Source organism: Enterobacter sp. MGH 16, from assembly GCF_000493175.1.
Lineage (GTDB): Bacteria > Pseudomonadota > Gammaproteobacteria > Enterobacterales > Enterobacteriaceae > Enterobacter > Enterobacter roggenkampii.
Genome location: NZ_KI535695.1, coordinates 804,057 through 860,502 on the forward strand (window position 1 = coordinate 804,057; position 56,446 = coordinate 860,502).

Consider the following 56,446-nt stretch of genomic DNA (forward strand, 5'->3'; position numbering starts at 1 on the left):
GGAATTCCCGCCGTTGTTGTTTTGTAGGCCGGGATCGCTGCGCGCCACCCGGCATTGCATCAGAGCACCAACCCCGCAAAGCTCGCCGACAGCAAACTCACCAGCGTCGCGCCGTACACCAGACGCAGCCCGAAACGCGATACCACGTTACCCTGCTGCTCGTTCAGGCCCTTAATCGCCCCGGCCACGATGCCGATGGAGGCAAAGTTCGCGAACGAGACGAGGAAGACGGATAAAATCCCCAGCCCGCGCGGGGACATCTGGTGCGCTATTTTCTGCAGCTCAATCATCGCCACAAATTCATTCGCCACCAGCTTGGTCGCCATAATGCTGCCCGCATTTAAGGCATCGCTTAGCGGAATCCCTACCAGCCACGCCAGGGGATAAAATACATAGCCCAGGATCTGCTGGAAGCTCATGCCAAATACGCTGGAGAAGAGGGCATTAACGGCGCTAATAAGCGCGATAAAGCCAATCAGCATCGCCAGAATAATCATCGCCACCTTAAAACCGGCCAGAATATACTCGCCGAGCATCTCGAAGAAGCTCTGGGATTCATGCAGTTTTTCGAGCTTAACATCCGGTTCCGCTTCCGGGCGCGCCGGGTTGATGACTGAGAGGATAATAAAGGTGCTGAACATGTTGAGAATCAGCGCCGCGACGACATATTTGGCGTCGAGCATGGTCATATACGCCCCGACAATCGACAGGGAGACCGTCGACATGGCCGTGGCCGCCATGGTGAACAGACGACGCGAGGAGAGATCGCCCAGCACGCCTTTGTAGGCAATGAAGTTTTCCGACTGGCCGAGGATCAGCGAGCTCACCGCGTTAAAGGATTCCAGCTTGCCCATACCGTTCAGTTTTGACAGCAGCGTACCGATTACCCGAATAAAAATTGGCAGGATCCGCCAGTGCTGAAGAATACCGATCAGCGCGGAAATAAAAATAATCGGACAAAGCACGCCGAGGAAAATGAACGCCAGCCCTTTTTCACCCATACCGCCAAAGACGAAATTGGTGCCTTCGCCAGCAAATTTGAGCAGTGACTCAAAAAATCCTGAGACGTATTTAATCAGGAATAACCCGCTTTCGGCGTGCAGGAAAAAGAACGCCAGCGCAATTTCAATAACAATCAGCTGTAAAACAAAACGAACCCGAATTTTCCGGCGGTCAAAACTCGTAAGCCAGGCGAGCGCAAGAATAATCACCAGCGCCAGCAGGAAATGGACAATTTTAAACATGGTTTATTTTCAGTTAGGTTGTGAGGCGGATATTTAGCCACAGCCCTGAATCAGCGTAAATGGGCATTTTCGTTATAACTTATAAACCTGAACGTTACGTACGTCACTATTATCAGGCTTTGCGTTTACAACTCGTCATCAAAACACCGCACATTTCGCTTGTTTTTCTTTCCGTCGTAATGATAATCACTATCACAAGAATTTACCTTTCTTTGCATCAGTTGACCGCGATAAACATTTAAGGTGTCGGCATGTTTGTTCCATTTCTCATTATGTTACGTGAAGGGCTCGAAGCCGCCCTTATCGTGAGCCTCATCGCCAGTTATCTGAAGCGAACCCAGCGCGGGCGCTGGATTGGCGTCATGTGGGTCGGCGTATTCCTTGCCGCGGCGCTCTGCCTGGGCCTGGGCATTCTCATTAACGAAACCACCGGCGAGTTCCCGCAGAAAGAGCAGGAGCTGTTTGAAGGTATCGTCGCCGTGATTGCGGTGGTGATCCTCACCTGGATGGTGTTCTGGATGCGTAAAGTCTCGCGTAACGTGAAGGTGCAGCTGGAGCAGGCGGTGGATAACGCGCTGCAGAAGGGGAACAACCACGGCTGGGCGCTCATTATGATGGTCTTTTTCGCCGTAGCGCGTGAAGGGCTGGAGTCTGTTTTCTTCCTGCTGGCGGCGTTTCAGCAGGATGTGGGGATCTGGCCGCCGCTGGGGGCCGTGCTGGGCCTCGCCACGGCCGTGGTGCTCGGCTTCCTGCTGTACTGGGGCGGTATCCGCCTGAACCTGGGCGCGTTCTTCAAGTGGACCAGCCTGTTTATTCTGCTGGTGGCGGCGGGTCTGGCGGCGGGGGCGATTCGCGCCTTCCATGAAGCGGGCCTGTGGAACCATTTCCAGGACGTGGCGTTTGACCTCAGCAACGTTCTCTCCTCGCACTCTCTGACCGGCACCCTGCTCGAAGGTATCTTCGGCTATCAGGAAACGCCGAGCGTCAGCGAGGTGGCGATGTACTTCATTTATCTGGTTCCGGCGCTGGTGCTGTTCGCCATGCCGCCGCGTACCGGCACGCAGGCGTCGCGCGTTGCGCCGTAATTTTTGATTTAGTGACAATATACTTTTAAAGGGAAGAGTCATGGCAATTCAGTTCCGTCGTAGTGCGTTATGCGCAGGCATTGCCGCGCTGTTCGCTTCTGCTTTCTCCGCCTGGGGCGCGGATGTTCCACAGGTTAAGGTCACCGTCAACGACAAGCAGTGTGAGCCGATGACCCTCACGGTGAACAGCGGTAAAACCCAGTTTATTATTCAGAACCACAGCCAGAAGGCGCTGGAGTGGGAGATCCTGAAAGGCGTTCTGGTGGTGGAAGAGCGTGAAAATATCGCCCCTGGCTTTAGCCAGAAGATGACCGCCAACCTGCAGCCGGGCGAGTATGAGATGACCTGCGGCCTGCTGACCAACCCGAAAGGGAAGCTCATCGTCAAAGGTGAAGCGACGGCCGATGCGGCGAAAGGCGCTGCGGTGCTGAGCCTGGGCGATGCAATTACCGCGTATAAGGCGTACGTCACGAAAGAGACGGCGGAGCTGGCGACGGCAACCAAAGCCTTTACCGATGCGGTGAAGGCCGGGGATATCGAAAAAGCGAAATCCCTCTATGCGCCAACCCGTCAGCACTACGAGCGCATCGAGCCGATCGCCGAGCTGTTCTCTGACCTTGATGGCAGCATCGATGCCCGTGAAGATGATTTCGAGCAGAAGGCCGCCGATCCGAAATTCACCGGTTTCCACCGTCTGGAGAAAGCCCTGTTTGGCGACAACACCACCAAAGGGATGGAGAAATACGCTGAGCAGCTGAACAGCGACGTGCTGGAGCTGCAAAAGCGCATCAGCGAGCTGGCCTTCCCGCCGTCTAAAGTGGTGGGCGGCGCGGCCGGTCTCATTGAAGAAGTGGCCGCGAGCAAAATCAGCGGCGAAGAAGATCGCTATAGCCATACCGACCTGTGGGACTTCCAGGCAAACGTCGACGGCGCGCAGAAAATTGTTAACCTGCTGCGTCCTCAGCTGCAGAAAGAGAACGGCGAGCTGCTGGCCAAGGTGGACGCCAACTTCAAAAAAGTCGACACCATCCTGGCGAAGTACCGCACCAAAGACGGGTTTGAGACCTACGATAAGCTGACCGATGCCGACCGTAACGCGCTGAAAGGCCCGATTACCGCCCTGGCGGAAGATCTCTCCCTGCTGCGTGGCGTACTGGGTCTGGACTAAGCACGATGAATAAGCATAACGAGAACGACGTGGCTGAGCCTTCCCGTCGTCGGTTGTTAAAAGGGGTAGGGGCGCTCGGGGGCGCGCTTGCTCTGGCTGGCGGGTGTCCGGTGGCGCACGCGGCGAAACCGCAAAGCGCGCCCGGCACGCTGTCACCCAACGCCCGCATGGAGACGCAGCCGTTTTATGGCGAGCATCAGGCGGGCATTCTGACGCCGCAGCAGGCGTCGATGATGCTGGTGGCCTTTGATTCGCTGGCCAGCGATAAAGCCGATCTGGAACGCCTGTTCCGCCTGCTGACGACGCGCATCGCGTTTCTGACCGCCGGTGGACCGGCGCCCGATACGCCGAACCCGCGTCTGCCGCCAATGGACTCCGGCATTCTGGGGCCTTTCATCGCCCCGGATAACCTGACCATTACCGTTTCGCTCGGCGAATCGCTGTTTGATGCGCGTTACGGGCTGGCAAAACAGAAGCCGAAGGCGCTGCAAAAAATGACGCGTTTCCCGAATGATTCCCTGGACGCCGCCCTCTGCCACGGCGATCTGCTTCTGCAGATTTGCGCCAATACGCAGGACACGGTAATCCACGCCCTGCGCGACATCATTAAGCACACGCCGGATCTGCTGAGCGTGCGCTGGAAGCGGGAAGGGTTTATCTCTGACCACGCCGCCCGCAGCAAAGGGAAAGAGACCCCGGTGAACCTGCTGGGCTTCAAGGACCGCACGGCCAACCCGGACAGCCATGATAGTGCGCTCATGAAGGAGGTGGTGTGGGTCACTGCCGATCAGGGCGAACCGGCATGGGCGGTCGGCGGTAGCTATCAGGCGGTGCGCATTATTCAGTTCCACGTGGAGTTCTGGGACCGCACGCCGCTCAAAGAGCAGCAGACGATCTTCGGTCGCGATAAGCAAAGCGGGGCGCCGCTCGGCATGAAGAACGAGCATGATGTGCCTGACTACGTCCGCGATCCGAATGGCGACGTGATTGCGCTGGACAGCCATATTCGTCTGGCCAATCCGCGTACCAAAGAGACGCAGTCCAGTCTGATGATGCGTCGGGGATACAGCTATTCGCTCGGCGTGACCAATTCCGGTCAGCTCGATATGGGGCTGCTGTTCGTCTGCTATCAGCACGATCTCGAGAAGGGGTTCCTGACGGTACAGAAGCGCTTAAACGGCGAAGCGCTGGAAGAGTACATTAAACCTATCGGCGGCGGCTATTTCTTTGCCCTGCCAGGCGTGCGCGACAGCAACGCGTATCTCGCGCAGGGTCTTATTGAAGCCTGATAATTGTCCCCGCAACCGTTCGCGGGGACATTATTTTTTCATATGACTATCCTGCTGTTATATTTCTGTAATATTTCTATATGAGACTGATTTCAACTGTAGGGACAGTCCTAAAAGTTGCATTCAGGTAAAATAAATGTTGCATTTATGATAACTCCTGATGTACTTAAGATAAGACAGCGGTAGTTCCCGGCAGTGATGCTGAATCACTATGGAGATCGCGAATGGTTGCGTCCTGTACTGGACAAGGTAAACATAACAACCGCAGCACCCGGCGCGGAGGCTCAGACTCCGGCAGCGATTTCCTCACCACTAAATTTTCCCCCCTCCCTCAAGAATCTGATTCGACCGACGTGCAGAACGGTGCGCGTAGCTGTTCCGTATCGTCATCCGATAGTGCAAGCAATGGCTTACAAGGAAGCCAACCCTCTGATGTTCGTGCGCATAATCGTGCCGACGCTGGCGCGTGTGATGAATACCAACAACTCAAGGTGCTATCCATGGGAAGACAAAAAGCAGTGATCAAAGCTCGTCGCGAAGCAAAACGTGTGCTGAGACGGGATTCACGTAGCCATAAACAGCGTGAAGAAGAATCGGTCACCTCGCTTGTGCAGATGAGTGGCGTAGAAGCAATTGGCATGGCCCGTGACAGCCGTGATAATTCTCCAATTGTGGCGCGCAATGAGGCTCAGGCGCACTACCTGAATGCTATCGAGAGTAAACAGCTCATCTTTGCAACCGGTGAAGCCGGATGCGGGAAAACCTGGATCAGTGCAGCCAAAGCGGCGGAAGCGCTGATCCATAAGGACGTGGAAAGAATCATTGTTACCCGTCCGGTACTGCAGGCTGATGAAGATCTCGGCTTCTTGCCCGGTGACATTTCGGAGAAGTTTGCCCCGTACTTCAGGCCCGTCTATGACGTGCTGGTGAAGCGGCTGGGTGCATCCTTCATGCAGTACTGCCTGCGGCCAGAGATTGGCAAGGTGGAAATCGCGCCGTTCGCCTATATGCGCGGACGTACATTTGAAAATGCGGTCGTCATTCTTGACGAGGCTCAGAACGTGACCGCTGCGCAAATGAAGATGTTTTTAACGCGCCTCGGGGAGAACGTGACGGTTATCGTTAACGGCGATATTACCCAGTGTGACCTGCCGTCCGGCGTGAAATCCGGACTGAGCGACGCGATGTCACGTTTTGAGGAAGATGAGATGATTGGGGTGGTACGCTTCACCAAAGATGACTGCGTGCGCTCGGCGCTCTGCCAGCGCACGCTACAAGCGTATTACTGAGTGTGCAGTTGCGTTCAAGGCCCGGGAAACCGGGCTTTGTTTTATGTGCAGGCATGTTGTCGGGTGGCGCTGCGCTTACCCGACCTACAATACCCGTAGGCCTGGTAAGCGCAGCGCCACCAGGCATAAAGAGCGCAGGGAGTTTCAAGGTTCGAATCCCCCCTTTCGGAGAATATAAAAGAAAAAAGCCCGTACTTTCGTACGAGCTCTCATCTTGAATATGGCGGTGAGGGGGGGATTCGAACCCCCGATACGTTGCCGTATACACACTTTCCAGGCGTGCTCCTTCAGCCACTCGGACACCTCACCATATTGTTTTGCTGCCTGACCGCGTGGGGGGCAACGGGGCGCTACTATAGGGAGTTGCGCTGACACGGTCAAGCAGATTTTCAGCTTTAGTGCCTGTTCGGTTAAGCAATAATCAGCTCCACGGTTTTTACGCCGCGGAGCAGGGGATTAACGCTGTGAATCGAGCACTTCGCTGTTTTTAACCACTTCCTGCGCTTTGCTGTAGCTTTCGATCAGCAGCTGATAAGCCGGGAAGATGTGGGTGTACACTTCCGCCCACTCCGCCGCATCTTCACGGTTCCAGGTACGCTGGATCTCAGAGGCCACCGCCGCCGTATCCATCGGGACCACACCGGCCTGTACAACGCGCGCCAGCGTGATCTCCTGCGCCATTTTGCTGTAGGTGCCGGAGGCATCAATCACCGCAAACACCTTATACCCGTCCGCAACCGCGCTGATCGACGGGAAGGCCATGCAGACGCTGGTAATGGTACCCGCAATGATCAACGTCTTACGTCCGGTGGCTTTTACCGCCGCCACGAATTCCGGGTTATCCCAGGCGTTGATCTCGCCTTTGCGGGCAACATATTGCGCATGCGGCGCGTTGGCGTGGATCTCCGGGATAAGCGGTCCGTTCGGCCCTTGCGGGACGGATGCGGTGGTGATCACCGGGATCTTCGCCAGGGTAGCGATTTTTGCCAGCGCTGCCGCACGGGCACGCAGTTCCGGCATTGGCATATCACCAACGGTCTGGAACAGACCGCTCTGGTGATCGATAAGGAGCATCACAGCATCGTTCACATCGATGACCGGACGGGTTCCATTAAAGTTCGCAGGTGTAGACATGTTCTTCTCCTTTATTACGTTCAGAGCTGGCCGAAGCGGCCGGAATTGAAATCACGAATGGCTTCGTTGATTTCGGCTTTACTGTTCATCACAAACGGGCCGTAGCCCACGATCGGTTCATTCAGCGGCTCGCCGGCCATCAGCAGCACTTTTGCATCGCTGTTCGCTTCCAGGTGCAGTTTGTCGCCTTCCTGACTTAACACGACCAGCTGGGCTTCACCCGCCTGAGCGGTACCGTTTACCGTGATGCTGCCTTCAAGCACGACCAGCGCCGTGCTCCAGCCTTCCGGCTGAGCGAGCGTCAGATGGCTTCCCTGGTTCAGCGCGAAGTCCCAGACGTTGAGCGGCGAGAAGGTGTGCGCCGGGCCGGTCACTGTGTCGTAGCGACCGGCAATAACCCGCAGCGTTCCACCGTTGTCAGGCAGCGTCACTACCGGGATGTCGGCTTTCGTAATGCTCTGGTAGCCCGGTGCGGCCATCTTGTCTTTCGCCGGCAGGTTGACCCAAAGCTGCATCATTTTGAGTTCTCCGCCTTTTTGCGAGAACGCGCTGGAGTGGAACTCCTCGTGCAAAATGCCTGCGCCGGCGGTCATCCACTGCACGTCCCCGGGGCCAATGACGCCGCCTTTCCCCGTGGAGTCGCGATGCTCCACTTCACCGGAATAGACGAGAGTGACCGTTTCAAAACCCCGGTGAGGGTGTTGGCCGACGCCGCGTTTCGCACCGTCTGCCGGAAAGGTGTATGGGCCCGCGTAGTCCAGCAGCAGGAACGGGCTGAGCGGCTCGCCGTGCGTCTGATAGGAGAACATTGAACGGACCGGGAAACCGTCGCCCACCCAGTGCTGACGTGGCGCGGTATAAACGCCAGTGATGTTTTTCATGATTAACTCCTGATGTTCTGTTGATGTAATTAGCTTATATTCAGGGTTAATATCCCGGTAGATAGTGAAAATGGCATTCACTGTTCTGAAAATAGAACGATGAGGATTTATGCAGGATCTCAATGACTTCGTCTGGTTTGTGAAGGTAGTGGAGTACGGGGGGTTTGCGGCGGCGGGAAGGGCGCTTGACCAACCCAAGTCCAAACTGAGCCGCAGGATCGCGCAGCTGGAGGAGCGGCTTGGCGTACGGTTGATACAGCGCACGACGCGGCAGTTTACGGTGACGGAAGTGGGGCACACTTTCTATCAGCACTGTAAGGCAATGCTGATAGAAGCAGAAGCGGCAGAGGAGGCCGTTGCTGCGCTGCAGGCTGAGCCGCGCGGCGTCGTCAGGATCACCTGTCCCGTCACGTTACTGCACGTCCACGTGGGACCGATGCTGGCGCGGTTTATGGCGCGCTACCCCGGGATTAATCTCCAGCTTGAGGCCACCAATCGTCGGGTCGATCTTGTTGGCGAAGGTATTGATGTGGCTATCCGCGTGCGTCCGCGTCCGTTTGATGACAGCGATCTGGTGTTAAGGGTGCTGGCTGACAGGGGGCATTGCCTGGTGGCAAGTCCGCAGTTGATTGAACGTATGGGTAAACCGCGAATGCCTTCCGAGCTCAGTGAATGGCCTGGATTAAGTATGGGGGCCGGTAAACAGGTGCATAAATGGGAGCTCAGTGGTCCAGAAGGGGCGAAAGCGGAGATCCACTACGCACCGCGCTTTATTACCACCGACATGCTGGCATTGCGGGAAGCAGCGATGGCGGGCGTGGGCGTTGTACAGTTGCCGATATTGATAGTGAAGGATCAGCTTGCGTCAGGGGAACTGGTACGGGTGCTGGACGCGTGGGAACCCCGACGGGAAGTGATTCACGCGGTTTATCCTTCGCGGCGCGGCATGCTGCCGTCGGTCAGGACGCTGGTGGATTTTCTGACTGAAGAGTATGCGAAGATGGTGGAGGAGTAGCTTTTTGTAGGTCGGGTAAGCGCAGCGCCACCCGACATAAAGAGCGCAGGGAGTTTCAAGGTTCGAATTCCCCCCTTTCGGAGAATATAAAAGAAAAAAGCCCGTACTTTCGTACGAGCTCTCATCTCAAATATGGCGGTGAGGGGGGGGATTGACTCGCTTCGCTCGCCCTGCGGGCAGCCTGTTCGCGACGCTCACAGTCTGTCCAACTGGCTGTCGCCAGTTGTCGAACCCCGGTCGGGGATTCTCATCCCCCCAGCATGCGTGCAATATGCGAAAAAAAAGCCCGCATTTTCATGCGAGCTCTTCTTTAAATATGGCGGTGAGGGGGGGATTCGAACCCCCGATACGTTGCCGTATACACACTTTCCAGGCGTGCTCCTTCAGCCACTCGGACACCTCACCATATTGTCATCCCGTTGTTGACGGGACGGGCGCTAATGTAAGGAAAAGCCGAACTGCCGTCAACTCACTTTTTCAGTAATTTAGCGCGTTTAGACAAACTTCAGGCAACATGATTCTTAATTGTGCTGAAAGCGTCTTTTTTATCAGCAACACAGCCGCGCAATAAATTTGTTATGCTGACAACCTCGTTAAAAAGCAAAATAAATCAGCGCAATAAAAGGCAGGAATGACTATGGATATACTTTTCTATCACCCCACGTTTGATACGGCCTACTGGATCGAGGCGCTCACGGCAGCTTTACCCGGCGCACGCGTTCGCGAGTGGAAGCGTGGAGATAACGAACATGCTGACTATGCGCTGGTCTGGCATCCGCCGGTAGAAATGCTCCAGGGCCGTAAGCTGAAGGCCGTTTTTGCCCTGGGGGCGGGCGTGGATTCCATTCTGAGCAAGCTGAAGGCGCACCCTGACATGCTGCCGGAAGCGATTCCCCTGTTCCGCCTGGAAGATACCGGCATGGGCCAGCAGATGCAGGAATATGCCGTCAGCCAGGTGCTGCACTGGTTCCGCCGTTTTGATGACTATCAGGCCTTTAAACAGCAGGCCCACTGGGAGCCGCTGCCGGATTACCGTCGCGAAGACTTTACCATCGGCATCCTCGGTGCGGGCGTGCTGGGCTCAAAAGTGGCTGAAGCTCTCGCTCCGTGGGGCTTCCCGCTGCGCTGCTGGAGCCGCAGCCGCAAGGATTATCCGGGCGTAGAGAGCTTTGCCGGAACGGATGAGCTTCCGGCCTTTCTGAACGGCACGCGCGTGCTGATCAACCTGCTGCCCAACACGGCGGAAACGGTAGGGATCATCAATGAAACCTTGCTCAACCAGTTAGCCGATCAGAGCTACCTGATGAACCTGGCGCGCGGGGTGCATCTGGTCGAGACCGATCTGCTGAAGGCGCTGGACAGCGGAAAGCTAAAAGGCGCCATGCTGGATGTCTACAGCCGTGAGCCGCTGCCGGTGGAAAGCCCGCTGTGGGCACATCCGCGCGTGGCGATGACCCCGCACGTGGCCGCCGTGACGCGTCCGGCAGAAGCGGTGGCGTACATATCCCATACCATCAGCGAAATGGAGAAGGGTAACGCGGTCACTGGCCAGGTTGACAGACAGCGCGGCTACTGAGAGAAACCCGGCGTTCGCCGGGTTTTTGCTAATATTCGCCGCTGATAACTGCTATCCTTTGGAAAAACCGCAGAGGAGAGAGAGATGTATCCCGTTGACCTGCATATGCACACCGTCGCCAGTACCCACGCGTATAGCAACCTCCATGATTATATCGCCCAGGCGAAGCTGAAAGGCATTAAGCTGTTCGCGATCACCGATCATGGTCCGGACATGGCGGATGCGCCGCACTACTGGCATTTTGTGAATATGCGGATCTGGCCACGTCTGGTGGACGGCATTGGGATACTGCGCGGCATCGAGGCGAATATCAAAAATACCGACGGTGAGATCGACTGCACCGGGCCGATGCTGACGTCTCTGGATCTTATCCTCGCCGGTTTCCACGAGCCGGTTTTTGCACCTCAGGATAAAGAGACCAACACCGCGGCGATGATTGCCACCATTGCCAGCGGCAATGTGCACATTATCAGCCACCCCGGCAACCCGAAGTACCCGATTGATATTCAGGCTGTCGCGCAGGCGGCAGCGAAGCACCGCGTGGCGCTGGAGATTAATAACTCCTCCTTTGTTCACTCGCGCAAGGGCAGTGAAGCCAACTGCCGCGAAGTGGCCGCCGCCGTACGCGATGCGGGCGGCATGGTGGCGTTGGGTTCGGATTCCCATACCGCCTTTACGCTGGGTGATTTCAGCGAGTGCCTGAAAGTGCTGAATGACGTTAACTTCCCGGAACCGCAAATCCTGAACGTGACTCCGCGCCGCATGCTCGATTTCCTCGAATCGCGCGGCATGGAGCCGATTGCCGAATTTGCCGATCTTTAATTGTGTAATGGAATAATAAAAATGAACGAGTTTTCCATCCTTTGCCGCGTGCTGGGTACGCTCTATTATCGCCAGCCGCAAGACCCGCTGTTGGTTCCGCTCTTTACGTTGATTCGTGAAGGTAAGCTGGCGGAGAACTGGCCGCTGGAACAGGATGATTTACTGGCGCGTCTGCAAAAAAGCTGCGACATGCAGCAGATTGCGACCGATTACAATGCGCTGTTCGTCGGCGATGAGTGCCGCGTTTCGCCATACCGTTCTGCCTGGCAGGAAGGGGCGACGGAAGCGGAAGTCCGTGCTTTCCTCTCCGCGCGCGGTATGCCGCTGAGCGATACGCCTGCGGATCATTTCGGTACGCTGCTGCTGGCCGCTTCCTGGATTGAAGATAACGCCGGGGATGATGAGAACGAAGCTATCGAAACGCTTTTCGAAACGTACCTGCTGCCGTGGGTCGGAACATTCCTTGGGAAAGTCGAAGCCCACGCCGCCTCGCCATTCTGGAGAACGCTGGCACCGCTGACCCGCGACGCAATTGCGGCGATGTGGGATGAGCTGGAAGAAGAGAATGAAGAGTGACTTAGATCACATAAATCCTGCAACGCCGCATTTCAATTTGCACATAATGTGCTTCTGATCGCATTTCTATGGTGCGCTTCTGCTAAGATGCGCGCCATGAACATATTACTTTGTATCGCAATAACAACGGGCATTCTCTCCGGGCTCTGGGGATGGGTGGCCGTGTCTCTCGGATTGCTCAGCTGGGCTGGATTCCTTGGCTGTACGGCCTATTTCGCCTGCCCGCAGGGGGGCGTCAAAGGGCTCTTTATCTCAGGCTGCACGCTGATGAGCGGGGTGATCTGGGCGCTGGTGATCATGAAAGGCAGCGCGCTGGCGCCGCATCTGGAGATGCTGGGGTACATCATGACGGGCGTTGTTGCCTTCCTGATGTGTATTCAGGCTAAGCATCTCCTGCTTTCGTTTGTGCCGGGCACCTTTATCGGGGCGTGCGCGACCTTTGCAGGGCAGGGTGACTGGAAGCTGGTCGTTCCTTCTCTGGCGCTGGGATTGCTGTTTGGCTATGCCATGAAAAACAGCGGTCTTTGGCTGGCGTCGCGGCGGGAAAAAGCGCAAGACATCACGGCGGTGAGCGAATAAAAAAAGGCGAGATAATCATCTCGCCTTTTTTATGCGCTTCCTGTCAGGATTCCGGAGGGACTGACATATCGCGGTATTTCACCAGTATCGGGTTCTGCACGTCTGCTTTGTTTTGCAGATCCCACAGCCCGCGGTCAATACCGTCGTTGATTAAGAAGATCACGCCGGTTTCAATGGCCGACATCAGACACATCATGACCGGCTCGTTAGAGGTGTAGCCAATTTCACCCTCCAGCAAACGCTGGTAATCGATGAAGCGGAATACCCCTGCCTGAACTTCATAAGACAGGATGGTTTTGCTGGTGTTCACCGAAGAGAGCACTTCGCCTGTACTGACGTTGACCACACGCAGGTTAACGGCGATTTGGTCGAGCTGGTACTGGGTATCCGCACCGATACCGAAGTACCGCGCGCCCGCCCCACCCGATTTAACGTTACTTTCGTAACCAATAATCGATCCTTCAATCATCACGTTCGCTGCCGCCAGAGATTCCAGAGGCGTGCGGTTATTGGCCGCGACGGTACCATTCTCCTGTGCGGCACGAATGATTTTCCGTTCATTCAACAGGTTCTGAAGACCCTGACGTTCCAGCGGAATAAACCAGTGCGAATCCTTGAGCGCGGTAACCAGCATCGCGGTGGCACTTTGCGGCACGGCCGTGGAGAAGTTACTTGCCGGGTAAGGTTTGAATTGCCCGGTTTCATCCTGAATGTTGTATACGGAGACAAATATTTTCCCCGTTGGAGCAGGTAAATGCGTTAAATCACGATAACTCTGGGCCCGAGGCATTAATGTTGGTTTTGCAGCTTCTTTAGGTGGAGCAGTTAAACAACCGCTCAATAAGCACACTGCAACAAATATCAGGAAGCGCTGCATGATCGTTGTCCTTATTTAGCTATTGTTTAAAAGTCAGTTGAATTACTTTGTAGACCGGAAACCTGAATAGTGGAGATCCTTCCGGTTTTACGATCGGTCACGTTCAGCTGAAGCTGTCCATCGGTGTTGGCGATATCAACGATAAAATCGTTGGTCACCATTCTGCCGGGTTTGCCGGTATTAATGTTGGTCAGTAACCCGCCTAAAATCTGCGACTGGATAGCCTGAGTGAAGTTGTCCAGTGCGGATGGAGTATCAACGCTAAAATCCTTTAAGCTTGGGTCCTTATAGGAGTTTTGCGCCTGCGCTTCATTCAGCAGAAAGGCGCCGTTGTTAGGGTTACCGCCAAAGTTAGGGTTACGGAACTGAAACGTCATATTTCCGGCCCAGCTTATAGGTGTTATTAGCATTATCGAAACAACTGCATATGCAATACGCATGACAGCCTCCGCATATCGGTTCGCTAGAACTCGTCTTTAGCTAAATCGCTGGTGCTTAATAGGGCTTTATCTATTTGCAGGCGATTAATAGCGTCTTCTGATTGGGCCAGTGCCAGGGCTACGTTTTTATCGAAGTCCATTTTAGTGGGGAATAAAAACGTTTGATAAATAACGTACTGATTGGTCGTTATTGTTATCCAACTTCCCCATCGTGCACTGGGCCGCTCGTTGATTGTTATATTTCCGGTATAAGTACTGTCCCATTTGTCACTGAAGGCTCGATAAAAACTGTGCCCGACCGATGAGACAGTGTGGTCTGTTAACAATCCGGGAACTTCGACCTCGACGGCCTTCAGATTCCCGGCAGCGAGCAGGAAACTCGCTGCGGCGATCCAACTCAACGTGCGCTTCATGTGATTAACGCCTGAGGTTATCGTTTGCCCACGAAACCGCCTGAGTTCGGTTTTTTACAGCTATCTTCTTGAAAAGATTATAAAGGTGCGTCTTTACCGTATTTTCGCTGATAAATAACGAACGGGCGATTTCAATATTTGAAGCACCAATGCGTAACTTATTCAGGATCTCTTTCTCACGGTGCGTGAGCAGTGCTGACTCTGAGCTGTTATAGCGATAATTTCCGGAGTGCGTGATGAGGTAGCTGGCCAGCTTTTGCGAAAAATAACACTCTCCGCGCAATATGCCTTGCAGACCCTCAACTACCCGGTCTTCTTCTTCCGTGACGTAGAACACGCCATTGATATGCGGCCAGCTTTCAATATCCCTGAAAGGATATTCATCAGGCGTATTCAATAATAGCACGCGGATATTATTGTTTTTCCTGCTTAAAATATCTTGCCAGTAATGGATGAGCTTTTTATCAGCTTCTATCATATCGAACAGAATGATGCTGCCAGGTGCAATATCATCAAAAGAACGTTGAATATTATGCAATTTCCCGTTCAGTGATAAAGATTGCTTTAAATGTTGTAATAACGCTGTCGCTTGCAAAGAAGGTTTTGTGATCAACAGTAATGTATGACCATGTAAACTATGGACTTCATTATACATGATGAAACCCCACTTTTTTTTGGCACCTGGCAGCTGTCCTCCTGTTTAATAGAGGACACCAGAAGTACTGACAGATGTTGCACTGCTGTGTGTAGAATCAGACCATAACCTCCACGGGGAGGTAAATATAAAACCAATTTCGTACATCTAATTTCAATCTAGCTTTTACGAAGTTTAAAGCAAGTGTTAAACATGTAACCGAATGTAAAAATCAATATTAATTTGTGAAAATCACTTGTGATGAATGGCGAGAAATGATGAGAAAGTTGTACACATAAATAGAGATGCACAGTTTTTAAAAATCATACAAATATTTATATCTCATTGATTATTAGATGTATTTATTATTTTATGCGAACGATAAAACAGTATGAGGTACAGATTATTTCTAAGCCCATAAATGCGCGGTTGTCTGGCTTAAGAAAACGGGCTTCGTGTCACGACTGTGAAAAAGTGTCCTTCTGCCGTTACGTTTAAACAACGCGAGAAGACGCGTGGACAGCCTTCGCCTCGTTGTACAACCTGATTGTTGGACAGGGGAAATAAAAAATATAAGCTGGCCTGAGTAAAGTGATTTTTGTCGTAAATTACGACTTTGTGGTGATCCGAAAAATAAAAATAAGCCGCGCGGGTGAGATATTTAAAATGTTTCAGCGGACATACTCTTCACCGTAACGACGCGTTAACACAATATGCATCGTTTTTACAAGTAACACGGTTATAGGTTATGGCGTGATTAAATAACCAGGTCCAGGGTGACAACATGAAATACACATCGTTATTTATGGTGTTTACATTACTGGGTGCGCCTGGATTTGTAACCGCAGCGAATTCAGATTTAGCCAATGCTGAATATAACTTTGCGGTTAACGAATTAAGTCTTTCATCACTCAATCAGGCAGCCATTATTGGTCAACAGGGTGTTTTTAATGACGCTCAGGTTCGCCAGGAAGGTTCAAAACTCTTGTCCATTGTTTCACAGGATGGGGCGGGCAACAGAGCAAGAGTTGATCAATCAGGGAGTTACAATATAGCCTGGATCGATCAGAGCGGTACCGCGAATGATGCAGGTATTACGCAAGAGGGATACGGTAATAGCGCGAAAATTATCCAGAAAGGGTCGGGTAATAGAGCAAATATTACGCAGTACGGTACGCAGAAAACCGCAGTTGTAGTGCAGAAACAGTCGCAAATGGCGATTAACGTTATTCAACATTAGCGCATTCGCGACGATTTTAATCAATCCGATGGGGGTTTACCATGAAATTTCTCAAAGTGGCAGCGCTTGCAGCAATCGTAGTTTCTGGTAGTGCTATGGCGGGTTCTATTAATCAGGGCGGCTGGGGCCATGGGCATGGTCATGGCGGATACAGTGGCCCAAATTCAACCCTGAATATTTATCAGGACGGTGGCGGTAACTCCGCGGTTGCTCTGCAGACAGACGCCAGAAATTCCGTGCTGAATATTACCCAGAAAGGTGGCGGTAACGGCGCTGACGTTGGTCAGGGTTCTGATGACAGTAAAATCAACCTGACCCAGAAAGGATTTGGCAACAGTGCAACACTGGATCAGTGGAACAGCAAAAAATCTGTTATGAACGTTAGCCAGTCCGGCGGCTTTAACGGCGCCCTCGTCGACCAGACTGCCTCTAACTCTACTGTCAACGTTACCCAGATTGGCTTTGGTAACCACGCGACAGCTCATCAGTACTGATACTGAAATCTGTGCTACAAAAAAACAGGGCTGATGCCCTGTTTTTTTTCGGGAGTTCATCATGAATACCTTAATTCTTCTTGCCGCGCTTTCCAGCCAGATAACTTTCAAAACGTCGCAGCAGGAAAATATGACCACCATTATTCCTCAGGTCACCCTGGCGCAGCCGTGTGATTGTCAGGTTCAGATTGTTTCCGTTCGGGAAGGGCAGGGGGGACAAAGTTCGTCCCGACAGCAAAATACCCTTTTTATACCCGCTAATCAGACGATTGATTTAATGCGCCTGAGTTTAAATATTAATGCGGGAGACACGGTAAAAATCGTTGTCACCGTTTCAGACGGTAAATCGCTTCATTTATCACAGCAGTGGTCGCCAGCGGAACGTTCGCTTTAATCATTCATGAAATCAATGTGTTGCGAATGTGGCGGGTCCGTGCCGTTGAGCTATGCTGATATCAGGGATCAGGTCATTATGTTCCTTAACGTGAGACTTCGTTTGTCATAATGAAGTGCGTTTACCCCTCAAGGACGATTTTCATTGAGGAGTACCGATAATGAACCACTCTTTCGCTCGACTCGTGACGGGTCTGGGCCTGATTGTTTCTGTTTTTAGCCTCCCGGTTTATTCGGCTACCATTGTGAACGGTGGCGTTATTCATTTTCGCGGTGCCATTGTTGCAGACCCCTGTGAAGTTACGCCGCAGCAAAGACAGTTTGCTATGTCCTGTCCGGATAATAATCGTATGCAAACGCGCATGGTCAGTTATGAAGAGGCGCTTAATGGCAAAGTGTCCGATTCAGATCTGGTGTCGCTCCGCATGAAATACCTTAACCCTGAAAAAACGCTCGCGGTTGTCGAAATCCAGTATCGATAGCGCTCTCTCTTCCGCTTTGTGCGGAAGAGGATTTTTTCTGATAGTTTTTTCTCCCGGGCAGCCCTGCGATACACTTAATAAAAAGGCGGGTTGCAGAGGGGCTTTATGAAACCGCAAATTGAAGTTATTCATGGTGATATTACGACCATGCACGTCGACGTCATCGTCAATGCGGCCAATCCCTCCCTGATGGGGGGAGGCGGTGTGGACGGGGCTATCCACCGGGCTGCAGGACCGCAGCTGCTGGAAGCCTGCAAAACCGTACGGCAACAGCAGGGCGAATGTCCTCCCGGCCATGCGGTCATTACGCTTGCGGGCGATCTGCCTGCCAAAGCGGTGATCCACGCCGTAGGGCCTGTCTGGCACGGTGGCGATCGGCACGAGGCGAGTATTCTGGAAGAGGCTTACCGAAACTGTCTGCGGCTGGCTGCCGACAACGGCTATAAAACAATGGCGTTCCCGGCCATCAGTACGGGGGTGTATGGCTATCCTAAGGCGGCTGCCGCTACGATCGCCGTCGACACCGTTTACCGCTATCTGTCGCTAAAACCGATGCCTGAGAAAGTAATCTTTGTCTGTTTCGATGAAGAAACCACCCACCTTTATCAACGGTTGCTGACCCAGCGCGGGCAGGAACTGGACACCTGAAGCAAACGCGGCGCACTGAGTGCGCCGCGGTTGTTTATGAGGCTTTTACCTGAGGTTTTCCTGAGAAGAGGAAACGCAGAAGCGGGATCCGCAGGTGGATTTCATAGAGCACGATCGCAATCCCCACGACAAACACCAGACCGGTAAAGAAGCCCAGCGTGTTAGAGGCGATATGCGGGGTGATGTAAGCCCCGAAGAAGAGCGTGAGCGGGTGATGCACCAGATAAATAAACAGCGACGCATTCACAAAGTAGGTCACGCGGCTGGACTTAAAGTTCAGCAGGCGGTGGCCGAGCGCGAATACTACGTTCACCATCCATAAACCCAGCAGCATGGTGATCACGCTTTCCGTTTCGTACATCCAGGCGTCACCGCTCCCGTAGCGCTGGTTCAGCAGATAGGCCGCGAACGCGATGGCCGCACCTACAGCACACCACGGTGACGGGGTAGTAAACAGCGCTTTCAGCTTCGGGTAAATAAACGCCAGCGCGCCGATTAAAAAGAACGGAATGTAGAAAAGGGACTGCATCACCACAAAATTAAACAGACCGTCGCTCAGTATCGGTGGATAGACGATAAACAGGATGCGTCTCACCGCGGCGTAAGCGATACCCAACAGCAAGAAGAGCACCGACAGTTTGCCCAGCGTAACGGTGGCGGAAAAGGCGTCAGCTCTCGAACTCAGGTGATGACGCAGGCGGCTGAAAATGAACAGGCTCACCGTGGTAAGCACCACCAGGACCAGCAGGAACCACAGGTGAGACACCAGCTCCCAGACCAGCGTGTTGTACTTTTCATACAGTGACAGATTCGGCCAGTTTTCCGCTTTGCCTTTGACGTACTGCAGCATAATGAACTGAGGCAGCGTCAGTAGCGGAATTGCGGTCAGCATGGGGATCCCCACGCGCTCGACGCGCACCTTCCACCAGCGTTTAAGCGGGTATCGCAGAAACAGCATGTAAGAGAAATAGCCGGAGATGACAAAAAACACCTGCATACGGAAGGCGTGAATAAAGTCATTAAACAGCGTCAGCCACCAGGAGGGCATCTGGCTATTCACATGCCAGGTGTGGCTGGAGTAAATCAGTGATATGTGAAAAGGGATCCCCAATAGCATCAGCCATGCCCGGATCGAGTCGAGGAAATATTCACGTTCTGTTGGTGTTGTGCTCATATAACGTTGTGCATTCTCAGACTTTTCGTCTTATCCCTAAGACTCATAATGGTTACATTCGAAAGCAACCCTACACCAAGACCGACACCCTGTCTCCAGGATAAGCACGCAAAGTGAATAATGGGTTCTTTCATTTGCTTAATCCATGAGCCAGCAGCTGAACAAAGCAGTGATAATGTTGTCGGATTGCCTGAGTTTCCATTAAAATGGATCGGATCGATATAAGCACACAAAGGGGGAAGTGCTTACTTATTATGAAACATAAACCACAGATGATGAAAATGCGTTGGTTAGGTGCTGCAGTGGTGTTATCACTGTATACCTCATCGGCACTGGCCTTTAACATCGACGATGTCGCAAAACAGGCAAAATCGATGGCTGGCAAGAGCTACGAAGCGCCGAAAAGTAACTTGCCCTCCGTTTTCCGCGATATGAAATATGCGGACTATCAGCAGATCCAGTTCAATCACGACAAAGCCTACTGGAGCAACATCAAGACCCCGTTCAAGCTTGAGTTTTATCATCAGGGTATGTATTTCGACACGCCTGTTGCCATCAACGAAGTGACGGCCACAGCGGTACGTAAGATCAAATACAGCCCGGATTACTTCAATTTTGGCAATGTGCAACACGATAAAGATACGGTGAAAGACCTGGGCTTCGCAGGCTTTAAGGTGCTTTACCCGATCAACAGCAAAGATAAAAACGACGAAATCGTCAGCATGCTTGGTGCCAGCTATTTCCGCGTGATTGGCGCGGGGCAGGTATACGGGCTTTCTGCGCGCGGACTGGCGATTGATACCGCGCTGCCATCAGGTGAAGAATTCCCACGTTTCCGTGAGTTCTGGATTGAACGTCCAAAACCAACGGATAAACGTCTGACCATTTACGCGCTGCTGGATTCACCGCGTGCGACCGGCGCCTATCGCTTTGTGATTATGCCGGGTCGTGACACCGTGGTTGACGTGCAGTCCAAGGTTTACCTGCGTGATAAAGTGGGCAAACTGGGCGTTGCACCACTGACCAGCATGTTCCTGTTTGGGCCGAACCAGCCGTCTCCGGCCACTAACTTCCGCCCGGAACTGCACGACTCCAACGGTCTGTCTATTCATGCCGGTAACGGAGAGTGGATCTGGCGTCCGCTTAACAACCCGAAACATCTGGCGGTGAGCAGCTTCGCGATGGAAAACCCGCAAGGTTTTGGCCTGCTGCAGCGTGGCCGTCAGTTCTCCCGCTTTGAAGATTTGGACGACCGCTATGACCAGCGTCCAAGCGCCTGGGTCACGCCAAACGGTGACTGGGGTAAAGGTAAGGTTGAGCTGGTTGAGATTCCAACCAACGACGAAACCAACGATAACATCGTGGCTTACTGGACGCCGGATCAGCTGCCGGAAGCCGGTAAAGAGATGAACTTCAAGTACACCATCACCTTCAGCCGCGACGAAGATAAGCTGCATGCGCCGGATAACGCGTATGTGATGCAGACTCGCCGTTCAACGGGTGATGTGAAGCAGTCTAATCTTATCCGTCAGCCTGACGGTACCGTGGCCTTTGTCGTGGACTTTACAGGCCAGGATATGAAGAAACTGTCACCGGACACCGCCGTTGCCGCTCAGGCCAGCATCGGTGATAACGGTGAAATCGTTGAGAATACCGTGCGTTACAACCCGGTAACCAAAGGCTGGCGTCTGACCCTGCGCGTGAAAGTGAAAGATCCGAAACAGACCACTGAAATGCGTGCTGCGCTGGTCAGTAACGATCAGCCGCTGAGTGAAACCTGGAGCTATCAGCTACCTGCCAATGAATAATACATCTGAATATATTGATGCCATGCCGCTGACGGATATCGAAAAAGCGGCACTGCCTAAGAGCGACATCCGCGCGGTTCACACCGCGCTGGATGGTGAACATCGTCAGTTTTCCCGTGATGATGATACGCCGCTGGGGTCAGTAAAGGCACGTCTGGAGCAGGCCTGGCCGGACTCGCTGGCAGAAGGGCAGTTGATTAAAGACGACGAAGGGCGCGATCAGCTTCAGGCGATGCCGAAGGCCACGCGTTCCTCAATGTTCCCCGATCCGTGGCGCACCAACCCGGTGGGCCGCTTCTGGGATCGCCTGCGCGGGCGTGATGTGACGCCGCGCTATCTGTCACGCCTGACGAAAGAAGAGCAGGCTTCCGAACAGAAATGGCGTACCGTGGGGACCATCCGTCGCTACATCCTGCTGCTGTTGACGCTGGCGCAGACGGTCGTCGCGACCTGGTATATGAAAACCATCCTGCCGTATCAGGGCTGGGCGTTCATCAACCCGATGGACATGATGGGCCAGGATCTCTGGGTCTCCTTCATGCAGCTGCTGCCGTATATCCTGCAGAGCGGCATCCTTCTGCTGTTCGCGGTTCTCTTCTGCTGGGTCTCGGCCGGTTTCTGGACCGCGCTGATGGGCTTCCTGCAGCTGCTGATGGGGCGTGACAAATACAGCATTTCGGCGTCAACGGTCGGGGATGAACCCCTCAATCCTGAGCACCGTACCGCGCTGATTATGCCTATCTGTAACGAAGACGTTGACCGCGTGTTTGCGGGCCTGCGTGCCACCTGGGAGTCCGTGAAGGCGACCGGCAACGCGGAGCATTTCGACGTTTACATCCTGAGCGACAGTTACAACCCGGATATCTGCGTGGCAGAACAAAAAGCGTGGATGGAGCTGATTGCAGAAGTGCAGGGCGAAGGGCAGATCTTCTACCGCCGCCGCCGCCGTCGTGTGAAGCGTAAAAGCGGTAACATCGATGACTTCTGCCGCCGCTGGGGTAACCAGTACAGCTACATGGTGGTGCTGGATGCTGACTCCGTCATGAGCGGTGACTGCCTGAGCGGTCTGGTGCGTCTGATGGAAGCCAACCCGAACGCGGGTATCATTCAGTCTTCGCCAAAAGCGTCCGGTATGGACACGCTCTATGCGCGCTGTCAGCAGTTCGCCACCCGTGTTTACGGGCCGCTGTTTACGGCGGGCCTGCACTTCTGGCAGCTGGGTGAATCCCACTACTGGGGTCACAACGCCATCATCCGCGTGAAGCCGTTTATTGAGCACTGTGCGCTGGCGCCGCTGCCGGGCGAGGGTTCGTTTGCTGGTTCTATTCTGTCACATGACTTCGTGGAAGCGGCGCTGATGCGTCGTGCTGGATGGGGCGTCTGGATTGCCTACGACCTGCCGGGATCGTACGAAGAGCTGCCGCCGAACCTGCTGGACGAGCTCAAGCGTGACCGCCGCTGGTGTCACGGTAACCTGATGAACTTCCGCCTGTTCCTGGTGAAAGGGATGCACCCGGTTCACCGCGCGGTGTTCCTGACGGGCGTGATGTCGTATCTCTCCGCACCGCTGTGGTTTATGTTCCTTGCGCTCTCCACAGCGCTGCAGGTCGTGCATGCCCTGACGGAACCGCAATACTTCCTGCAGCCGCGCCAGCTGTTCCCGGTGTGGCCGCAGTGGCGTCCGGAACTGGCGATTGCGCTGTTTGCCTCCACCATGGTGCTGCTGTTCCTGCCTAAGCTGCTCAGCATCATCCTGATCTGGTGCAAAGGCTCGAAAGAATACGGCGGTTTCTTCCGCGTGACCCTTTCACTGCTGCTGGAAGTGCTGTTCTCCGTGCTGCTGGCACCGGTGCGTATGCTGTTCCACACCGTGTTCGTGGTCAGTGCGTTCCTGGGCTGGGAAGTGGTCTGGAACTCACCGCAGCGTGATGACGACTCCACGCCGTGGAGCGAAGCCTTTATGCGCCATGGTTCTCAGCTGCTGCTGGGTCTGGTGTGGGCGGCCGGGATGGCGTGGCTGGATCTGCGCTTCCTGTTCTGGCTGGCGCCGATTGTCTTCTCGCTGATCCTGTCGCCGTTTGTCTCCGTGATCTCCAGCCGTTCGACGGTGGGGCTGCGGACCAAACGCTGGAAGCTGTTCCTGATCCCGGAAGAGTATTCCCCGCCGCAGGTGCTGGTAGACACCGATCGTTATCTCGAGCAGAACCGCAATCGCACGCTGGATGACGGCTTTATGCACGCCGTGTTTAACCCGTCATTCAACGCCCTGGCGACGGCAATGGCGACGGCGCGTCACCGCGCCAGCCAGGTGCTGGAGATTGCCCGCGATCGTCACGTTGAGCAGGCGCTGAACGAGACCCCGGAAAAACTCAACCGTGACCGTCGTCTGGTCCTGTTGAGCGACCCGGTTACGATGGCGCGTCTTCACTTCCGCGTATGGTCCGCTCCGGAGCGATACTCTTCGTGGGTAAACTACTATAAAGAACTGAAGCTGAACCCGCTGGCGTTGAAGGCGAAGTAAGTGGTTAAGTAGGGCAGGTAAGCGAAGCGCCTCCCGCCAACTAAAATACCGGCATAATCGCCGGTATTTTTTTAGAGGTTACTCATGAGAATCATCATCGTCGTTCTGATGGCATGCCTGCTCAGCGGCTGCGGCAGCATCATCAGCCGCACCATTCCAGGGCAGGGCCACGGGAATCAGTATTACCCGGGCGTGAAATGGGATCTCCGTGACTCCGCATGGCGCTACCTCACCGTGCTGGATCTGCCATTCTCGCTAATTTTCGACACGCTGCTGCTGCCGATCGATGCCAGCCACGGCCCTTACGAGTAGCGTAAATTAACGCTCGTCCCACTCATCGGCTGCGGTTTGACCTTCTTCCGTATCCAGCGGTGGCTCGAGCTGAAATTCGCCCTCATCCCACTCGTGCAATGTGTTCTCTTCCAGCCATTCCTGCCGCAGTTCGATTTCATCATAGTCGCCATCAAAGACGGCCTGCGCACCTTCACCGCTCAGGACCGGCAGGCATTCCCCTTCTTCACCTTCATCGGCAAAGAATTCGGCCTGCCACATAATATCCCCATCCTGCAGAACGTATTTCTGGATATTAAGTTGTTGCACGTCAGCATCTTCTTCTTCAACGCCAGGGTTGTCGGCGAGGAACTCTTCACGAGCGGCATCAATAGCTTCTTCCAGCGTGGCGTACATAGTCATTGGTGTCTCCCTGTTTTCCAGAAGGTTTCAGGGAAAGAATAGCTGAATATCTGATTCTGCAAGTATGAATGCGAAAATAAGCGTCAGGCGTTCGTCTTATTCCGCCACTGGCCGTAACGCGCGGGATAAACTGAACCACGAATAAATTGCATTAAACAGTACCACGCCCGCCGTCACGATAAAGACGGCGCGAAAACCGAAGCTGGCGGAGATGCTCGCCCCGAGAAGCGGTCCGGTGACGTTACCGATGTCGCGAAATGACTGGTTATAGCTGAAGATCCGCCCGGCAATCTGGTTCGTGGAGTTGTAAACCAGCAGGGTCTGTACGGCGGGCAGCAACGCCCCGTCGGCGGCACCAAGCAAAAAGCGAAGTAAGCCCAGCTGCCACGGAGAGTGCACCATCGACATGGGGATCAGCAGCAGGACGGAGATCACCAGCGCACAGATCAGAATTTTTTCCGGACCGACGCGGTCCCCCAGTTTCCCCAGCCTCGGCGCGCTAAGCAGCGCCGCCACCCCGGGCACGGACGCAATCAGCCCGCTGATAAACGCGATATTGCTGACGTTCCCCACCAGATCGCGAACGTACAGCGTGAGGATAGGGGCAATCGATCCGGTTGCGACCTGAATAATCAGGGTCGTCACGAACAGGCTCAGCACCAGTCTGGGATTTTTAAGCGAGGTCAGCACCTCCCTGGCGTGTAGCATCTCTTTCTTCGCAACGGGCGTGAAGTTTTCCCGAATACAGAGCAGGGTGACAACAAAGCACAGGAACAGCACGCAGGCGGTGATAAAGAACACCGGACGCAGGCCATAGCTATCGGCCATGAGTCCGCCGGCCAGTGGCCCCAGCAGGGCACCGCTTACGCCGCCGGTTGAGAGCGTGCCCAGCGCCCAGCCGCTCTTATGGCGAGGAATTTGCGTGGCAATCAGGGCATTGGCATTGGGAATAAATCCTCCCAGCAAACCCAGCAACGCGCGCAAAATCAGGAACTGCCAGACGTTCTGCGCCACGCCCATCAGCGCCATGATAATGGCCATCCCCAGCGCCGAGCGCAGCAGCATGATTTTACGCCCCTTGCGGTCGGCAAGGCCGCCCCAGAAGGGCGAGGCTATCGCGGAGAACAGGAACGTGATGCTGAATACCAGGCCGGACCACATATTGAGCGCGCTATGGCCCGTCACGCCCAGCTGTTCAACATAGAGCGGCAGAAAAGGCATGACCAGGCTAAACGCCGCGCCGGTGAGAAAACAGCCAAGCCACGCAACCGTGAGGTTACGCTTCCAGTTTATGGGGGCATCTGAAGGTGACATAACAATCCGCATAATGAGGTGCTGAGCACCTGAAGCAAGAAGTAATAAGCCTGCTAATTATGCGCCTGGGTTATGATTGCCGCAATGAGGGGGAGCTTTTAAAGCTAAAACAGGATGCGACCCTGAGGATCGCATCCTGAAAATCAATAGCGGGACGGCGTGCCTTTTGGCCGCGTTTTAAAGCGGCGGTGCAACCACATGTACTGCTCGGGTGCGAGCATGATGCATTTCTCTACGATACCGTTCATCCAGCGCGCGGTGGTTTCTGCATCGTCAAGCGGCGGCGCGAGTTCCGGTTCCAGCATCATCAACTCGTAGCCCGAACCGTCAGGCTTGCGGCGGGGAACAAAGGGTACGATGGCGGCTTTGGACATCCGCGCCAGCATCCAGGTGCCGGTGGTTGTGGCGGCCTCTTCAACGGCGAAGAAGGGGACAAAAACGCTGGCCTGTGGGCCATAGTCGTGGTCGGGGGCATACCAGACCACTTCGCCGGATTTCAGCGCACGGATCATTCCCTTCAGATCTTTACGGTCGATCATGCTTTTGTTGGAGCGCATGCGGCCGTTGGTCTGGATTAAATCGATGACCGGGTTATCGTTAGGGCGATAAACGCCAATGCCGGGCGCCTGCATGCCGAACATACGCGCCCCGATTTCGAGCGTCAGAAAATGGACGCCGATCAGCAGAACGCCCGTCTGGTTGGCCTGAAGCGTATGCACGGGATCCATGCCGGTTCCCGTTACCTCGCTCCAGCGAGCCATGCGTTTGTCCGGCCAGAACCACGCCATGCCGGTTTCCATAAGGCCCATCCCAACGGATTCGAAGTTCTTCGCGACCATATTGTGACGCTCTGAGTCGCTCATCTGCGGAAAACACAGCTCAAGGTTGCGGTACGCGATTCTGGCGCGACGCTTCATAAACAGTTGTGCGAAACGGCCCAGAAATTTACCCAACCGAAAAATAACAGGGTAGGGAAGCTGTACCAGAAGCCATAAAAAGCCGATGCCAAGCCAGGTCAACCAATAGCGGGGATGCAAAAGGGCGGCAGTAAATTTTGGTAACTGGGTCATGTCTTTCCTGTGTTCAAACGTCCTGTTTCGCTAGTGTCTCATTTTTTGAGGCGTAGCCAAAATATCTGCTTTCGAAGCGTGCACGAATACAGCAATTGTTAATCCTGATTAATCAGGGTGTGTGAAATGTAGCGTAAATTGTGTGGATGTAAATTGGTTTTGTTTGCTATATGATGCCGACCGATTTTTCATTCTCTCTAACGACTCCAGGACTGTACACCATGCCAGTGTTACACAACCGCGTTTCGAACGAGATGTTAAAAGCGCGTATGTTGGCTGAAACCGAACCGCGCACAACCATCTCATTCTATAAATACTTCACGATCGACGATCCGCAGGCGACCCGAGATGCGCTTTATCAGGCGTTCACGGCGCTGAACGTCTTCGGCCGCGTCTACCTTGCCCGTGAAGGCATCAACGCACAGATTAGCGTACCGGAAAGCAAAGTCAGCGCCTTCCGCGACGTACTTTATCAATTTGACCCGGCCCTTAACGGCTTACGCCTGAACATTGCCCTGGATGATGACGGGAAATCCTTCTGGGTGCTGCGCATGAAGGTGCGTGAACGCATCGTGGCGGACGGTATCGACGATCCGGAGTTTAACCCGGCGGACGTCGGTGAATATCTGAAGGCGGCGGAAGTGAATGCGATGCTGGACGATCCGGATGCCGTGTTCATCGATATGCGTAACCACTATGAGTATGAAGTGGGGCATTTCGAGAATGCGATGGAGATTCCGGCGGATACCTTCCGCGAGCAGTTGCCGAAAGCGGTTGAGATGATGCAGGAGCATAAAGATAAAAAGATCGTTATGTACTGCACCGGCGGTATCCGCTGTGAGAAAGCCAGCGCGTGGATGAAGCACAACGGCTTCAATAAAGTCTGGCACATTGAAGGCGGCATTATTGAGTACGCTCGCCGCGCCCGTGAACAGGGGCTGCCGGTACGCTTTATCGGGAAAAACTTTGTCTTTGACGAGCGTATGGGTGAACGTATTTCGGATGACGTCATCGCCCAGTGCCACCAGTGCGGCGCGCCGTGCGATACCCACACCAACTGCAAAAACGACGGTTGTCATCTGCTGTTCATTCAGTGCCCGGCCTGTGCCGAGAAGTTTAACGGTTGCTGTAGCGAGCTGTGCAGTGAAGAGAGCATCCTGCCGGAAGAAGAGCAGCGTCGCCGTCGCGCAGGACGTGAAAACGGCAACAAGATTTTCAATAAATCTCGCGGTCGTCTGAATACCAAACTGGGTATCCCTGACCCGGAATGATAATAACGCCCGGCACGGCAAAAGCCTGCCGGGCGACGTTATTATGATTTCTGCTGTACACCTTCAACGGAAATAATCAGCTCCACGTCCTGAGACGCCGGGCCTAAATCCGTTGTGATATTAAAATCTTTCAGGTGAATTTTCCCTGCCGCTTCGAAGCCTGCGCGTTTACCGCCCCACGGATCGTCACCCTGGCCCAGTAATTTCGCATCAAGCGTGACCGGTTTGGTTACGCCGTTAAGCGTCAGGTTGCCGGTAATATTCAGCTTATCACCCTCTTTCTTCACCTCAGTAGAAGTGAAGGTCGCCTGCGGGAATTTCGCGACGTTGAGGAATTCCCCACTGCGCAGGTGTTTATCGCGCTCTGCGTGGTTCGTGTCGACGCTGTTTGTATTAATGGTCACATTGACTTTATCGGCTGCGGGATTTTTTTCGTCAAAGGTGAATGTGCCGTCAAAATCCTTAAAGGTGCCGTACAGCCAGCTATATCCCAGGTGCTGAATACGGAAATTGACGAAAGCGTGCTGGCCCTCTTTATCAATTTTATAATCCGCCGCCACGGCGGAGCCGGCGGTGAATAACAGAGAACCCAGTGCGATACCCAGCAGGTGTTTTTTCATTTTATGCTCCAGAGTCAACTGACGAGCGGCCAAGCATGCGCTTTAGCGTATCGTCTTTATCAATAAAATGGTGTTTGAGGGCGGCAAGCCCGTGCAGCACGGACAGAATCACCACGCTCCAGGCGAGCCAGAGGTGAACAACCCCCGCCGTGTCGGCCTGAGCGCCGGCATCGCTAAGGGTTGCCGGAACCTCGAACAGGCCAAAAACGTTAATCGGCTTACCGTCAGCCGTCGAAATAAGATAGCCGCTAATCAGGATGGCAAACAGCAGCGCATAAAGGGCAATATGCGCGGCGACTGCACTGACGCGGGTAAATTTGCTGTGAGTCTTTTGCGCGGCGGGCGGCGGGGAAATGTGCCGCCAGATCACGCGGAAAACCAGCCCCAGCATCAGCAGGACACCAATGCTTTTATGCAATTCCGGCGCCTGGTGATACCAGCCATCGTAATAGCTGAGCGTGACCATCCAGAGTCCAAGTCCAAACATACCGTAGACGGCAAGAGCAAATATCCAGTGCAAACCTATGGATATTATTCCGTAGCGCCGGGAGGAGTTACGCCATTGCATCAGAATGTCCATTTTCAAATTAACCGGAAAGTAAAAATGAACGGGAAGGCGGGATATTGCAACTGAAATAATTGGCTATTGATTTTTATTTTATTTATTTCAGCAATTTTGAAAAGGATCGCTAACGCTAATTCAATCTCTTCGTGCAAGATGAAATTATAAGTTTCAATAAAGATAAAGTAATGTCAATTATTGTCAGTCTGGGTTTTCAGTAAAATACAATGTAAACAAAATCAATAATGGCCAGCAGCGCCCACAATAAGAGATAGAGCATAAAATGCTCGCGAATATTATTCATCAGACAGCTAACGATCTTGCGCATAACGCCCCAACATGCGGTGTGAATGAAGCGGGCCCCGTGACCTCCGGAGCCCGTGCGGATTATCCGTTAAAACGCGAGAGGGAGAAGGGCGTCAGATCAAACTGCGGCGCAATGCCCTGGGCAAACTGCGCGGCGATTTCACCCAGCACGGAAGCAAACTTAAAGCCGTGGCCGCTCAGTCCGGTGATGAGCAGGGTGTTGTCATGCCCCGGCAGTGTATCAATGATAAAGTCTTCATCCGGCGTATTGTCGTAGGTACAGGCCGCGCCATACAGCAAGCCGCCAATGCCCGGAAGAATAGTGCGCAGGAACGAGAAGGCCTCTGAACCATCCTGTGGGAAGGCGCCGAAAGGTTTACGCTCTTCAGGGGAGGAGATCGCCTGGCCGCCGTTGTGTTTACCGATTTTCAGCGCGTCTTTTTCTGACGGGAAGCCGTAGAACTGGTCGCCGTTGGGTAATTCGCCGGTGAAGGCCGGGAATTTATTCTGGGCGCTGTAACGACCATCCGACTGGAACCAGGAGAAGACCTTGCGCACCGGCTGGATCGGCAGATCGGGCAGCAGGCGGGTAACCCAGGTACCTGCGCTGACCAGCAGGCGGGACGCTGAATAATCGCCGTCAATAGTGGTGACCGTGACGCCATTATCATCATGGGTGATGGCCTCTACCAGACAGTTGAATAGCTGCGCGCAGCCTGCCTTCGCAGCAAGCTCGATCCAGGTTTTGATCGCCGTTTCGCAATGGAGCACCCCGGAGTGGGCTTCAAAGAGGCCAATATAATCGTCCGGGACGGTAATTTCGGGCCAGCGTGCGGTAATGCCCGTCGCGTCCAGCTTCTCAACGTCCAGATTAAACGCTTTCGCGCTGCGTTCGACGCCAGCGAGAAACGCAGAATGTGCCGGACCCAGGTTGATGACGCCAGTACGCTCGAAAATACGATCTTCGGTCTGTTTCGCCAGTTCATCCCACAGCGTCTGGGCGCGAAGCACCAGCGGAACGTAGCGTTCACCTTCACCGTACGCATGGCGGATGAGGCGGGTATCGCCATGATGGCTGCCTTCCGAATGAGGAGGCAGATGGCTATCGATCATCAGAACCTTCAGACCTGCCTGTGTTGCGTAATAGCCTGCGGCAGATCCTACGGAGCCGCTGCCAATAATGATTAAGTCGTATCTCATATGCATCTCATAAACTGATGTTTTGTTAGCAGAGTAATTAACAACGCGGGGTTAGACAAGGGAGAAATAAATAAGGCACCGCGAGGGTGCCTGTAGAGAGAAAAGTGGGCATAAGCTTAGTGCCGTTTATACTCATTTTCCTGGTAGTCGCCAGATTCTATTTTTGCAATACCTGCTTCTAAAATAGAAATAAACTGACGGGCGACGTCTGTTGTTAGCCACAGCGTCTGTCCAACTTCCGCTTCTTCACGGTTGAGTTGATTTGGGGTCTGGTAGTGCAAACGCAGCATCAGCGCATCGTAGCTATCTACGGTACTGATATCCCAGCCAACAAGTGGGTGGGTCTGGATGACTTCACTATTCTTTTCCATTATAACCCCCTTAATGCGTGTTAGAAGACAACGGCTTTGAGGTTCAATGCATGTTTTTCTGAAAGCAACTTCAGTATACCAAGTAATAAGGGTTCCGAAGGGAAAAATAAACAGGTGGCAACACATTTTTCTGCTTTTTAGGATTGTTCGAACAATAAAACACCATCTCGTTCACGATTTTTAAAGAAGATGCCGAATTATTTTGAACTTACAGGATTATGAGGCAAAAAAAAGCCGGGGCGACCCGGCAAAAAAACACAATGAGGGAGCAGTGTTAATCCGTGATGAACCAGTCGTCAGCGCTTTCCCACGTTTCCTGGAGGATTTCGCTGATGCGATCTTTATCTTCTTTTGCGGCGCCAATGACGGAGAGGTTGTTCGCCGCGGCGTAACGTACCGTGACGGCACCCGCGTTGTCGGGAAAGGTGTTGTTAATACGACGGGATAATTCGCCTGCCAGTGCATCAAGCGCGCCGGCAGGCAGAACGGTAGTTTTGGCTATGGTGACTTCAATACGCATAAATGCCCCCTGTGTAATATACTGTTTATTTATACAGGTATATTATCAGTTTGACAACAAGGGGCACTGATTTTTTAACGTTTTACCGTCCAGCTTACGGTTTCACCCGCCAGGAAGGGGATCAGCGTGTCGTCCGTCAGCGCAATGGACTCCTCAACGTGGCTCGCTTTACGCTCCAGTTCGATGAAGGTGTCGTTGACCGGCAGGCCGTAGAAGCGCGGGCCGTTAAGGGAGCAGAATGCTTCGAAATGTTCCAGCGCGTTCATCTCTTCAAACACGGTTGCGTAGCTGGCAAGCGCCGTTGGGGCGTTGAAGCAGCCCGCGCAGCCGCAGCTCGCCTCTTTACGATGGCGGGCGTGAGGCGCGGAATCGGTACCGAGGAACGCGCGGGAGAACCCGCTGGCGACCAGCTCGCGCAGCGCCTGCTGGTGGATGTTGCGCTTAAGAATAGGCAGGCAGTAGAGGTGAGGGCGCACCCCGCCCACCAGCATGTGGTTACGGTTAAACATCAGGTGCTGTGGCGTAATGGTGGCGGCGATAAGATCGTTGCCGTCACGCACGTACTCTGCCGCGTCTTTGGTGGTGATATGCTCGAAGACCACCTTCAGCGCCGGCAGGCGCTGGCGCAAAGGCTCCATCACGGTCTCGATAAAACGGGCTTCGCGGTCGAAAATGTCAATCTCGGCATGCGTTACTTCGCCGTGAACCAGCAGCGGCATACCCAGTTTCTGCATGCGTTCCAGCACCGGCATAATGGCATCAATGCTGGTGACGCCGTGGCTGGAGTTGGTGGTGGCATTCGCCGGGTAGAGTTTCGCTGCCGTAAAGACGCCTTCGTTAAACCCGCGCTCCACTTCGTTCGGATCCAGTGAATCGGTCAGATAGCAGGTCATCAACGGGGTAAAATCGTGTCCCGCAGGAACGGCGTCGAGAATGCGCTGGCGATAGGCTATCGCGGCATCGACGGTGGTGACTGGTGGCACCAGGTTAGGCATGACAATCGCGCGGCCATAAATTTCGCTGGTATAAGGCACGACGGTTTTCAGCATATCGCCATCACGCAGATGGATATGCCAGTCGTCAGGGCGGCGGATTTTAAGAACCTGGGGTTGTGCAGTCATGGAAGCTCCGGCTTGTCAGGAATCAGTCATAAGGATGGCTGTTTTTGCCGGACACAAATCATAAGCGGAAACGTTTTCGTTTGCACACTTTTCCGTGAAAAAAAAGGGCGCCGCAGCGCCCTTCAGATTAATCGGTGAAAGGAATGATAATTTCGCCCGGTTTCACCTCTATGCCTTTTGCATATTTTTTCGCCAGAGCTTCACCCTTGCTTTTGTCTTCGCTTAAGACGTACGCGGGCTGCTGGTTAAAGTAATTCCGCAGCGACTGATTCAGATAGGGCATCAGGGTTTGCAGAACTGGCGCCATCTTGTCCGGAGACACCTTCGCGTCGACCACTTCCATCTCCTGCAGGAAAATCGCCCCTTTCTCTTTGTTGAAAACAGGCAGTGCCTTCAGCTTGAGCTTGATGTTGGCTTTCTGATTGCCAAAGAGGGAGGACATATCGAGGTCCGCATCACCGGCCAGGGTGACTTTGTTTGGCTCTTCACGTCCGATTTGACTGGTGAGGTTTGTGAGCACGATATGCGCATCGGCAAGACCCGGTACGCCAATGTCTTTCGAGAAATTGTTATGTTTTTCCAGCGCCTGATTAATTTCCTGTTCACTGACGGTGTATTGCGTGAGCTGGTTACAGCCAACCAGCAGGCCGCTGACAATCAATGCCGCGGCTAAGACAATTTTCTTCATAGTGTTCCTCAACGAAAAATCGGCGCTTCTGTCCTGTTACGCCAGTATGTCAGCGTGAATGGGCAGAAACCAGCAGAAAAAACTGAGAAGTGGGGCGGGAAGGGCTCCCGCCCGAGGGAAAGGCTACGCGCCAGGCTCGAGCATGCCGCTCGCGCTGCGTTTCTGGCTGAACTGCCACCACAGGGCGAGTAGCGTCATAAAGCCCACCGCGCCAAGCATCATCCACGGGAGTTCAGGTTGATTTAACGCTTTGCCGGCATCAAACAACCAGCCGCCCCCGGCGTAACCTAATGCCCCGCCGAGTGCCAGCCCCAGACGGCTGAACCCCATATAGCTGCCGCGCGCACGCGCATCCGCAAGCGAGGCGCTCAGCGTTTCGCGGGCAGGCTCGGCGATGATCGAGCCAATATAGAATGTGCAAATCAGCGTAAACAGCTGCTGGAGCGTGTTCACCAGGCCGATCGGCATCATGCTCAGCGTCATCAGGAACAGTCCGGCCATCAGGCGATGCTCCAGGCGAAAACGTCGCTCGCTCCAGCGGGCAATCGGATAGAGTAGCGTTAACGACAGGCAGGCTTCGATGGCGTACATCCATTTCACCGCCGCAGGGGTACCTGCAATGTCGTTAACCATGATCGGCAGCATCAGCATGACCTGCACGGCCAGCATGTAATATCCCGTCAGGGTCAACACATAGGTGACAAAGCGCTTGTCATGCAGGACGCGACCAAGCCCTTCCCGGACCGGCGCTTTCACCGTCGACAGTTTCCACGCCGGCAGGAACAGGCCATTAAACAGCGCGCACAGAATAAAGAGCACCGCCCCAGCCGCGCAGACCAGACGGAAGTCATACTGCAGCAGCCAGCTTCCCAGCAGGGCGCCGATAACCGCCCCGGCGCTGTCCTGCATCATCAGAATCGAGAAGAAACGGCCGCGGTGCTGCGGGCGAATCAGCTTTACCACCAGCGCGGTGCGGGGCGGATCGAACAGCGTGCCCCCGATACCGGAGAGGAAACAGGAGAACCAGAGCAGCCAGGGCTCCTGGGCGACCGCCATCGTGGCAAACCCTGCCGCGCGCAGCAGCATACCGGTGACGATCATCGGTTTCGCGCCAAAGCGGTCGGCAATGGCCCCGCCAAAGACGCCCAGGCCCTGCTGGACAAACTGGCGTAGCCCCAGGGCAATGCCGACCATTAATGCCGCCCAGCCCATTTGATCGACAAAGCGGATCGAAATAAGCGGAAAAACGACAAAAAAGCCGAGCACGACCAGCATGTTATCGACGAGCAGGAAATATTTACCCAGGCTCCTGGCCTGTGATACGCGGGACATTTTCCCTCCAGGGAAAATAAGATGGTGAGCACGCTAACATTCTGCGGTGTCGCCGCGTTTTTTCCCACCCCTGCACGTGACAATATTTTTTTATCAAAAGGGTGCTTTGATAGAGAGTTCTCATCGAAAAATGTGAAAAGAGGTGAAAATGGTATGTCACTGTTTTCACAGACGGCGCAGGCGCAGGTATAGTAAAGCTAATGGGCAAGCTGAAGTGACGGGAAGGAGTGGTATCGATGTTTGGCTATCGCAGTAATGTGCCAAAAGTGCGTCTGACAACGGACAGGCTGGTCGTTCGTCTGGTGCATGAGCGTGATGCCTGGCGTCTGGCGGATTATTACGCCGAGAATCGCCAGTTTTTAAAACCCTGGGAACCCGTTCGGGATGAGAGCCATTGTTACCCTTCCGGCTGGCAGGCGCGCCTCAGCATGATTACGGAATTTCACAAGCAGGGCAGCGCGTTTTATTTCGCGCTGCTGGATCCTGAAGAGAAAGAAATTATCGGGATCGCCAATTTTTCAAACGTGGTGCGGGGATCGTTTCACGCCTGCTACCTGGGCTACTCCATCGGCCAGAAGTGGCAGGGGCAGGGGCTGATGTACGAGGCGCTGACGGTAGCGATCCGCTATATGCAACGCACCCAGCACATTCATCGCATTATGGCGAACTATATGCCGCATAACCAGCGCAGCGGAAATCTGCTGGCGCGTTTAGGGTTCGAGAAAGAGGGTTACGCCAAAGACTATCTGCTGATAGACGGAGAGTGGCGCGACCACGTTCTGACGGCATTAACCACCCGGGACTGGACTGCAGGTCGTTAAGGAGAAAAGATGAAGTATCAGCTAAACGGTACAGAAGCGCGCGTGATTGGGTGCTTACTCGAAAAACAGGTCACCACGCCGGAGCAGTATCCGCTGTCCGTCAACGCCGTGACCATGGCCTGCAACCAGAAAACCAACCGCGAGCCGGTGATGAACCTCAGCGAGTATGAGGTTCAGGACGTGCTGGATGCGCTGGTCAAACGCCACTATCTGCGCACCGTCAGCGGCTTCGGCAACCGCGTGACCAAATACGAACAGCGCTTCTGTAACTCCGAATTTGGTGACCTGAAGCTGAGCAGTGCGGAAGTGGCGGTCATCACCACGCTGCTGCTGCGCGGTGCGCAAACGCCGGGAGAACTGCGCACGCGCGCTTCCCGCATGCATGAGTTCAGCGATATGCAGGAGGTCGAGCAGACCCTCGAAGGGCTGGCCGCGCGTGAAGACGGTCCTTACGTGGTGCGTCTGGCGCGCGAGCCGGGCAAGCGTGAAAGCCGCTATATGCACCTGTTCAGCGGTGAAGTTGATAGTTCAGTTAAATCCAGCGCAACCGACATAACGGCCGTAGATGATGATTTGGTTGCCCGCGTAGCGGCGCTGGAAGACGAGGTCGCCGGGCTGAAACAGCGTCTGGATGCCCTGCTGGCACATTTGGGAGACTGACGGTGAAAAAATTACGCATTGGCGTAGTAGGGCTGGGCGGTATTGCACAAAAAGCCTGGCTGCCGGTTCTGGGGGCAGCGACGGACTGGACGCTGCAAGGGGCATGGTCACCCACGCGCGAGAAAGCCGAGCGGATCTGCGAAACCTGGCGTATGCCGTATGCGGCATCGCTTCAGGATCTGGCCCGCGAGTGCGATGCGGTCTTTGTGCATACCTCAACGTCTACCCACTATCAGGTCGTGAGCGAGCTGCTCAATGCGGGCGTTCACGTTTGCGTGGATAAACCGCTGGCGGAAAATGTTCCGGACGCGGAACGCCTGATTGAGCTGGCGGCGCGTAAAAAACTGACGCTGATGGTCGGCTTCAACCGCCGCTTCGCGCCCCTTTACCAGCAGCTCAAGGCACAGTCGGGCAGGTTTGCCTCGCTGCGGATGGATAAGCACCGCACGGACAGCATCGGGCCGAACGATTTGCGCTTCACGCTGCTGGATGATTATCTCCACGTTGTGGATACGGCGCTGTGGCTCGCCGGCAGCAACGCGCAGCTGCAAAGTGGCACGCTGCTCACGAACGAGCAGGGTGAAATGGTCTACGCCGAACACCATTTCGCGATTGACCATCTGCAGATCACGACCAGCATGCATCGTCGTGCCGGCAGCCAGCGAGAATGCGTCCAGGCCGTCACCGACGGGGCGTTGTACGACATTACCGACATGCGTGAATGGCGGGAAGAGAAGGGCAGCGGCGTGGTGACGCTCCCCGCGCCTGGCTGGCAGAGCACGCTTGAACAGCGCGGTTTTGCCGGTTGCGCCCGCCACTTCATCACCTGCGTGCAAAATCAGACGGTTCCTGAAACGTCCGGCGAGCAGGCCATCATGGCGCAGCGCATTGTGGAAAGGCTCTGGCGCGAGGCCATGAGTGAATAACTCGCTGTAACATCTGCGGATAGTAATTCGTTGAAATCCGGGTAGACTAAGCGCCGCTTGTAGGCTTTGCCGGGTGGCGCTTACGCTTGCCCGTCCTGGAAATCCGTATGGTTCTGGAAATTCACGTTAATGAACTTATTAAAATCGCTGGCAGCCGTCAGCTCGATGACCATGTTTTCCCGCGTGCTGGGTTTTGCGCGCGACGCCATTGTGGCAAGGGTATTTGGTGCAGGGATGGCCACGGACGCCTTTTTCGTCGCGTTCAAATTACCGAACCTGCTGCGTCGTATTTTTGCGGAAGGGGCGTTTTCTCAGGCATTCGTCCCGATCCTGGCGGAATATAAAAGCAAGCAGGGTGAGGACGCCACGCGCGTCTTTGTGTCTTATGTCTCCGGCCTGCTGACGCTGGCGCTGGCGGTGGTGACCGTCCTCGGGATGCTGGCCGCGCCCTGGGTGATTATGGTGACCGCGCCCGGCTTTGCCGATACGGCCGACAAGTTTGCTCTGACCTCGCAGCTGTTGCGCATTACTTTCCCCTATATTCTGCTGATCTCGCTGGCTTCGCTGGTGGGGGCGATCCTCAATACCTGGAACCGCTTCTCCGTTCCGGCGTTTGCGCCGACGTTTCTTAACGTCAGCATGATCGGCTTTGCCCTGTTCGCCGCCCCGCACTTCAACCCGCCGGTGCTGGCGCTGGCCTGGGCGGTCACCGTCGGCGGCGTGCTGCAGCTGGCGTATCAGCTGCCGCACCTGAAAAAAATCGGCATGCTGGTGCTGCCGCGCATCAACTTCAAAGATGCCGGGGCGATGCGCGTCATCAAGCAGATGGGGCCCGCCATTCTCGGCGTCTCCGTCAGCCAGATCTCGCTGATTATCAACACCATCTTTGCCTCGTTCCTGGTGTCCGGCTCGGTTTCCTGGATGTACTATGCCGACCGCCTGATGGAGTTTCCGTCCGGGGTGCTGGGCGTGGCGCTGGGGACCATCCTGCTGCCGTCGCTGTCGAAAAGTTTTGCCAGCGGCAATCATGATGAGTATTGCCGCCTGATGGACTGGGGCCTGCGTCTCTGCTTCCTGCTGGCCCTGCCAAGCGCGGTGGCGCTGGGTATTCTGGCCAAACCGCTGACGGTGTCGCTCTTCCAGTACGGGAAATTCACCGCCTTCGATGCCGCCATGACCCAGCGCGCGCTGATTGCCTACTCGGTGGGACTGATGGGGCTGATCGTGGTGAAAGTGCTGGCGCCGGGCTTTTACTCGCGTCAGGACATCAAAACGCCGGTAAAAATTGCCATCGTGACGCTGATTATGACGCAGCTGATGAACCTGGCGTTTATTGGTCCGCTGAAACATGCCGGCCTGTCATTATCGATTGGTCTCGCGGCCTGTCTGAATGCCGGGCTGCTGTACTGGCAGCTGCGCAAGCAGGATATTTTCACGCCGCAGCCGGGTTGGGGCAGTTTCCTGGTGCGTCTGATCGTTGCGGTATTGGTGATGTCTGCCGCGCTGCTTGGCATGATGCACGTGATGCCGGAGTGGTCCCTGGGCACGATGCCTTATCGTCTGATGCGCCTGATGGCCGTGGTGTGCGTTGGTGTGGTGGCGTACTTTGCCACGCTCGCGGTGCTGGGTTTCAAAGTCAAAGAGTTTGCCCGCCGGACGGCATAAACGCCAAAAGGGGAGTTCACCTCATGGTGCTCCCCACTGCATGATGAGTCGCTTATGCGTCAAATCGAAATCTTTTTCACACCTGCAATACGCGCCGTCGCCGTCTGACCATCCGCACCGTACAGTCCGGTTTCTTTATGCGGTTTCAACACCTCAAGCGCCTGCTGATTACGCTCAATCTGCCCTTCCAGTAGCCAGCCGTTATGCTGGTTAAGATCGCGCAGGTGCTGAGTTTTTTCGGTAATGGTCTGCCAGCGCTCAATAATATCGTCATTGGCGCTGCGCTTAGGATCTTGCTCAGCGCGTCGCTGCTGCTCCAGATAATCCAGCGTTGCCAGAAGCGAACTTTTGTCTTCAGTAATACGCTGCAGCGCGCTGCCGTTGATGTGACCGGAAGAGAGATGCTGCTGTTCAGCGTCCATTACCGTTTTCAGGTCGTTCAGGACAACCGTCATTTGATCCAGTATTTCTGACAGTCGACTCATACGGTTAGTTACTCTGTAAGAAACTCTGTGCTTCCTGAATCAGGGCGTCAGCGATCTTGCTGGTATCCATTTTCAGCTCACCGTTACGAATAGCCGTTTTCAGCGCTTCAACACGTTCCATATTGATATCGTTGCTGCCCGGCTGCATCAGTTTTGCCTGCGCGTCGCTCAGGGTCACGCTGGTGCTGTTGGACGTTGACGGTTTCTCCAGACGCGTTTTCTGCGCCGTTGCGTCATTCGTTTCGCGAGGTTGTACAGCGCTTACCGGCTTCAGGGCTGATGTACGATCAATGCTCATAGTGTTGTCCTCATCGAGGGTTCGCGGCGTTTGCGCCTGACATCATCATTAGTGGAATATTTATCGGCACGCGCCGCGAAATCTTTAAAAAGATTATAGGTTAATCAGAATATTCCCATCAGCATCGACGGTTCCGCTCACCACCTGGCCTGAGGACATTCTGACGCGGGCGTTTTGCGCCACCGCGGCATTGTTCAACGCTTTCCCTTCACTGTTGATGCTAAAGCCATCTCCGTTGGCCACCACCATCACCTGTTGGCCTGCTTTTACCCGCCATGCCTGACGCAGCATGGAGATCTGTATCGGCTGGCCTGGCGCGACGTCGCGCAGGCTGACGGCGTCCTGAGCCTGGTTAATATCCAGCATGGTGCGTGGCGGCAGCTGATCCAGACGGCCGCGCTTCAAGGTCACGCTGTTTGTCTGCAGTACGCTGCCGCGCGCAATGGGCACGGCGGCGACAACATAATTGCCCGTCGCCTGAACGGCAACCTGTAAATAGCGTTTTTCGTTGGCGCAGCGTGCCAGCACGTTCACATTCCCCCAGAGCTTTGTGAACCCTACCACGCTGAAGGACGGCTGGTCGCACGTCGGGTACAGATTCGGTGGCGTGCGCACGGTAACGGTCACGTCATCGCTAAAGCCTGCCAGTTTTTCGGCAAAAAAAGCCGTTAGCCGATCCTGTAACCCTTCAGCCTGCGCCAGAGGGCTTAACAGCAAGAGAGTCGCCATCAGACCACGTTTTAACGTTTGCATCGCAAGTTCCACCGTTTCCAGAGTTGAACGAATTCTACCTGTAGTGGTTTTGCATCAACGGAATAAATAGCGACGCATTTTGCGCTTATTCCGTCGATAGGGGAGACCGGGTGAGATTTAAGCTGTGAACTGAAATTTTGCCATCAGCGGAGGAGACATGCTCGATAAACTCGACGCCGCGTTACGTTTTCAGCAGGAAGCGCTCAACTTACGCGCCCAGCGGCAGGAGATTTTAGCCGCCAATATCGCTAACGCCGATACCCCGGGGTATCAGGCGCGCGATATTGATTTTTCCAGAGAACTCAAAAAGGTGATGGAGCGTGGACGTGCCGAAGGAACGGGTGTTGCACTTGCCATGACATCCTCTCGCCATATTCCTGCTCAGGCGATGACCGCGCCAGCGACCGATTTACTTTATCGCATTCCCGATCAGCCCTCACTCGACGGTAACACCGTGGATATGGACCGGGAGCGTACCCAGTTTGCCGACAACAGCCTGAAATACCAGACGGGTCTGACCGTACTCGGCGGACAAATCAAAGGCATGATGAACGTCCTGCAGGGGGGGAACTGATAGATGGCCTTGCTGAATATTTTTGATATCGCCGGTTCGGCGTTAACCGCACAGTCCAAGCGCCTGAACGTGGCCGCCAGTAACCTGGCGAACGCCGACAGCGTCACCGGACCCGACGGCCAGCCTTATCGTGCCAAACAGGTTGTCTTTCAGGTCGATGCTGCACCAGGCGCGGCGACGGGCGGCGTGAAGGTCTCGGATGTGGTGGAGAGCCAGGCCCCGGACAGGCTGGTGTATGAGCCGGGTAACCCACTGGCGGATGCCAGCGGATACGTGAAGATGCCAAACGTGGATGTGGTGGGTGAGATGGTGAACTCCATGTCGGCTTCCCGTAGCTACCAGGCCAACGTCGAAGTGCTTAATACCGTGAAGAGCATGATGCTCAAAACACTCACTCTCGGCCAGTAAAGGAGACATGCATGTCCATCGCCGTAAATGTGAATGATCCGACGAACTCGGGTGTTAACAACACAAAGAGTACGACGGGTTCTAACTCCCTGACGGGGAGTAACGCCGCCGATCTTCAGGGCAGCTTTCTGACGCTGCTGGTGGCGCAGCTTAAGAACCAGGATCCCACTAACCCGATGCAGAACAACGAACTGACCACGCAGCTTGCGCAGATCAGCACCGTTAGCGGCATTGAGAAACTCAACACCACCCTTGGTTCCGTCTCTGGACAGATTAATAGCGCCCAGTCTCTGCAGGCGGCAAGCCTGATTGGCCACGGGGTGATGATCCCGGGAACCACGATTCTGGCAGGCACCAGCACTACCGACGGTACATCGACCACCACCACTACGCCGTTCGGCGTTGAATTGCAGCAGGCGGCTGACAAAGTGACGGCGACGATCACCGACTCAACCGGCGCCGTGGTTCGCACCATCGACATCGGCGAGCTGAAGGCGGGCGTTCACACCTTTACCTGGGACGGCAGCCTGACCGACGGCACGAAAGCACCAAACGGTGCTTACAAAGTCGCGATCAGCGCCAGCAACGGGACGACCCAGCTGGTGGCGCAGCCGCTGCAGTTCGCGCTGGTCCAGGGCGTGATTAAAGGAAGCGACGGCAACAAACTGGATTTGGGAACCTCTGGTTCCACCACACTCGACGAAGTTCGGCAGATTATCTAAGCCTTAACACTTATCAGGAGTAAGTCATGGCCTTTTCTCAAGCGGTCAGCGGCCTGAATGCTGCGGCCACCAACCTGGACGTCATTGGCAACAACATCGCCAACTCCGCGACCTATGGTTTTAAATCCGGTTCTGCTTCCTTTGCAGACATGTTTGCCGGTTCCAAAGTCGGCCTGGGCGTGAAAGTTGCGGGCATCACGCAGGACTTTAGCGACGGCACCACCACCAACACCGGTCGTGGCCTGGACGTTGCCATCAGCCAGAACGGTTTCTTCCGTATGGTCGACTCCAACGGCTCTGTATTCTACAGCCGTAACGGCCAGTTCAAGCTGGATGAAAACCGTAACCTGGTGAACATGCAGGGGATGCAGTTAACGGGGTATCCGGTTGCCGGGACGCCATCAACGGTTCAGACCGGGGCGAACCCACAGGTCATTAATATCCCAACCACGTTAATGGCCGCGAAGTCCACCACCACGGCTTCCCAGCAGATTAACCTGAATTCCACCGATACCGCGCCGACCACCGCCTTTGATCCGGCTAACCCGGACACGTACAACAAAAAAGGTACGGTGACCGTCTTTGATAGCCAGGGTAATGCGCACAACATGAACCTGTTTTATGTCAAAGATGCGACCCCGGCTAACTCCTGGAAAGTGTATGCCCAGGACGGTAGCGTCGCAGGCAGCACGGCGGCACTGGCCACCACGCTGACCTTCGATAATAACGGTACGCTGACCGGTGGTGGAAATATCAACATCACTACCGCGACCATCCCAGGTGCGACGCCAGCGACCTTCGCCATGAGTTTTGCTAACTCCATGCAGCAGAACACCGGTGCGAACAATATCGTCGCGACCAGCCAGAATGGTTTTAAACCAGGCGACCTGGTGAGCTACCAAATCAATGACGACGGCACTGTGGTCGGTAACTATTCCAACGAACAGACCCAGGTTCTGGGCCAGATCGTGCTGGCAAACTTCGCCAACAACGAAGGTCTGAAATCGGAAGGCGACAACGTCTGGTCTGCCACCCAGTCCTCCGGCGTGGCGCTGCTGGGTACTGCCGGAAGCGGTAACTTCGGCACGCTGACCAACGGTGCGCTGGAAGCCTCTAACGTCGATCTGAGTAAAGAGCTGGTGAACATGATCGTCGCGCAGCGTAATTATCAGTCGAACGCGCAGACCATCAAAACCCAGGACCAGATCCTCAACACGCTGGTTAACCTGCGTTAAGCGGCTAACAGGAAAGCGCAATGGATCACGCAATATATACCGCGATGGGCGCGGCAAGTCAGACGCTCAATCAGCAGGCCGTTACCGCCAGCAACCTTGCAAACGCCTCAACGCCGGGCTTTCGCGCGCAGCTTAATGCGCTGCGCGCGGTGCCGGTAGAAGGGCTTTCCCTGCCGACCCGTACGCTGGTGACGGCATCAACCCCTGGCGCCGATATGACGCCAGGGCAGATGGATTACACCTCACGCCCGCTGGACGTGGCTCTGCAGCAGGACGGCTGGCTGGCGGTGCAAACGGCGGACGGTAGCGAAGGCTATACCCGTAACGGGAACATCCAGGTGAGCGCGACGGGCCAGCTGACGATTCAGGGGCATCCGGTGATGGGGGAAGCGGGTCCGCTGACCGTACCGGAAGGCTCTGAGCTGACTATCGCTGCGGACGGCACCATTTCGGCGCTCAACCCGGGCGACCCGGCCAATACCGTTGCGCCCGTCGGTCGTCTGAAGCTGGTTAAGGCGGAAGGCAAAGAGGTGCAGCGTGGCGACGACGGTATGTTCCGTCTGACCCAGGCGGCGCAGGCGACGCGGGGTGCCACCTTACAGGCCGATCCGAGCATCCGCGTGATGTCCGGTGTTCTGGAAGGCAGTAACGTCAAGCCGGTCGAAGCCATGACCGACATGATCGCCAGCGCCCGTCGTTTTGAAATGCAGATGAAGATCATCAGCAGCGTCGATGAAAACGCGGGCAAGGCTAACCAACTTCTGGCTATGAGCTAACAGGATTCCTTATGATCAGTTCTTTATGGATCGCGAAAACTGGCCTGGACGCCCAGCAAACCAATATGGACGTGATTGCCAACAACCTGGCAAACGTGAGCACCAATGGTTTCAAGCGTCAACGCGCCGTTTTCGAAGATTTGCTTTATCAAACCATCCGCCAGCCGGGCGCGCAGTCTTCTGAACAGACGACGCTGCCATCGGGCCTGCAGATCGGTACCGGTGTTCGTCCGGTGGCGACCGAGCGTCTGCACAGCCAGGGCAACCTGTCTCAGACCAACAACAGCAAAGACGTGGCGATCAAAGGCCAGGGCTTCTTCCAGGTGCAGCTGCCTGACGGGACTTCTGCCTACACTCGCGACGGCTCGTTCCAGGTCGATCAGAACGGCCAGCTGGTGACGGCGGGCGGTTTCCAGGTTCAGCCTGCGATTACCATCCCGGCGAACGCCCTGAGCATTACCATCGGACGTGACGGTGTGGTCAGCGTAACCCAGCAGGGGCAGGCTGCGCCGGTTCAGGTTGGGCAGCTCAACCTGACCACCTTCATGAACGATACCGGTCTGGAAAGCATTGGTGAGAACCTCTACACCGAGACGCAATCCTCCGGTACGCCAAATGAGAGCACCCCGGGCCTGAACGGCGCGGGCCTGCTGTATCAGGGCTATGTTGAAACCTCCAACGTGAACGTGGCGGAAGAGCTGGTGAATATGATCCAGGTTCAGCGCGCGTATGAAATTAACAGTAAAGCAGTGTCGACGACCGACCAGATGCTGCAGAAACTGACGCAACTCTAAGGTGTAGCCCGGTGCGGTAAACGCCGCGCCGGCTCCCTGTTTTCGAAGATGAAGGCAATGCAAAAAAACGCGGCGTTTCGTTATCCGATTCTGACTGTTCTGGCCGTCACCCTCAGCGGGTGTGCCTGGATCCCGTCTAAACCTTTGGTCCAGGGTGCGACGACTGCCCAACCCGTTCCTGGCCCTGCGCCAGTAGTCAACGGCTCCATTTTCCAGACCGCGCAGCCGATTAATTACGGCTATCAGCCGCTGTTTGAAGATCGCCGCCCGCGTAACGTCGGCGATACATTGACCATTGTGCTGCAGGAAAACGTCAGCGCGAGCAAGAGCTCGTCGGCGAACGCCAGCCGTGATGGCAAAACGAATTTTGGCTTCGATACCGTCCCGCGCTACCTGCAGGGACTGTTCGGCAACGCGCGTGCTGATGTCGATGCCTCTGGCGGCAACACCTTTAACGGTAAAGGTGGCGCGAACGCCAGCAACACCTTCAGCGGCACGCTGACGGTCACGGTTGACCAGGTACTGGTTAACGGCAACTTACACGTTGTGGGTGAAAAACAGATCGCCATCAACCAGGGCACTGAATTCATTCGCTTCTCGGGCGTGGTTAACCCTCGCACCATCAGCGGCACCAACACCGTTCCGTCCACCCAGGTGGCGGATGCGCGCATTGAGTACGTCGGTAACGGCTACATTAATGAAGCGCAAAATATGGGTTGGCTGCAGCGCTTCTTCCTTAACTTATCGCCGATGTAAGCGAGGTGACCCATGTTTAAATCGATCTTCGCCGTGGCGCTCGCGCTGGTGGCTACCTTTGCCCAGGCTGACCGTATTCGCGATCTCACCAGCGTACAGGGCGTGCGTGAAAACTCGCTGATTGGCTATGGCCTGGTGGTGGGGCTGGACGGTACCGGTGACCAGACGACCCAGACCCCCTTTACCACCCAAAGTCTGAACAACATGCTTTCCCAGCTCGGCATTACCGTGCCGGCGGGAACTAACATGCAGCTGAAAAACGTGGCGGCAGTAATGGTCACCGCATCCTACCCGGCGTTTGCGCGTCAGGGACAGACCATTGACGTGGTAGTCTCCTCAATGGGTAACGCCAAAAGCCTGCGCGGCGGTACGCTGCTGATGACTCCGCTGAAAGGCGTCGACAGCCAGGTTTATGCGCTGGCGCAGGGAAACATTCTGGTCGGCGGTGCGGGAGCATCCGCAGGCGGAAGCAGCGTGCAGGTAAACCAGCTCAACGGCGGACGGATTACCAACGGGGCGATCATTGAGCGTGAACTGCCGACCCAGTTTGGCGCGGGCAACACCATTAACCTGCAGCTCAATAATGAAGACTTCACGATGGCGCAGCAGATTGCCGATACCATCAACCGCAGCCGTGGCTACGGTAATGCCACGGCACTCGATGCGCGCACCGTGCAGATCCGTACCTCCACCGGCAGCAGCAACCAGGTGCGCATGCTGGCCGATATCCAGAATATGGAAGTGAACGTTCCGGTCCAGGATGCGAAGGTGATCATCAACTCCCGTACCGGCTCGGTGGTGATGAACCGGGAAGTGTCGCTCGACAGCTGTGCCGTAGCGCAGGGGAACCTGTCGGTGACGGTGAACCGCTCCGCTAACGTCAGCCAGCCGGACACGCCGTTTGGCGGTGGTCAGACGGTGGTAACCCCGCAAACGCAGATTGATTTACGTCAGAGCGGTGGGTCTTTACAGAGCGTGCGATCAAGCGCCAACCTGAACAGCGTGGTGCGCGCCCTGAACGCCTTGGGCGCAACGCCGATGGATCTGATGTCCATTCTGCAATCCATGCAAAGCGCGGGCTGCCTGCGCGCCAAACTGGAAATCATTTAATGCTGACCGATAGCAAACTGTTGACCAGTGCCGCCTGGGACGCCCAGTCGCTCAACGAACTGAAAACCAAAGCGGGCAAAGACCCGGCGGCGAATATCCGCCCGGTCGCCCGCCAGGTGGAAGGAATGTTTGTACAGATGATGCTGAAGAGCATGCGTGAAACCCTGCCGAAAGACGGGATGTTCAGCAGCGATTCAACGCGTCTCTACACCAGCATGTATGACCAGCAGATTGCGCAGCAGATGACCGCCGGGAAAGGCCTCGGTCTGGCTGACATGATTGTCAAGCAGACCGAAGCCGCGCAGGGCATTCAGCCTCAGGATCAGCCGCAGCAGGTACCGATGAAGTTCGACCTGGAAACGGTGACCAGCTATCAGAACCAGGCTCTGACGCAAATGGTGCGTAAAGCCATGCCGAAAGCCACGGGCAGCGGCGATGAGCCGCTCTCCGGTGACAGCAAAGACTTCCTGGCGCAGCTTTCTCTGCCGGCACGGCTTGCCAGTGAACAGAGCGGCGTGCCGCATCACCTGATTCTGGCGCAGGCCGCGCTGGAGTCGGGCTGGGGTCAGCGCCAGATCCGCAAGGAAAACGGCGAGCCGAGCTTCAACATCTTCGGCGTGAAAGCCACCTCCAGCTGGAAGGGGCCAACAACGGAGATCACGACCACCGAATACGAGAACGGTGCGGCGGTTAAGGTGAAAGCCAAATTCCGCGTCTACAGCTCGTATCTGGAAGCCTTGTCCGATTATGTTGGCCTGCTGAGCCGAAATCCGCGCTATACCGCCGTGACGCAGGCGGCGACGGCGGAGCAGGGCGCTCAGGCGCTGCAAAACGCGGGCTACGCGACCGACCCGAACTATGCGCGTAAGCTAACCAGCATGATCCAGCAGCTGAAATCCATGGGCGAGAAGGTCAGCAAAGCCTATAGCACAGATATTGAAAATCTGTTCTGAAAGTTCTCAAGTCCCGGTGGAGGTTGCCGATAACCTTCATCAGGACTCGTGTCTGAACGTATAAAAGGAACCCCCATGTCCAGTTTGATTAACAGCGCCATGAGTGGCCTCAGTGCTGCGCAGTCGGCACTCAATACCGTCAGTAATAATATTTCAAGCTATAACGTGGCAGGCTATACCCGCCAGACCACGGTGCTGGGCGCATCTAACAGCACGCTGACCGGCGGTGGCTGGGTGGGTAACGGGGTGTATGTCTCCGGTGTCCAGCGTGAGTATGACGCCTTCATCACCAATCAGCTGCGCGCCGCGCAGACGCAGAGCAGCGGCCTGACGACGCGCTATCAGCAGATGTCAAAAATCGACGATGTGCTCTCCGATACCACCAACTCGCTTTCCACCACGCTGCAGGACTTCTTCAAAAGTCTGCAAACCCTGGTGAGCAACGCGGAAGATCCGGCGGCGCGTCAGACGGTGCTGGGTAAAGCGGGCGGTCTGGTCAATCAGTTCAAAACCAACGATCAGTATCTTCGTGACCAGGATACGCAGGTGAATACCGCGATTTCAACCAGCGTGTCGCAGATCAACAACTATGCCAAACAGATTGCCAATCTGAACGATCAGATTTCCCGTCTGACCGGCGTCGGTGCGGGCGCATCGCCTAACGATCTGCTTGACCAGCGCGATCAGCTCGTCACTGAGCTGAACAAAATCGTCGGCGTGGAAGTGTCTGTTCAGGATAGCGGCACGTATAACATCTCTTTCGGCAACGGTTACAGCCTGGTGCAGGGCAGCAAAGCTAACCAGCTGGCGGCCGTGAAGTCCAGCGCCGATCCGTCCCGTACCACCGTGGCCTATGTCGATGACGTGGCCGGGAACGTAGAGATCCCGGAAAAGATGATCACCACCGGTTCTTTGGGCGGTTTACTGACCTTCCGCACGGAAGATCTGGATAAAGCTCGTAACACCCTGAACCAGATGGCGCTGGCCTTTGCCGATTCGATGAACACGCAGCATGAAGCCGGCTTTGACGCTAACGGTGATGCGGGCGGTAAGCTGTTCAACTTTGGTTCTCCGGCGGTGCTGTCCAACAGCAAGAACGGCGGATCGGCGGTTGTTACGGCCTCTGTGACCGACAGCAAACAGGTCCAGGCGACAGACTATAAGCTGCAGTTCAACGGCACTGACTGGACGATCACCCGTACATCAGACAAAACCAGCTTTACGATGAGCCCGGATGCCAGCGGCAACCTGTCGTTTGATGGTCTTAACGTCAACGTGAGCGGCACGGCAAATACCAAAGACAGCTTTACCGTGAAGCCGGTTTCCGACGTCATCATGAACATGGATCTGGCGATCAGCGACGAGTCCAAACTGGCGATGGCGTCAGTGCAGAACGGCGGCGAAAGTGATAACCGTAATGGCCAGAAACTGCTTGATCTTCAAAACGCGAAAGTTGTGGGTGGGAATAAAACCTTTAACGATGCGTATGCCTCTCTCGTCAGTACAGTCGGTAGCTCAACGGCGTCACTGAAGGTGAGCAGCCAGACGAAAGCGAATGTGGAAACACAGTTAACCAAACAACAGCAGTCCATCTCAGGGGTAAACCTCGACGAAGAGTATGGCAATTTGCAGCGTTATCAGCAGTATTACCTTGCCAACGCGCAGGTGTTACAAACTGCCAGTACGCTCTTCGACGCAATTATCAATATTCGCTAAGGTTGAGGTGAACAATGCGTATTAGCACCCAAATGATGTACGACCAGAACATGCGTGGGATCACCGATTCCCAAAGCAAATGGCTAAATTACGGGGAACAAATGTCCACCGGTAAGCGCGTTAATCGTCCGTCGGACGATCCTATCGCGGCGTCTCAGGCGATTGTTCTATCACAGGCTCAGGCGCAGAATAGCCAATTCGATCTTGCGCGTACCTTTGCAACGCAGAAAGTATCGCTTGAGGAGAGTGTCCTTTCACAGGTTACAACGGCCATTCAGAGCGCTCAGGAAAAAGTCGTTTATGCGAGGAATGGGACATTAAGTGACAGCGATCGGGCATCTCTGGCGACAGACCTGCAAGGCATACGCGATCAGCTTATGAACCTCGCCAACAGCACTGACGGTAATGGACGATATATCTTCGCAGGGTATAAGACGGAGAATGTCGCTTTTGACCAAACCAGCGGCAATTATATCGGTGGTACTACCCCAGTTAACCAACAGGTGGATTCTGCACGAAATATGCAAATCAGCCACACTGGCACAGAGGTTTTCGCCACGTTTACCAGCAATGCAACACCGGAGCCGGGTGGTGGAACACCTGAAAAGAATTTATTCAAGATACTGGATAATGCTATCACCTCGTTGAACACACCGGTCGGTGACGATCAAGCGAAGGTCGATCAGGAAAATGCAGCCATTGATGCTGCGAACCGGGGGTTGCGTAACTCGCTTGATAATGTATTAACTGTACGGGCCGATTTGGGTACCAAACTTAACGAACTGGATAAACTGAACACACTGAGTAACGACCGGTCACTCGCACAGACTTCGCAAATGAGTGACCTTGTGGACGTTGACTGGAATGCGGCAATTTCCTCTTACACCATGCAGCAGGCGGCCTTGCAGGCGTCTTATAAAGCGTTTAGCGATATGCAGGGCATGTCTCTGTTTCAGCTGAACAAATAGCATCTTGACCTCTTAGAACATGTCTTGAAACTGGGCATGTTTTGCTGCCCAATCCGTCTGGATTGGGCATTTTTTTTATGCGACTTCTGCCGTTACTGAGGCGACACGCGCGCTTTCTATCAGACGGATGACCAGCGCAATGACGCCACAGACGGTGGCCAGTGCGACCACACCCGTCCAGCCAGCTAGCGAGTAGATATTGCTGCCTAACGCGGACCCCAGCGCCATCCCGATAAAGACGACCGTAAAGAGCAGGGCGTTGAGACGACCACGCGCCTGCGGTTCAAGGCTGTACACCAGGTTCTGATGGGCGACCAGGCTGGACTGTAGGCCCAGGTCGAACCCGACGGCAGAGATGGCGATCAGCATCAGCTGCCCATGAACGCCCAGCGCGGGCATCAGGAACATCAGGGCGAAAGAGACGGTCACAAGAACGGCACCAAGCTGCGTGACTTTTCCTGCCCCCAGTTTGTCCGCCAGACCCCCCGCCAGTGGGGCAGCTAACGCACCCGCGGCACCGGCAATACCAAAACCACCTGCGACGGCACTACCCAGGTGATAGCGTTCCAGCAGCATGACCGCAAGCGTTGACCAGAAGGCGCTAAAGGCAATCGACAGGAAACCCTGAGCCAGCGCCGCGCGGCGCAGCGCCGGGTAGCGACGCCACAGGTGTTCCATCGAGCGCATCAGCGCGGGGTAGCTCAGCGTGGAGTGAATGGCAAAACGGGGAAGTACAAACCACATCATTACCCCGATGAACGCAATGCTCGCCGCTGCCAGCTGGTACATGACGCGCCAGCCAAACGCTTCGCCCACCACGCCGCTCACGGTTCTTGATAATAAGATACCCATCAGCAGCCCGGTCATTACCGTGCCCACGGTTTTCCCCTGTTTACCTTCCGGCGCAAGGATGGCCGCGGCAGGGACGATATCCTGTGCCATGGTGGCGGCCATGCCGATAAGCAGGCTTGCCAGCAGCAGGGAATGGATCTGCCCGGTCAGGCTACAGCCGAGAAGAAACAGCGCCAGCGCCGCGCTTTTGATCAAAATTAACGTCCTGCGGTCGTGGCGATCGCCCAGAGGAAGCAGGAACAGGATGCCAAGCGCGTAGCCTGCCTGCGTTAATGTTGGCACCAGGCCCATACCTTCAATACTCAAATGCAGGTCGGCACCCATCAGCGGCAGCAGGGGCTGCGCGTAATAGATTGATGCCACGCTGAAGCCAGCCCCCAGAGCCAGCATAAAGATCACCCAGCGGCTTACAGCATGGGGAGTCGTTGTTGTGTTCATAAGTTGTTCCTCATTCATCGTGTGAGGCTATTTTTTATCAGTACGCCTTGCGACGGTAGCGGGCCCGGTGGTAAAACGCTTATACGTTGAACGTATAAATGAAAATGCGATGAAAAGAGTTGAGCGTATAGACAGGGTAGAGCTAATGCGGACGTTTGTCCGCATTGTCGAGGCGGGTTCGCTCTCAGCGGCGGCGCGACAGCTGGCAACAACCCAGGCCACGGTAAGCCGACGGTTGCAGTCGCTTGAAACCATGCTGGGCGTGCGCCTGTTGTTGCGCACCACCCACACGACGCGGCTAACGGATGACGGCGAGCGCTGCTATCAGCACGCCCGTCGGGTGATTGACAGCTGGCTGGCGCTGGAGGATGAGGTAGGGCAGACGGAAGATGAGCCTGTAGGCGTGCTGCGGGTGCGGGCGCCGCACGCGTTTGGTCAGGATCAGCTTCTGAAACCCGTAACCGAATTTTTGCAACGCTATCCGCAGCTTTCGATTGAGTGGATGCTCAACGATCGGTCGGCGGATTTCCTCGGCGACAACCTTGACTGTGCTATTCGGGTGGGCGTGGAGGTCGATCCGGCAACCGTATCCGTACTGCTGGCGGAGGTGCCGCGCTCGGTGGTGGCTTCTCCGGCACTGCTGGCCCGCTTCCCGGCGGTGAATACGCCGGAGGATTTGCAGCAGTTTCCCTGGATAGCCATCAGCTCTTTCTACCAGCGCCACGTGGAGCTTTTTCACGATGCCACGTCCGCCACCGCGCGGATTGCTATTACGCCACGGCTCAGCACCGACAGCCTGTATGTCGCACGCAATACGGCACTTACCGGCCTTGGCGTGGCCGTGGTATCCAGCTGGACGGTACAGGACGATATTCCGGAAGGGCGGCTGGTGCATTTGCTGCCCGAGTGGCAGCCCGCGGCGCTACCGGTACATCTGGTCTATCCCTGGTCCCGTTATTATCCGGCACGCTTGCGGCGATTTCTGGAGTTGATGCGGCAGGTCATGCCGGAGGTGACCGGGATGAGAAAGCCTGTTCAGCAGCCATAAAAAAGCCGACCCAAGGGTCGGCTTTTTACTTCAGTGTCGTTTGTCGTTATTCGACAGACTGTGGACGCGTTGCCGGTGCAGTCGCCTGATGCGTTGCACTGTGACCACCGGCTGCGCCTTTACCTTCGAAGCTGAAGGCCGGGCGAACCCAGTCGCTGTGACGCGGCGCTTCAGGCACGTAATCCGGCGCCGGGGCGCGGGTCATTGGTGCTGTCGCTACGTGGGCAGCGGCTGGCGCAGAAACAACCGGCTCAGGCTTCACTTCTGGCGCTTTCGGCTCTTCAACAACCGGTTCAACCTGAATCTCAACATCCTGAACGACCTCTTCAGCGGTGGTTTCGACGAGGGTTTCAGCGGCTTCTTCTACCGCGGCTACAGGTTCAGCCTCTTCAGCGATTTCCTCAGCCACCACGACATCTTCTTCAGCAATAAGCTGCGGTGCGGCATCAACCGGCGCGGCAATCACTTCCGGATGCGTGGTTTCGACGTCCGCGGCCTGAGGTGCTTCAGTTTCAACAACCTGAGGTTCAACTACGGTTGCCGTTTCAGTCACGACCTCTTCTACCGCTGCTACAGGTGCAATGACCTCTTCCGTTACCGGCTGTTCTTCAACAACCTGCTCCGGGCGAGCAACAGGGTAGCGGATCCAGACTTTGCCGGAAGCCATTTCTGGTGAAGCACAGGCAACGGTCAGCGGCATTGGAGACTGAGTCGGGTACCGCTCGTCACGATAGCGACGACGGCGCTGACCGCTGACGCGCAGATGACGTGGGGAACGACGTGAACGGCGCGGCATACCGGCGTTATCACGGTTTTCACCGTTTTCATCCTGCTCAATGTTGTTATCAACGACCGCTGGCAGGTCAACTTTTGCCAGCTGCGTACCGGTTGCGCTCTCGCGAGTTTCAACCGCAACGTTTGCTGTCTCTTCGGTTGCTTCAGAGGCGAAGCGGACTTTCTTAGCAAGCTGGCGCTGCTTACGGCGCGGCATGACCTGAGTACGTTCTTCCTGCTCGCCGTCCTGCTGCTCTACAGGCTCTTCGCGGTTCAGGTTTTTGACTTCCTGCTGTGCCTGACGCTTCTCGTCGTTACGACGACGGTTGCGTTCACGGCGCGGCTGCTGGTCGTCACGCTGTTTGCTCTTCTCAGACTCATCGCCCGCCTGCTGGCGAATTTCACGATCTTCAACATTCTGCTGCTGTTTCTCGCGACGGTTGCGACGGTTGTCTTCGCGTTGCTCACGGCCTTCGTTATTGTCAGAGCGGTTGTCACGGTTGTCACGACGCTCGTTGCGCTCATTACGATCGCTACGGTCATTACGGTCGCGGCGGTTGTTCTGACGCTTACGGCGGTCCTGCTGACGTTCAGGCTTGGACGCTTTTGGCTCTTCTTTCGGCTGCTCTGGCTGAACTTCCTCACCGGCAAACATCTTCTTCAGCGCGCCGAAGAAGCGGCTCAGCAGACCCGGCTGCGCAGGCTGGGCTTTCGCGGCCGTCGCTTCTGGTTTCTGCGCCGCAGGTTTGGCCGCTGGTTTTTCCAAGGCGGCTTCCGGTGGGGCTTCTGGCATGATGAAGGTCGCTAACGCAGGCTGCTCTGGCAGCTTACGCTCTGCTGGCTCGTCATCAGATGGCAGGGCCATCTCTTCTTCGTGCAGCTTCGGCAGCAGGTAGCTGAGCGTTGACGTCTCTTCGCCTTTACGGACACGCAGCACGTGGTAGTGCGGGGTTTCCATCTGATCGTTTGGCACGATGATGCAGCGAACACCACCCTGACGTGCTTCAATGGCACTGACCGCAGCACGTTTTTCGTTCAACAGGTAGGACGCAATTGGCACAGGCACAATCGCGTGAACCTCTTTGGTATTCTCTTTCAGCGCTTCTTCTTCAATCAGACGCAGGATAGAGAGGGACAGCGATTCGTTATCACGCACGGTACCGGTGCCGGAGCAGCGTGGGCAGACGTGATGGCTGGACTCACCCAGCGATGGGCTCAGACGCTGACGGGACATCTCCAGCAGGCCAAAGCGTGAGATATGGCTAATCTGAATACGCGCACGATCCTGACGCACCGCTTCGCGCAGACGGTTTTCTACCGCACGCTGGTGACGTACAGGGGTCATGTCGATGAAGTCGATAACAATCAGACCACCCAGGTCGCGCAGGCGGAGCTGGCGGGCGATTTCATCAGCGGCTTCAAGGTTGGTGTTGAAGGCGGTTTCTTCGATATCGCCACCGCGCGTTGCGCGAGCGGAGTTGATGTCGATAGCGGTCAGCGCTTCAGTGGTATCGATAACGATAGAACCGCCGGATGGCAGACGCACTTCACGCTGGAAGGCGGACTCAATCTGGGATTCGATCTGATAGTGGCTGAACAGCGGGATTTCACCGGTGTAGAGCTTAATTTTGCTGGTGAAATCCGGACGGCCCAGCGCGGCGATGTGCTGGCGCGCCAGCTCAAGCACTTTCGGGTTATCGATCAGAATCTCACCGATGTCCTGACGCAGGTAGTCACGGAAGGCACGCACGATCACGTTGCTTTCCTGGTGGATCAGGAACGGAGCAGGGCGGCTTTCCGCTGCTTTCTGGATGGCTTCCCAGTGCTTCAGACGGAAGCTCAGGTCCCACTGCAGCGCTTCGGCGGATTTGCCGACGCCTGCGGTACGCACGATAAGCCCCATGCCGTCAGGCAGTTCAAGGCTTGCCAGCGCTTCTTTCAGCTCGGTACGGTCATCACCTTCGATACGGCGCGAGATGCCACCCGCTCGCGGGTTGTTAGGCATCAGCACCAGATAGCTCCCCGCCAGGCTGATAAAGGTTGTCAGTGCGGCACCTTTGTTGCCACGCTCTTCTTTATCAATCTGAACGATAACTTCCTGACCTTCACGCAGAACATCTTTGATGTTTGGGCGGCCATGGGCGTTGTAGTTTGCAGGGAAATATTCGCGGGCGATTTCTTTCAGAGGGAGGAAACCATGACGCTCAGCACCGTAATCGACAAATGCAGCTTCAAGGCTTGGTTCAATGCGGGTGATTTTGCCTTTGTAAATGTTCGCTTTTTTCTGTTCGTGTCCAGGACTTTCGATATCCAGATCGTACAGGCGCTGCCCATCCACAAGGGCGACACGCAACTCTTCTTGCTGAGTTGCGTTGATTAACATTCTTTTCATCGTAACTTACTCGTTATTCTTACATTGACGACAAAGCTGCGGGCAAGGTGACGCTTTCCGGGGTATGAACCGATGGCCTCGTGTCTGTTCACGTCGCCAACCTCACGGTTGTCGCTCGCTTAAGAGGCGCAGAGTGTCGGTTGCCTGTGTTTCATACGGAAACACAGCGCAATTATCAGGGGAATTGCCTGGGTAGAACTCTCCAGAGAACAATCCTTATACCGGGAAGTACTGCAACCCGCAGCCCGCTAACTGCCTGAAAGATCAATACGTCTTACGCCATTGCTGCGTGGATGATCGGTCAGACAAAATTGGTCATTCCGTCGACATCCTTACAAAACCCGGATTTAACGCGGAAAACGACCTCATTATTCCACTGCTCGCCGGGTTATAGCAAGATGACTTTTACCAATTATCACCCGGTTACTCACAGTTTCTTCACCTCAAGGTGGTGATTGGTTTAATAACCACC

At 55.1% G+C, this 56,446-nt stretch carries 59 protein-coding genes and 2 tRNA genes; 34 read left to right on the top strand and 27 right to left on the bottom strand.

Features of this window, described 5'->3' with window-relative positions; translation table 11 throughout:
• Positions 1–59 precede the first annotated feature (59 nt).
• Positions 60–1,244 carry a NupC/NupG family nucleoside CNT transporter gene (locus L362_RS18920; protein WP_021240801.1) on the bottom strand — a complete coding sequence of 395 codons (1,185 nt, stop codon included), beginning with the start codon at positions 1,242–1,244 and terminating at the stop codon, positions 60–62.
• A gap of 251 nt (positions 1,245–1,495) precedes the next feature.
• On the opposite strand from L362_RS18920, the gene efeU reads away from it, so the two are divergent.
• From efeU to phoH, 4 genes are all read left to right on the top strand, one after another.
• Entirely contained in the window at positions 1,496–2,329 is an 834-nt protein-coding gene (gene efeU / locus L362_RS18915; RefSeq protein WP_023343737.1) for an iron uptake transporter permease EfeU, read from the top strand.
• 40 nt (positions 2,330–2,369) lie between these two features.
• On the top strand, positions 2,370–3,497 hold the full coding sequence (gene efeO / locus L362_RS18910) for an iron uptake system protein EfeO (RefSeq protein WP_021240800.1): 1,128 nt from the start codon (positions 2,370–2,372) through the stop codon (positions 3,495–3,497).
• 5 nt (positions 3,498–3,502) lie between these two features.
• Positions 3,503–4,786 carry an iron uptake transporter deferrochelatase/peroxidase subunit gene (efeB, locus tag L362_RS18905; protein ID WP_023343738.1) on the top strand — a complete coding sequence of 428 codons (1,284 nt, stop codon included), beginning with the start codon at positions 3,503–3,505 and terminating at the stop codon, positions 4,784–4,786.
• 500 nt (positions 4,787–5,286) lie between these two features.
• Entirely contained in the window at positions 5,287–6,075 is a 789-nt protein-coding gene (phoH, locus tag L362_RS18900) for a phosphate starvation-inducible protein PhoH (protein WP_008503509.1), read from the top strand.
• Between the two features lie 221 nt (positions 6,076–6,296).
• Here phoH and L362_RS18895 read toward each other — a convergent pair.
• From L362_RS18895 to L362_RS18885, 3 genes are all read right to left on the bottom strand, one after another.
• A tRNA-Ser gene (locus L362_RS18895) sits at positions 6,297–6,384 on the bottom strand.
• Positions 6,385–6,531: 147 nt separating this feature from the next.
• The gene (locus L362_RS18890; RefSeq protein WP_008503510.1) at positions 6,532–7,209 is read right to left on the bottom strand and encodes an isochorismatase family protein; all 678 of its coding nucleotides are present in this window, start codon (positions 7,207–7,209) and stop codon (positions 6,532–6,534) included.
• Between the two features lie 20 nt (positions 7,210–7,229).
• Positions 7,230–8,090: a pirin family protein gene (locus tag L362_RS18885; protein WP_023343739.1), complete on the bottom strand. Its 861-nt coding sequence runs from the start codon at positions 8,088–8,090 to the stop codon at positions 7,230–7,232.
• A gap of 109 nt (positions 8,091–8,199) precedes the next feature.
• Here L362_RS18885 and L362_RS18880 point away from each other — a divergent pair, with 109 nt between their 5' ends.
• The gene (locus L362_RS18880) at positions 8,200–9,105 is read left to right on the top strand and encodes a LysR family transcriptional regulator (RefSeq protein WP_023343740.1); all 906 of its coding nucleotides are present in this window, start codon (positions 8,200–8,202) and stop codon (positions 9,103–9,105) included.
• Positions 9,106–9,422: 317 nt separating this feature from the next.
• Here L362_RS18880 and L362_RS18875 read toward each other — a convergent pair.
• Positions 9,423–9,510, bottom strand: a tRNA-Ser gene (locus L362_RS18875).
• Positions 9,511–9,742: 232 nt separating this feature from the next.
• Here L362_RS18875 and ghrA point away from each other — a divergent pair.
• From ghrA to L362_RS18855, 4 genes are all read left to right on the top strand, one after another.
• Positions 9,743–10,681 (top strand): glyoxylate/hydroxypyruvate reductase GhrA, encoded by a 939-nt coding sequence (ghrA, locus tag L362_RS18870; RefSeq protein ID WP_023343741.1) that lies wholly within the window; start codon positions 9,743–9,745, stop codon positions 10,679–10,681.
• 84 nt (positions 10,682–10,765) lie between these two features.
• Positions 10,766–11,503 (top strand): phosphatase, encoded by a 738-nt coding sequence (locus L362_RS18865; protein WP_023343742.1) that lies wholly within the window; start codon positions 10,766–10,768, stop codon positions 11,501–11,503.
• Positions 11,504–11,524: 21 nt separating this feature from the next.
• Positions 11,525–12,079 carry a TorD/DmsD family molecular chaperone gene (locus tag L362_RS18860; protein ID WP_023343743.1) on the top strand — a complete coding sequence of 185 codons (555 nt, stop codon included), beginning with the start codon at positions 11,525–11,527 and terminating at the stop codon, positions 12,077–12,079.
• 96 nt (positions 12,080–12,175) lie between these two features.
• Entirely contained in the window at positions 12,176–12,658 is a 483-nt protein-coding gene (locus L362_RS18855; protein ID WP_072203727.1) for a DUF1097 domain-containing protein, read from the top strand.
• A gap of 43 nt (positions 12,659–12,701) precedes the next feature.
• Here L362_RS18855 and csgG read toward each other — a convergent pair whose 3' ends face one another.
• Genes csgG through csgD form a run of 4 tightly spaced genes read right to left on the bottom strand, consistent with a single transcriptional unit; the run spans position 12,702 to position 15,043 of the window.
• Complete coding sequence (gene csgG, locus L362_RS18850) at positions 12,702–13,535, bottom strand: curli production assembly/transport protein CsgG (protein WP_021240792.1); 834 nt, start codon at positions 13,533–13,535, stop codon at positions 12,702–12,704.
• Between the two features lie 26 nt (positions 13,536–13,561).
• A complete protein-coding gene (gene csgF / locus L362_RS18845) occupies positions 13,562–13,975 on the bottom strand; it encodes a curli production assembly/transport protein CsgF (RefSeq protein WP_008500846.1) in 414 nt (137 codons plus the stop codon).
• A 23-nt stretch (positions 13,976–13,998) separates the two neighbouring features.
• On the bottom strand, positions 13,999–14,388 hold the full coding sequence (gene csgE / locus L362_RS18840; protein ID WP_021240791.1) for a curli production assembly/transport protein CsgE: 390 nt from the start codon (positions 14,386–14,388) through the stop codon (positions 13,999–14,001).
• Positions 14,389–14,392: 4 nt separating this feature from the next.
• A complete protein-coding gene (csgD, locus tag L362_RS18835) occupies positions 14,393–15,043 on the bottom strand; it encodes a biofilm master transcriptional regulator CsgD (protein WP_023327093.1) in 651 nt (216 codons plus the stop codon).
• A gap of 763 nt (positions 15,044–15,806) precedes the next feature.
• Between csgD and csgB the strand changes: the two genes are divergently transcribed.
• The 5 genes from csgB to ymdB all read left to right on the top strand — a co-directional run bounded on the left by csgB (position 15,807) and on the right by ymdB (position 18,279).
• Positions 15,807–16,262, top strand: coding sequence for a curli minor subunit CsgB (gene csgB, locus L362_RS18830; protein ID WP_008500843.1), 456 nt, complete (start codon positions 15,807–15,809; stop codon positions 16,260–16,262).
• A 41-nt stretch (positions 16,263–16,303) separates the two neighbouring features.
• Positions 16,304–16,756, top strand: coding sequence for a curli major subunit CsgA (gene csgA, locus L362_RS18825; protein WP_008500842.1), 453 nt, complete (start codon positions 16,304–16,306; stop codon positions 16,754–16,756).
• A gap of 61 nt (positions 16,757–16,817) precedes the next feature.
• Positions 16,818–17,150 carry a curli assembly chaperone CsgC gene (gene csgC, locus L362_RS18820; RefSeq protein WP_023343744.1) on the top strand — a complete coding sequence of 111 codons (333 nt, stop codon included), beginning with the start codon at positions 16,818–16,820 and terminating at the stop codon, positions 17,148–17,150.
• A 160-nt stretch (positions 17,151–17,310) separates the two neighbouring features.
• Positions 17,311–17,631 (top strand): type 1 fimbrial protein, encoded by a 321-nt coding sequence (locus L362_RS18815; RefSeq protein WP_008500840.1) that lies wholly within the window; start codon positions 17,311–17,313, stop codon positions 17,629–17,631.
• A 105-nt stretch (positions 17,632–17,736) separates the two neighbouring features.
• Complete coding sequence (gene ymdB, locus L362_RS18810; protein ID WP_008500839.1) at positions 17,737–18,279, top strand: O-acetyl-ADP-ribose deacetylase; 543 nt, start codon at positions 17,737–17,739, stop codon at positions 18,277–18,279.
• Between the two features lie 34 nt (positions 18,280–18,313).
• Here ymdB and mdoC read toward each other — a convergent pair whose 3' ends face one another.
• Complete coding sequence (gene mdoC, locus L362_RS18805; protein WP_023343745.1) at positions 18,314–19,453, bottom strand: glucans biosynthesis protein MdoC; 1,140 nt, start codon at positions 19,451–19,453, stop codon at positions 18,314–18,316.
• 254 nt (positions 19,454–19,707) lie between these two features.
• On the opposite strand from mdoC, the gene mdoG reads away from it, so the two are divergent.
• The 3 genes from mdoG to L362_RS18790 all read left to right on the top strand — a co-directional run bounded on the left by mdoG (position 19,708) and on the right by L362_RS18790 (position 24,094).
• Positions 19,708–21,261, top strand: a complete 1,554-nt coding sequence (gene mdoG / locus L362_RS18800) for a glucans biosynthesis protein MdoG (RefSeq protein ID WP_021240787.1) — start codon at positions 19,708–19,710, stop codon at positions 21,259–21,261.
• Positions 21,254–23,782 (top strand): glucans biosynthesis glucosyltransferase MdoH, encoded by a 2,529-nt coding sequence (mdoH, locus tag L362_RS18795; protein ID WP_023343746.1) that lies wholly within the window; start codon positions 21,254–21,256, stop codon positions 23,780–23,782. Before mdoG ends, mdoH begins: the two co-directional genes overlap by 8 nt.
• Positions 23,783–23,866: 84 nt before the next feature.
• Positions 23,867–24,094 carry a YceK/YidQ family lipoprotein gene (locus L362_RS18790; RefSeq protein ID WP_008500835.1) on the top strand — a complete coding sequence of 76 codons (228 nt, stop codon included), beginning with the start codon at positions 23,867–23,869 and terminating at the stop codon, positions 24,092–24,094.
• A gap of 6 nt (positions 24,095–24,100) precedes the next feature.
• Here the strand turns inward: L362_RS18790 and L362_RS18785 are convergent, their stop codons facing one another.
• The 3 genes from L362_RS18785 to L362_RS18775 all read right to left on the bottom strand — a co-directional run bounded on the left by L362_RS18785 (position 24,101) and on the right by L362_RS18775 (position 26,859).
• On the bottom strand, positions 24,101–24,475 hold the full coding sequence (locus L362_RS18785; protein WP_008500834.1) for a MysB family protein: 375 nt from the start codon (positions 24,473–24,475) through the stop codon (positions 24,101–24,103).
• Between the two features lie 96 nt (positions 24,476–24,571).
• Positions 24,572–25,789, bottom strand: a complete 1,218-nt coding sequence (gene mdtG, locus L362_RS18780; RefSeq protein ID WP_023343747.1) for a multidrug efflux MFS transporter MdtG — start codon at positions 25,787–25,789, stop codon at positions 24,572–24,574.
• Between the two features lie 143 nt (positions 25,790–25,932).
• Positions 25,933–26,859: a Kdo(2)-lipid IV(A) acyltransferase gene (locus L362_RS18775; RefSeq protein ID WP_008500832.1), complete on the bottom strand. Its 927-nt coding sequence runs from the start codon at positions 26,857–26,859 to the stop codon at positions 25,933–25,935.
• Positions 26,860–27,080: 221 nt separating this feature from the next.
• Here L362_RS18775 and L362_RS18770 point away from each other — a divergent pair, with 221 nt between their 5' ends.
• Entirely contained in the window at positions 27,081–28,130 is a 1,050-nt protein-coding gene (locus L362_RS18770) for an oxygen-dependent tRNA uridine(34) hydroxylase TrhO (protein WP_008500831.1), read from the top strand.
• Positions 28,131–28,171: 41 nt separating this feature from the next.
• Here the strand turns inward: L362_RS18770 and L362_RS18765 are convergent, their stop codons facing one another.
• The 9 genes from L362_RS18765 to mdtH form a co-directional block, all read right to left on the bottom strand.
• Entirely contained in the window at positions 28,172–28,750 is a 579-nt protein-coding gene (locus L362_RS18765) for a YceI family protein (protein ID WP_008500830.1), read from the bottom strand.
• A 1-nt stretch (position 28,751) separates the two neighbouring features.
• A complete protein-coding gene (locus tag L362_RS18760; protein WP_023343748.1) occupies positions 28,752–29,318 on the bottom strand; it encodes a cytochrome b in 567 nt (188 codons plus the stop codon).
• Positions 29,319–29,526: 208 nt separating this feature from the next.
• Entirely contained in the window at positions 29,527–29,640 is a 114-nt protein-coding gene (locus L362_RS0122720) for a DUF2770 family protein (protein WP_032637634.1), read from the bottom strand.
• A 59-nt stretch (positions 29,641–29,699) separates the two neighbouring features.
• Positions 29,700–30,818, bottom strand: a complete 1,119-nt coding sequence (gene solA / locus L362_RS18755; protein ID WP_023343749.1) for an N-methyl-L-tryptophan oxidase — start codon at positions 30,816–30,818, stop codon at positions 29,700–29,702.
• Positions 30,819–30,934: 116 nt separating this feature from the next.
• Complete coding sequence (gene bssS / locus L362_RS18750; protein ID WP_008500827.1) at positions 30,935–31,189, bottom strand: biofilm formation regulator BssS; 255 nt, start codon at positions 31,187–31,189, stop codon at positions 30,935–30,937.
• Positions 31,190–31,463: 274 nt separating this feature from the next.
• Positions 31,464–31,709 (bottom strand): DNA damage-inducible protein I, encoded by a 246-nt coding sequence (gene dinI / locus L362_RS18745; RefSeq protein ID WP_008500826.1) that lies wholly within the window; start codon positions 31,707–31,709, stop codon positions 31,464–31,466.
• A 74-nt stretch (positions 31,710–31,783) separates the two neighbouring features.
• Positions 31,784–32,830 (bottom strand): dihydroorotase, encoded by a 1,047-nt coding sequence (gene pyrC / locus L362_RS18740; RefSeq protein WP_021240774.1) that lies wholly within the window; start codon positions 32,828–32,830, stop codon positions 31,784–31,786.
• 127 nt (positions 32,831–32,957) lie between these two features.
• Positions 32,958–33,518: a lipoprotein gene (locus tag L362_RS18735; protein WP_008500824.1), complete on the bottom strand. Its 561-nt coding sequence runs from the start codon at positions 33,516–33,518 to the stop codon at positions 32,958–32,960.
• 123 nt (positions 33,519–33,641) lie between these two features.
• A complete protein-coding gene (mdtH, locus tag L362_RS18730; RefSeq protein WP_023343750.1) occupies positions 33,642–34,850 on the bottom strand; it encodes a multidrug efflux MFS transporter MdtH in 1,209 nt (402 codons plus the stop codon).
• Between the two features lie 236 nt (positions 34,851–35,086).
• Here mdtH and rimJ point away from each other — a divergent pair, with 236 nt between their 5' ends.
• The 4 genes from rimJ to murJ all read left to right on the top strand — a co-directional run bounded on the left by rimJ (position 35,087) and on the right by murJ (position 38,922).
• Positions 35,087–35,671, top strand: a complete 585-nt coding sequence (gene rimJ / locus L362_RS18725; RefSeq protein WP_008500822.1) for a ribosomal protein S5-alanine N-acetyltransferase — start codon at positions 35,087–35,089, stop codon at positions 35,669–35,671.
• A gap of 9 nt (positions 35,672–35,680) precedes the next feature.
• On the top strand, positions 35,681–36,331 hold the full coding sequence (locus tag L362_RS18720) for a YceH family protein (protein ID WP_023343751.1): 651 nt from the start codon (positions 35,681–35,683) through the stop codon (positions 36,329–36,331).
• 2 nt (positions 36,332–36,333) lie between these two features.
• Positions 36,334–37,257: a Gfo/Idh/MocA family protein gene (locus L362_RS18715; RefSeq protein ID WP_023343752.1), complete on the top strand. Its 924-nt coding sequence runs from the start codon at positions 36,334–36,336 to the stop codon at positions 37,255–37,257.
• A gap of 129 nt (positions 37,258–37,386) precedes the next feature.
• Entirely contained in the window at positions 37,387–38,922 is a 1,536-nt protein-coding gene (gene murJ, locus L362_RS18710) for a murein biosynthesis integral membrane protein MurJ (RefSeq protein ID WP_008500819.1), read from the top strand.
• 59 nt (positions 38,923–38,981) lie between these two features.
• Here the strand turns inward: murJ and flgN are convergent, their stop codons facing one another.
• The 3 genes from flgN to flgA form a co-directional block, all read right to left on the bottom strand.
• Positions 38,982–39,407: a flagella biosynthesis chaperone FlgN gene (gene flgN / locus L362_RS18705; RefSeq protein WP_008500818.1), complete on the bottom strand. Its 426-nt coding sequence runs from the start codon at positions 39,405–39,407 to the stop codon at positions 38,982–38,984.
• Between the two features lie 4 nt (positions 39,408–39,411).
• On the bottom strand, positions 39,412–39,705 hold the full coding sequence (gene flgM, locus L362_RS18700) for a flagellar biosynthesis anti-sigma factor FlgM (protein ID WP_008500817.1): 294 nt from the start codon (positions 39,703–39,705) through the stop codon (positions 39,412–39,414).
• Between the two features lie 93 nt (positions 39,706–39,798).
• Positions 39,799–40,458, bottom strand: coding sequence for a flagellar basal body P-ring formation chaperone FlgA (flgA, locus tag L362_RS18695; RefSeq protein WP_023343753.1), 660 nt, complete (start codon positions 40,456–40,458; stop codon positions 39,799–39,801).
• Positions 40,459–40,615: 157 nt separating this feature from the next.
• On the opposite strand from flgA, the gene flgB reads away from it, so the two are divergent.
• The 11 genes from flgB (at position 40,616) to flgL (ending at position 50,470) form a co-directional block, all read left to right on the top strand.
• Positions 40,616–41,032: a flagellar basal body rod protein FlgB gene (gene flgB / locus L362_RS18690; protein WP_023343754.1), complete on the top strand. Its 417-nt coding sequence runs from the start codon at positions 40,616–40,618 to the stop codon at positions 41,030–41,032.
• Positions 41,033–41,035: 3 nt separating this feature from the next.
• A complete protein-coding gene (gene flgC / locus L362_RS18685) occupies positions 41,036–41,440 on the top strand; it encodes a flagellar basal body rod protein FlgC (RefSeq protein WP_008500814.1) in 405 nt (134 codons plus the stop codon).
• 11 nt (positions 41,441–41,451) lie between these two features.
• Entirely contained in the window at positions 41,452–42,162 is a 711-nt protein-coding gene (gene flgD, locus L362_RS18680; protein WP_023343755.1) for a flagellar hook assembly protein FlgD, read from the top strand.
• A 26-nt stretch (positions 42,163–42,188) separates the two neighbouring features.
• Positions 42,189–43,397 (top strand): flagellar hook protein FlgE, encoded by a 1,209-nt coding sequence (flgE, locus tag L362_RS18675; RefSeq protein WP_008500812.1) that lies wholly within the window; start codon positions 42,189–42,191, stop codon positions 43,395–43,397.
• Positions 43,398–43,417: 20 nt separating this feature from the next.
• Positions 43,418–44,173, top strand: coding sequence for a flagellar basal body rod protein FlgF (locus tag L362_RS18670; protein WP_008500811.1), 756 nt, complete (start codon positions 43,418–43,420; stop codon positions 44,171–44,173).
• A gap of 11 nt (positions 44,174–44,184) precedes the next feature.
• The gene (gene flgG, locus L362_RS18665; RefSeq protein ID WP_008500810.1) at positions 44,185–44,967 is read left to right on the top strand and encodes a flagellar basal-body rod protein FlgG; all 783 of its coding nucleotides are present in this window, start codon (positions 44,185–44,187) and stop codon (positions 44,965–44,967) included.
• 57 nt (positions 44,968–45,024) lie between these two features.
• Positions 45,025–45,723, top strand: coding sequence for a flagellar basal body L-ring protein FlgH (flgH, locus tag L362_RS18660; RefSeq protein ID WP_008500809.1), 699 nt, complete (start codon positions 45,025–45,027; stop codon positions 45,721–45,723).
• Positions 45,724–45,735: 12 nt separating this feature from the next.
• Positions 45,736–46,833 (top strand): flagellar basal body P-ring protein FlgI, encoded by a 1,098-nt coding sequence (locus L362_RS18655; protein WP_008500808.1) that lies wholly within the window; start codon positions 45,736–45,738, stop codon positions 46,831–46,833.
• Positions 46,833–47,786 (top strand): flagellar assembly peptidoglycan hydrolase FlgJ, encoded by a 954-nt coding sequence (gene flgJ / locus L362_RS18650; protein ID WP_021240767.1) that lies wholly within the window; start codon positions 46,833–46,835, stop codon positions 47,784–47,786. The genes L362_RS18655 and flgJ overlap by 1 nt, the downstream gene beginning before the upstream one ends.
• Positions 47,787–47,861: 75 nt before the next feature.
• Positions 47,862–49,502 carry a flagellar hook-associated protein FlgK gene (flgK, locus tag L362_RS18645; protein ID WP_021240766.1) on the top strand — a complete coding sequence of 547 codons (1,641 nt, stop codon included), beginning with the start codon at positions 47,862–47,864 and terminating at the stop codon, positions 49,500–49,502.
• Between the two features lie 14 nt (positions 49,503–49,516).
• Positions 49,517–50,470: a flagellar hook-associated protein FlgL gene (gene flgL, locus L362_RS18640; protein WP_021240765.1), complete on the top strand. Its 954-nt coding sequence runs from the start codon at positions 49,517–49,519 to the stop codon at positions 50,468–50,470.
• 75 nt (positions 50,471–50,545) lie between these two features.
• Here flgL and L362_RS18635 read toward each other — a convergent pair whose 3' ends face one another.
• Positions 50,546–51,760: an MFS transporter gene (locus L362_RS18635; RefSeq protein WP_008500804.1), complete on the bottom strand. Its 1,215-nt coding sequence runs from the start codon at positions 51,758–51,760 to the stop codon at positions 50,546–50,548.
• Positions 51,761–51,905: 145 nt separating this feature from the next.
• On the opposite strand from L362_RS18635, the gene L362_RS18630 reads away from it, so the two are divergent.
• Entirely contained in the window at positions 51,906–52,808 is a 903-nt protein-coding gene (locus L362_RS18630; protein WP_023343756.1) for a LysR family transcriptional regulator, read from the top strand.
• Between the two features lie 46 nt (positions 52,809–52,854).
• Here L362_RS18630 and rne read toward each other — a convergent pair whose 3' ends face one another.
• Positions 52,855–55,974: a ribonuclease E gene (rne, locus tag L362_RS18625; protein ID WP_023343757.1), complete on the bottom strand. Its 3,120-nt coding sequence runs from the start codon at positions 55,972–55,974 to the stop codon at positions 52,855–52,857.
• Positions 55,975–56,446 lie beyond the last annotated feature (472 nt).

Coding starts and splice junctions, on each gene's coding strand:
- L362_RS18720 (WP_023343751.1), top strand. CDS start 35,681: ATGAAGTATCAGCTAAACGGTACAGAAGCGCGCGTGATTGGGTGCTTA.
- L362_RS18775 (WP_008500832.1), bottom strand. CDS start 26,859: ATGACCCAGTTACCAAAATTTACTGCCGCCCTTTTGCATCCCCGCTAT.
- L362_RS18765 (WP_008500830.1), bottom strand. CDS start 28,750: ATGAAAAAACACCTGCTGGGTATCGCACTGGGTTCTCTGTTATTCACC.
- L362_RS18920 (WP_021240801.1), bottom strand. CDS start 1,244: ATGTTTAAAATTGTCCATTTCCTGCTGGCGCTGGTGATTATTCTTGCG.
- csgC (WP_023343744.1), top strand. CDS start 16,818: ATGAATACCTTAATTCTTCTTGCCGCGCTTTCCAGCCAGATAACTTTC.
- efeB (WP_023343738.1), top strand. CDS start 3,503: ATGAATAAGCATAACGAGAACGACGTGGCTGAGCCTTCCCGTCGTCGG.
- flgH (WP_008500809.1), top strand. CDS start 45,025: ATGCAAAAAAACGCGGCGTTTCGTTATCCGATTCTGACTGTTCTGGCC.
- pyrC (WP_021240774.1), bottom strand. CDS start 32,830: ATGACTGCACAACCCCAGGTTCTTAAAATCCGCCGCCCTGACGACTGG.
- L362_RS18855 (WP_072203727.1), top strand. CDS start 12,176: ATGAACATATTACTTTGTATCGCAATAACAACGGGCATTCTCTCCGGG.
- L362_RS18890 (WP_008503510.1), bottom strand. CDS start 7,209: ATGTCTACACCTGCGAACTTTAATGGAACCCGTCCGGTCATCGATGTG.
- mdtG (WP_023343747.1), bottom strand. CDS start 25,789: ATGTCACCTTCAGATGCCCCCATAAACTGGAAGCGTAACCTCACGGTT.
- flgM (WP_008500817.1), bottom strand. CDS start 39,705: ATGAGCATTGATCGTACATCAGCCCTGAAGCCGGTAAGCGCTGTACAA.
- flgE (WP_008500812.1), top strand. CDS start 42,189: ATGGCCTTTTCTCAAGCGGTCAGCGGCCTGAATGCTGCGGCCACCAAC.
- mdoG (WP_021240787.1), top strand. CDS start 19,708: ATGAAACATAAACCACAGATGATGAAAATGCGTTGGTTAGGTGCTGCA.
- L362_RS18735 (WP_008500824.1), bottom strand. CDS start 33,518: ATGAAGAAAATTGTCTTAGCCGCGGCATTGATTGTCAGCGGCCTGCTG.
- rimJ (WP_008500822.1), top strand. CDS start 35,087: ATGTTTGGCTATCGCAGTAATGTGCCAAAAGTGCGTCTGACAACGGAC.
- L362_RS18670 (WP_008500811.1), top strand. CDS start 43,418: ATGGATCACGCAATATATACCGCGATGGGCGCGGCAAGTCAGACGCTC.
- flgN (WP_008500818.1), bottom strand. CDS start 39,407: ATGAGTCGACTGTCAGAAATACTGGATCAAATGACGGTTGTCCTGAAC.
- flgC (WP_008500814.1), top strand. CDS start 41,036: ATGGCCTTGCTGAATATTTTTGATATCGCCGGTTCGGCGTTAACCGCA.
- flgD (WP_023343755.1), top strand. CDS start 41,452: ATGTCCATCGCCGTAAATGTGAATGATCCGACGAACTCGGGTGTTAAC.
- L362_RS18865 (WP_023343742.1), top strand. CDS start 10,766: ATGTATCCCGTTGACCTGCATATGCACACCGTCGCCAGTACCCACGCG.
- L362_RS0122720 (WP_032637634.1), bottom strand. CDS start 29,640: ATGCGCAAGATCGTTAGCTGTCTGATGAATAATATTCGCGAGCATTTT.
- csgB (WP_008500843.1), top strand. CDS start 15,807: ATGAAATACACATCGTTATTTATGGTGTTTACATTACTGGGTGCGCCT.
- mdoH (WP_023343746.1), top strand. CDS start 21,254: ATGAATAATACATCTGAATATATTGATGCCATGCCGCTGACGGATATC.
- L362_RS18630 (WP_023343756.1), top strand. CDS start 51,906: ATGCGGACGTTTGTCCGCATTGTCGAGGCGGGTTCGCTCTCAGCGGCG.
- flgB (WP_023343754.1), top strand. CDS start 40,616: ATGCTCGATAAACTCGACGCCGCGTTACGTTTTCAGCAGGAAGCGCTC.
- ymdB (WP_008500839.1), top strand. CDS start 17,737: ATGAAACCGCAAATTGAAGTTATTCATGGTGATATTACGACCATGCAC.
- L362_RS18770 (WP_008500831.1), top strand. CDS start 27,081: ATGCCAGTGTTACACAACCGCGTTTCGAACGAGATGTTAAAAGCGCGT.
- L362_RS18790 (WP_008500835.1), top strand. CDS start 23,867: ATGAGAATCATCATCGTCGTTCTGATGGCATGCCTGCTCAGCGGCTGC.
- L362_RS18880 (WP_023343740.1), top strand. CDS start 8,200: ATGCAGGATCTCAATGACTTCGTCTGGTTTGTGAAGGTAGTGGAGTAC.
- murJ (WP_008500819.1), top strand. CDS start 37,387: ATGAACTTATTAAAATCGCTGGCAGCCGTCAGCTCGATGACCATGTTT.
- dinI (WP_008500826.1), bottom strand. CDS start 31,709: ATGCGTATTGAAGTCACCATAGCCAAAACTACCGTTCTGCCTGCCGGC.
- csgG (WP_021240792.1), bottom strand. CDS start 13,535: ATGCAGCGCTTCCTGATATTTGTTGCAGTGTGCTTATTGAGCGGTTGT.
- rne (WP_023343757.1), bottom strand. CDS start 55,974: ATGAAAAGAATGTTAATCAACGCAACTCAGCAAGAAGAGTTGCGTGTC.
- L362_RS18860 (WP_023343743.1), top strand. CDS start 11,525: ATGAACGAGTTTTCCATCCTTTGCCGCGTGCTGGGTACGCTCTATTAT.
- mdoC (WP_023343745.1), bottom strand. CDS start 19,453: ATGAGCACAACACCAACAGAACGTGAATATTTCCTCGACTCGATCCGG.
- L362_RS18785 (WP_008500834.1), bottom strand. CDS start 24,475: ATGACTATGTACGCCACGCTGGAAGAAGCTATTGATGCCGCTCGTGAA.
- csgE (WP_021240791.1), bottom strand. CDS start 14,388: ATGAAGCGCACGTTGAGTTGGATCGCCGCAGCGAGTTTCCTGCTCGCT.
- csgF (WP_008500846.1), bottom strand. CDS start 13,975: ATGCGTATTGCATATGCAGTTGTTTCGATAATGCTAATAACACCTATA.
- phoH (WP_008503509.1), top strand. CDS start 5,287: ATGGGAAGACAAAAAGCAGTGATCAAAGCTCGTCGCGAAGCAAAACGT.
- L362_RS18885 (WP_023343739.1), bottom strand. CDS start 8,090: ATGAAAAACATCACTGGCGTTTATACCGCGCCACGTCAGCACTGGGTG.
- L362_RS18760 (WP_023343748.1), bottom strand. CDS start 29,318: ATGCAATGGCGTAACTCCTCCCGGCGCTACGGAATAATATCCATAGGT.
- bssS (WP_008500827.1), bottom strand. CDS start 31,189: ATGGAAAAGAATAGTGAAGTCATCCAGACCCACCCACTTGTTGGCTGG.
- flgL (WP_021240765.1), top strand. CDS start 49,517: ATGCGTATTAGCACCCAAATGATGTACGACCAGAACATGCGTGGGATC.
- flgA (WP_023343753.1), bottom strand. CDS start 40,458: ATGCAAACGTTAAAACGTGGTCTGATGGCGACTCTCTTGCTGTTAAGC.
- efeO (WP_021240800.1), top strand. CDS start 2,370: ATGGCAATTCAGTTCCGTCGTAGTGCGTTATGCGCAGGCATTGCCGCG.
- csgD (WP_023327093.1), bottom strand. CDS start 15,043: ATGTATAATGAAGTCCATAGTTTACATGGTCATACATTACTGTTGATC.
- L362_RS18655 (WP_008500808.1), top strand. CDS start 45,736: ATGTTTAAATCGATCTTCGCCGTGGCGCTCGCGCTGGTGGCTACCTTT.
- mdtH (WP_023343750.1), bottom strand. CDS start 34,850: ATGTCCCGCGTATCACAGGCCAGGAGCCTGGGTAAATATTTCCTGCTC.
- L362_RS18635 (WP_008500804.1), bottom strand. CDS start 51,760: ATGAACACAACAACGACTCCCCATGCTGTAAGCCGCTGGGTGATCTTT.
- L362_RS18815 (WP_008500840.1), top strand. CDS start 17,311: ATGAACCACTCTTTCGCTCGACTCGTGACGGGTCTGGGCCTGATTGTT.
- flgK (WP_021240766.1), top strand. CDS start 47,862: ATGTCCAGTTTGATTAACAGCGCCATGAGTGGCCTCAGTGCTGCGCAG.
- solA (WP_023343749.1), bottom strand. CDS start 30,818: ATGAGATACGACTTAATCATTATTGGCAGCGGCTCCGTAGGATCTGCC.
- flgG (WP_008500810.1), top strand. CDS start 44,185: ATGATCAGTTCTTTATGGATCGCGAAAACTGGCCTGGACGCCCAGCAA.
- csgA (WP_008500842.1), top strand. CDS start 16,304: ATGAAATTTCTCAAAGTGGCAGCGCTTGCAGCAATCGTAGTTTCTGGT.
- ghrA (WP_023343741.1), top strand. CDS start 9,743: ATGGATATACTTTTCTATCACCCCACGTTTGATACGGCCTACTGGATC.
- efeU (WP_023343737.1), top strand. CDS start 1,496: ATGTTTGTTCCATTTCTCATTATGTTACGTGAAGGGCTCGAAGCCGCC.
- flgJ (WP_021240767.1), top strand. CDS start 46,833: ATGCTGACCGATAGCAAACTGTTGACCAGTGCCGCCTGGGACGCCCAG.